The sequence below is a fragment of the Kitasatospora arboriphila genome (genome assembly GCF_039528095.1).
In the GTDB taxonomy this organism is placed as follows: Bacteria; Actinomycetota; Actinomycetes; order Streptomycetales; family Streptomycetaceae; genus Kitasatospora; species Kitasatospora arboriphila.
Genome location: NZ_BAAALD010000010.1, coordinates 93,802 through 149,106, shown reverse-complemented (window position 1 = coordinate 149,106; position 55,305 = coordinate 93,802). Strand labels below are relative to the sequence as shown.

General features: G+C 73.7%; 56 protein-coding genes and 1 tRNA gene (1 of these 57 only partly in view). 33 read left to right on the top strand and 24 right to left on the bottom strand.

The annotated features are described in order from the left end of the window. Nucleotides 1-756, top strand: the 3' portion of a protein-coding gene (locus ABD353_RS08515; RefSeq protein ID WP_344622869.1) for an SURF1 family protein. Its footprint begins 18 nt before the window's first position; the window shows 756 of its 774 coding nt (coding positions 19-774); its start codon lies off the left edge, out of view; its stop codon occupies nt 754-756. Between the two features lie 24 nt (nt 757-780). Here ABD353_RS08515 and ABD353_RS08510 read toward each other — a convergent pair whose 3' ends face one another. The 3 genes from ABD353_RS08510 to ABD353_RS08500 all read right to left on the bottom strand — a co-directional run bounded on the left by ABD353_RS08510 (nt 781) and on the right by ABD353_RS08500 (nt 3,529). Continuing rightward, a complete protein-coding gene (locus ABD353_RS08510) occupies nt 781-1,254 on the bottom strand; it encodes a hypothetical protein (RefSeq protein ID WP_344622868.1) in 474 nt (157 codons plus the stop codon). Next, nucleotides 1,251-3,086: a S9 family peptidase gene (locus ABD353_RS08505; RefSeq protein ID WP_344622867.1), complete on the bottom strand. Its 1,836-nt coding sequence runs from the start codon at nt 3,084-3,086 to the stop codon at nt 1,251-1,253. Before ABD353_RS08505 ends, ABD353_RS08510 begins: the two co-directional genes overlap by 4 nt. An 80-nt stretch (nt 3,087-3,166) precedes the next feature. Continuing rightward, complete coding sequence (locus ABD353_RS08500; RefSeq protein ID WP_344622866.1) at nt 3,167-3,529, bottom strand: nuclear transport factor 2 family protein; 363 nt, start codon at nt 3,527-3,529, stop codon at nt 3,167-3,169. A 134-nt stretch (nt 3,530-3,663) separates the two neighbouring features. Here ABD353_RS08500 and ABD353_RS08495 point away from each other — a divergent pair, with 134 nt between their 5' ends. The 7 genes from ABD353_RS08495 to rsgA all read left to right on the top strand — a co-directional run bounded on the left by ABD353_RS08495 (nt 3,664) and on the right by rsgA (nt 12,653). Then, a complete protein-coding gene (locus tag ABD353_RS08495) occupies nt 3,664-6,336 on the top strand; it encodes an AAA family ATPase (protein WP_344622865.1) in 2,673 nt (890 codons plus the stop codon). A 134-nt stretch (nt 6,337-6,470) separates the two neighbouring features. Next, nucleotides 6,471-7,016 (top strand): DUF6197 family protein, encoded by a 546-nt coding sequence (locus ABD353_RS08490; protein WP_344622864.1) that lies wholly within the window; start codon nt 6,471-6,473, stop codon nt 7,014-7,016. A 500-nt stretch (nt 7,017-7,516) separates the two neighbouring features. Next, the gene (locus ABD353_RS08485) at nt 7,517-8,641 is read left to right on the top strand and encodes a hypothetical protein (protein WP_344622863.1); all 1,125 of its coding nucleotides are present in this window, start codon (nt 7,517-7,519) and stop codon (nt 8,639-8,641) included. Continuing rightward, the gene (locus ABD353_RS08480; protein ID WP_344622862.1) at nt 8,638-9,699 is read left to right on the top strand and encodes a JmjC domain-containing protein; all 1,062 of its coding nucleotides are present in this window, start codon (nt 8,638-8,640) and stop codon (nt 9,697-9,699) included. Before ABD353_RS08485 ends, ABD353_RS08480 begins: the two co-directional genes overlap by 4 nt. A gap of 4 nt (nt 9,700-9,703) precedes the next feature. Further along, nucleotides 9,704-10,969, top strand: coding sequence for an MFS transporter (locus ABD353_RS08475; protein ID WP_344622861.1), 1,266 nt, complete (start codon nt 9,704-9,706; stop codon nt 10,967-10,969). Next, nucleotides 10,966-11,604, top strand: a complete 639-nt coding sequence (locus ABD353_RS08470; protein ID WP_344622860.1) for a 2OG-Fe(II) oxygenase — start codon at nt 10,966-10,968, stop codon at nt 11,602-11,604. The genes ABD353_RS08475 and ABD353_RS08470 overlap by 4 nt, the downstream gene beginning before the upstream one ends. 29 nt (nt 11,605-11,633) lie before the next feature. After that, nucleotides 11,634-12,653 carry a ribosome small subunit-dependent GTPase A gene (gene rsgA, locus ABD353_RS08465; protein ID WP_344622859.1) on the top strand — a complete coding sequence of 340 codons (1,020 nt, stop codon included), beginning with the start codon at nt 11,634-11,636 and terminating at the stop codon, nt 12,651-12,653. A gap of 45 nt (nt 12,654-12,698) precedes the next feature. On the opposite strand, the gene ABD353_RS08460 is transcribed toward rsgA, so the two are convergent. The 3 genes from ABD353_RS08460 to ABD353_RS08450 form a co-directional block, all read right to left on the bottom strand. Next, a complete protein-coding gene (locus ABD353_RS08460; protein ID WP_344622858.1) occupies nt 12,699-13,055 on the bottom strand; it encodes a LysR family transcriptional regulator in 357 nt (118 codons plus the stop codon). Between the two features lie 5 nt (nt 13,056-13,060). Next, nucleotides 13,061-13,216, bottom strand: coding sequence for a hypothetical protein (locus ABD353_RS08455; protein ID WP_344622857.1), 156 nt, complete (start codon nt 13,214-13,216; stop codon nt 13,061-13,063). A gap of 150 nt (nt 13,217-13,366) precedes the next feature. Continuing rightward, the gene (locus ABD353_RS08450) at nt 13,367-14,365 is read right to left on the bottom strand and encodes a helix-turn-helix domain-containing protein (protein WP_344622856.1); all 999 of its coding nucleotides are present in this window, start codon (nt 14,363-14,365) and stop codon (nt 13,367-13,369) included. A 212-nt stretch (nt 14,366-14,577) separates the two neighbouring features. On the opposite strand from ABD353_RS08450, the gene ABD353_RS08445 reads away from it, so the two are divergent. From ABD353_RS08445 to ABD353_RS08425, 5 genes are all read left to right on the top strand, one after another. Then, the gene (locus ABD353_RS08445; protein WP_344622855.1) at nt 14,578-14,940 is read left to right on the top strand and encodes a hypothetical protein; all 363 of its coding nucleotides are present in this window, start codon (nt 14,578-14,580) and stop codon (nt 14,938-14,940) included. A gap of 113 nt (nt 14,941-15,053) precedes the next feature. Then, nucleotides 15,054-15,191 carry a hypothetical protein gene (locus ABD353_RS08440; protein WP_344622854.1) on the top strand — a complete coding sequence of 46 codons (138 nt, stop codon included), beginning with the start codon at nt 15,054-15,056 and terminating at the stop codon, nt 15,189-15,191. A gap of 320 nt (nt 15,192-15,511) precedes the next feature. Next, nucleotides 15,512-15,679 carry a hypothetical protein gene (locus ABD353_RS08435; protein ID WP_344622853.1) on the top strand — a complete coding sequence of 56 codons (168 nt, stop codon included), beginning with the start codon at nt 15,512-15,514 and terminating at the stop codon, nt 15,677-15,679. Between the two features lie 711 nt (nt 15,680-16,390). Continuing rightward, nucleotides 16,391-17,326, top strand: a complete 936-nt coding sequence (locus ABD353_RS08430) for a hypothetical protein (RefSeq protein ID WP_344622852.1) — start codon at nt 16,391-16,393, stop codon at nt 17,324-17,326. A 108-nt stretch (nt 17,327-17,434) separates the two neighbouring features. After that, nucleotides 17,435-17,824 carry a peptidase inhibitor family I36 protein gene (locus ABD353_RS08425; protein WP_344622851.1) on the top strand — a complete coding sequence of 130 codons (390 nt, stop codon included), beginning with the start codon at nt 17,435-17,437 and terminating at the stop codon, nt 17,822-17,824. A 474-nt stretch (nt 17,825-18,298) separates the two neighbouring features. Here the strand turns inward: ABD353_RS08425 and ABD353_RS08420 are convergent, their stop codons facing one another. Next, nucleotides 18,299-19,018 (bottom strand): transglycosylase family protein, encoded by a 720-nt coding sequence (locus tag ABD353_RS08420; RefSeq protein WP_344622850.1) that lies wholly within the window; start codon nt 19,016-19,018, stop codon nt 18,299-18,301. A gap of 242 nt (nt 19,019-19,260) precedes the next feature. On the opposite strand from ABD353_RS08420, the gene ABD353_RS08415 reads away from it, so the two are divergent. Beyond that, nucleotides 19,261-19,383: a hypothetical protein gene (locus ABD353_RS08415; RefSeq protein ID WP_344622849.1), complete on the top strand. Its 123-nt coding sequence runs from the start codon at nt 19,261-19,263 to the stop codon at nt 19,381-19,383. Nucleotides 19,384-19,502: 119 nt separating this feature from the next. On the opposite strand, the gene ABD353_RS08410 is transcribed toward ABD353_RS08415, so the two are convergent. From ABD353_RS08410 to ABD353_RS08400, 3 genes are all read right to left on the bottom strand, one after another. Next, nucleotides 19,503-19,576, bottom strand: a tRNA-Pro gene (locus ABD353_RS08410). A 100-nt stretch (nt 19,577-19,676) separates the two neighbouring features. Then, a complete protein-coding gene (locus tag ABD353_RS08405; RefSeq protein WP_344622848.1) occupies nt 19,677-20,618 on the bottom strand; it encodes a metallophosphoesterase in 942 nt (313 codons plus the stop codon). 85 nt (nt 20,619-20,703) lie between these two features. Further along, on the bottom strand, nt 20,704-21,306 hold the full coding sequence (locus ABD353_RS08400) for an O-methyltransferase (RefSeq protein ID WP_344622847.1): 603 nt from the start codon (nt 21,304-21,306) through the stop codon (nt 20,704-20,706). A 159-nt stretch (nt 21,307-21,465) separates the two neighbouring features. Here ABD353_RS08400 and ABD353_RS08395 point away from each other — a divergent pair, with 159 nt between their 5' ends. Then, a complete protein-coding gene (locus tag ABD353_RS08395) occupies nt 21,466-21,921 on the top strand; it encodes a GatB/YqeY domain-containing protein (protein ID WP_344622846.1) in 456 nt (151 codons plus the stop codon). A 108-nt stretch (nt 21,922-22,029) separates the two neighbouring features. Here ABD353_RS08395 and ABD353_RS08390 read toward each other — a convergent pair whose 3' ends face one another. Next, nucleotides 22,030-24,264, bottom strand: coding sequence for a transglycosylase domain-containing protein (locus ABD353_RS08390; RefSeq protein WP_344622845.1), 2,235 nt, complete (start codon nt 24,262-24,264; stop codon nt 22,030-22,032). Between the two features lie 401 nt (nt 24,265-24,665). On the opposite strand from ABD353_RS08390, the gene ABD353_RS08385 reads away from it, so the two are divergent. Then, nucleotides 24,666-24,989 carry a WhiB family transcriptional regulator gene (locus ABD353_RS08385; RefSeq protein ID WP_043175103.1) on the top strand — a complete coding sequence of 108 codons (324 nt, stop codon included), beginning with the start codon at nt 24,666-24,668 and terminating at the stop codon, nt 24,987-24,989. A gap of 56 nt (nt 24,990-25,045) precedes the next feature. On the opposite strand, the gene bagB is transcribed toward ABD353_RS08385, so the two are convergent. Both bagB and bagA read right to left on the bottom strand, forming a co-directional pair. Further along, on the bottom strand, nt 25,046-26,236 hold the full coding sequence (gene bagB / locus ABD353_RS08380) for an ATPase BagB (protein ID WP_344622844.1): 1,191 nt from the start codon (nt 26,234-26,236) through the stop codon (nt 25,046-25,048). After that, the gene (gene bagA / locus ABD353_RS08375) at nt 26,233-27,300 is read right to left on the bottom strand and encodes an ATPase BagA (protein ID WP_344622843.1); all 1,068 of its coding nucleotides are present in this window, start codon (nt 27,298-27,300) and stop codon (nt 26,233-26,235) included. Before bagA ends, bagB begins: the two co-directional genes overlap by 4 nt. Before the next feature lie 231 nt (nt 27,301-27,531). On the opposite strand from bagA, the gene sp36 reads away from it, so the two are divergent. From sp36 to ABD353_RS08350, 5 genes are all read left to right on the top strand, one after another. Beyond that, the gene (sp36, locus tag ABD353_RS08370) at nt 27,532-27,690 is read left to right on the top strand and encodes a Sp36 family protein (protein WP_095874066.1); all 159 of its coding nucleotides are present in this window, start codon (nt 27,532-27,534) and stop codon (nt 27,688-27,690) included. Then, nucleotides 27,690-28,160 carry a RidA family protein gene (locus ABD353_RS08365; RefSeq protein ID WP_344622842.1) on the top strand — a complete coding sequence of 157 codons (471 nt, stop codon included), beginning with the start codon at nt 27,690-27,692 and terminating at the stop codon, nt 28,158-28,160. The genes sp36 and ABD353_RS08365 overlap by 1 nt, the downstream gene beginning before the upstream one ends. 69 nt (nt 28,161-28,229) lie before the next feature. Next, nucleotides 28,230-29,090 carry an NUDIX hydrolase gene (locus ABD353_RS08360; RefSeq protein ID WP_344622841.1) on the top strand — a complete coding sequence of 287 codons (861 nt, stop codon included), beginning with the start codon at nt 28,230-28,232 and terminating at the stop codon, nt 29,088-29,090. A 46-nt stretch (nt 29,091-29,136) separates the two neighbouring features. Beyond that, entirely contained in the window at nt 29,137-29,301 is a 165-nt protein-coding gene (locus ABD353_RS08355; RefSeq protein ID WP_344622840.1) for a hypothetical protein, read from the top strand. Then, a complete protein-coding gene (locus ABD353_RS08350) occupies nt 29,298-30,128 on the top strand; it encodes an MBL fold metallo-hydrolase (protein ID WP_344622839.1) in 831 nt (276 codons plus the stop codon). The genes ABD353_RS08355 and ABD353_RS08350 overlap by 4 nt, the downstream gene beginning before the upstream one ends. Nucleotides 30,129-30,206: 78 nt before the next feature. On the opposite strand, the gene ABD353_RS08345 is transcribed toward ABD353_RS08350, so the two are convergent. From ABD353_RS08345 to ABD353_RS08335, 3 genes are all read right to left on the bottom strand, one after another. After that, nucleotides 30,207-30,881, bottom strand: a complete 675-nt coding sequence (locus ABD353_RS08345) for a Crp/Fnr family transcriptional regulator (RefSeq protein WP_344622838.1) — start codon at nt 30,879-30,881, stop codon at nt 30,207-30,209. 148 nt (nt 30,882-31,029) lie between these two features. Next, the gene (locus ABD353_RS08340) at nt 31,030-31,929 is read right to left on the bottom strand and encodes an aldo/keto reductase (RefSeq protein ID WP_344622837.1); all 900 of its coding nucleotides are present in this window, start codon (nt 31,927-31,929) and stop codon (nt 31,030-31,032) included. A 1-nt stretch (nt 31,930) separates the two neighbouring features. Then, the gene (locus ABD353_RS08335; protein WP_344622836.1) at nt 31,931-32,917 is read right to left on the bottom strand and encodes a Rossmann-fold NAD(P)-binding domain-containing protein; all 987 of its coding nucleotides are present in this window, start codon (nt 32,915-32,917) and stop codon (nt 31,931-31,933) included. Between the two features lie 88 nt (nt 32,918-33,005). Between ABD353_RS08335 and ABD353_RS08330 the strand changes: the two genes are divergently transcribed. After that, entirely contained in the window at nt 33,006-33,908 is a 903-nt protein-coding gene (locus ABD353_RS08330; protein WP_344622835.1) for a LysR family transcriptional regulator, read from the top strand. A 6-nt stretch (nt 33,909-33,914) separates the two neighbouring features. Here ABD353_RS08330 and ABD353_RS08325 read toward each other — a convergent pair whose 3' ends face one another. Beyond that, nucleotides 33,915-34,208, bottom strand: coding sequence for a hypothetical protein (locus ABD353_RS08325; RefSeq protein WP_344622834.1), 294 nt, complete (start codon nt 34,206-34,208; stop codon nt 33,915-33,917). Between the two features lie 300 nt (nt 34,209-34,508). Beyond that, nucleotides 34,509-35,540 (bottom strand): LacI family DNA-binding transcriptional regulator, encoded by a 1,032-nt coding sequence (locus ABD353_RS08320; protein WP_344622833.1) that lies wholly within the window; start codon nt 35,538-35,540, stop codon nt 34,509-34,511. A 130-nt stretch (nt 35,541-35,670) separates the two neighbouring features. On the opposite strand from ABD353_RS08320, the gene ABD353_RS08315 reads away from it, so the two are divergent. The 10 genes from ABD353_RS08315 to ABD353_RS08270 all read left to right on the top strand — a co-directional run bounded on the left by ABD353_RS08315 (nt 35,671) and on the right by ABD353_RS08270 (nt 46,673). Then, nucleotides 35,671-36,981 carry an ABC transporter substrate-binding protein gene (locus ABD353_RS08315; RefSeq protein ID WP_344622832.1) on the top strand — a complete coding sequence of 437 codons (1,311 nt, stop codon included), beginning with the start codon at nt 35,671-35,673 and terminating at the stop codon, nt 36,979-36,981. Nucleotides 36,982-36,999: 18 nt separating this feature from the next. Further along, nucleotides 37,000-37,932 carry a carbohydrate ABC transporter permease gene (locus ABD353_RS08310; RefSeq protein WP_344622831.1) on the top strand — a complete coding sequence of 311 codons (933 nt, stop codon included), beginning with the start codon at nt 37,000-37,002 and terminating at the stop codon, nt 37,930-37,932. Continuing rightward, nucleotides 37,932-38,750, top strand: coding sequence for a carbohydrate ABC transporter permease (locus ABD353_RS08305; RefSeq protein WP_344622830.1), 819 nt, complete (start codon nt 37,932-37,934; stop codon nt 38,748-38,750). Before ABD353_RS08310 ends, ABD353_RS08305 begins: the two co-directional genes overlap by 1 nt. A 7-nt stretch (nt 38,751-38,757) precedes the next feature. Then, nucleotides 38,758-41,127, top strand: coding sequence for a beta-xylosidase/alpha-l-arabinosidase (locus tag ABD353_RS08300; RefSeq protein ID WP_344622829.1), 2,370 nt, complete (start codon nt 38,758-38,760; stop codon nt 41,125-41,127). A gap of 123 nt (nt 41,128-41,250) precedes the next feature. Next, nucleotides 41,251-42,216, top strand: a complete 966-nt coding sequence (locus tag ABD353_RS08295; RefSeq protein ID WP_344622828.1) for an acetylxylan esterase — start codon at nt 41,251-41,253, stop codon at nt 42,214-42,216. 110 nt (nt 42,217-42,326) lie between these two features. After that, the gene (locus tag ABD353_RS08290) at nt 42,327-42,860 is read left to right on the top strand and encodes a histidine phosphatase family protein (protein ID WP_344622879.1); all 534 of its coding nucleotides are present in this window, start codon (nt 42,327-42,329) and stop codon (nt 42,858-42,860) included. Between the two features lie 283 nt (nt 42,861-43,143). Continuing rightward, complete coding sequence (locus ABD353_RS08285) at nt 43,144-43,794, top strand: hypothetical protein (RefSeq protein ID WP_344622827.1); 651 nt, start codon at nt 43,144-43,146, stop codon at nt 43,792-43,794. A gap of 62 nt (nt 43,795-43,856) precedes the next feature. Further along, complete coding sequence (gene nth, locus ABD353_RS08280) at nt 43,857-44,714, top strand: endonuclease III (RefSeq protein ID WP_344622826.1); 858 nt, start codon at nt 43,857-43,859, stop codon at nt 44,712-44,714. Beyond that, complete coding sequence (locus tag ABD353_RS08275) at nt 44,711-45,430, top strand: NUDIX hydrolase (protein ID WP_344622825.1); 720 nt, start codon at nt 44,711-44,713, stop codon at nt 45,428-45,430. The genes nth and ABD353_RS08275 overlap by 4 nt, the downstream gene beginning before the upstream one ends. 58 nt (nt 45,431-45,488) lie before the next feature. Then, the gene (locus tag ABD353_RS08270) at nt 45,489-46,673 is read left to right on the top strand and encodes a MarP family serine protease (protein WP_344622824.1); all 1,185 of its coding nucleotides are present in this window, start codon (nt 45,489-45,491) and stop codon (nt 46,671-46,673) included. 30 nt (nt 46,674-46,703) lie between these two features. On the opposite strand, the gene ABD353_RS08265 is transcribed toward ABD353_RS08270, so the two are convergent. From ABD353_RS08265 to acs, 5 genes are all read right to left on the bottom strand, one after another. Further along, nucleotides 46,704-46,910, bottom strand: a complete 207-nt coding sequence (locus ABD353_RS08265; RefSeq protein ID WP_344622823.1) for a hypothetical protein — start codon at nt 46,908-46,910, stop codon at nt 46,704-46,706. Between the two features lie 137 nt (nt 46,911-47,047). Then, nucleotides 47,048-47,986, bottom strand: coding sequence for an alpha/beta fold hydrolase (locus tag ABD353_RS08260; protein WP_425555103.1), 939 nt, complete (start codon nt 47,984-47,986; stop codon nt 47,048-47,050). 247 nt (nt 47,987-48,233) lie between these two features. After that, on the bottom strand, nt 48,234-48,695 hold the full coding sequence (locus ABD353_RS08255; RefSeq protein WP_344622821.1) for a phage holin family protein: 462 nt from the start codon (nt 48,693-48,695) through the stop codon (nt 48,234-48,236). A gap of 115 nt (nt 48,696-48,810) precedes the next feature. Next, nucleotides 48,811-50,061 (bottom strand): Na+/H+ antiporter NhaA, encoded by a 1,251-nt coding sequence (nhaA, locus tag ABD353_RS08250; RefSeq protein ID WP_344622878.1) that lies wholly within the window; start codon nt 50,059-50,061, stop codon nt 48,811-48,813. Between the two features lie 610 nt (nt 50,062-50,671). Further along, nucleotides 50,672-52,627, bottom strand: a complete 1,956-nt coding sequence (acs, locus tag ABD353_RS08245) for an acetate--CoA ligase (protein ID WP_344622820.1) — start codon at nt 52,625-52,627, stop codon at nt 50,672-50,674. Nucleotides 52,628-53,430: 803 nt separating this feature from the next. On the opposite strand from acs, the gene ABD353_RS08240 reads away from it, so the two are divergent. Next, the gene (locus ABD353_RS08240) at nt 53,431-53,883 is read left to right on the top strand and encodes a hypothetical protein (RefSeq protein ID WP_344622819.1); all 453 of its coding nucleotides are present in this window, start codon (nt 53,431-53,433) and stop codon (nt 53,881-53,883) included. A gap of 69 nt (nt 53,884-53,952) precedes the next feature. Here the strand turns inward: ABD353_RS08240 and ABD353_RS08235 are convergent. After that, the coding region (locus tag ABD353_RS08235) for a carbonic anhydrase (RefSeq protein WP_344622818.1) at nt 53,953-55,305 on the bottom strand (1,353 nt) is incomplete at its 5' end.

The window sequence follows — 55,305 nt, the reverse complement described above, 5'->3', positions numbered from 1 at the left end:
ACTCCGCGGTGGATCGCCGCCACCGCCGTCGGCGTGGTCGCCATCGTGGTCTGCCTGCTGCTCGGCACCTGGCAGCTCGGCCGCTTCGAGGCGCGGGTCGACACCCACCGGAACACCGCCGCGGCCGCCGCGGCCCAGGCGTCCGCCGCCCCGCTCGGCGAGGTGCTCACCGCGGGCAGCCCGCAGGTCAACACCGACACCGTCGGCCGGGCGGTCACCGTCACCGGCAGCTACGACACCGCCCACCAGCTCCTGGTGCCCGGCCGTACCCTCGACGGACGGCAGGGCTACTACGTGCTCACCCCGCTGCGCACCGCCGACGGGCGGGCCGCCGCGGTCGTCCGCGGCTGGGCGCCCGGCGACCCGGGCAGCGGCCCCGCCGTCCCGGCGGCCCCCGCCGGCGAGGTCACCGTCGCCGGACGGCTCCAGGCACCGGAGAACAGCGGCAGCGGCGGCGCCGTCGCGGGCGGACTGCCCGCCGGGCAGCTCGGCACCATCAGCCCGGCCACCCTGATCAACGTGCTGCCGTACCCCGTCTACGACGGCTGGGTCGCCGCGGACGGGGCGACCGGCCCGCTGACCGCGGTGCCCACCGTCGAGCCGCAGGGCGGCAACGGCCTCACCCTGCGCGCCTTCCAGAACCTCGGCTACACGCTGGAGTGGTTCGTCTTCGCCGGCTTCGTGGTCTTCATGTGGTTCCGCCTCGTGCGCCGCGAGGCCGAGGCCGCCCAGGACCGGGCCCTCGGGCTCGTCTGAGCCCGGCCCCGGCGGCCCGGGCGGTCAGCGCTTCGTCGGCAGCGGGGTCTTCGCCGTCGGCAGCGGCGAGCGCGGCGAGGGCAGCACGCCCCCGGCGGCCGTCCCCGGTGAGGCGCTCGGGAAGGACCACGACCCGCTCGGCGACGGGCTCGGCGAGGAACCGCAGGAGCCGTCGCCGCTCGACCCGGAGGTCGACCCCGAGGTGGTGCTGCTGTGGTGGTGGTGCACCGTGCGGCTGCTCTTCGACTTCTTCGCGCTGCGCCCCGTCTTGGCCAGCAGCTGCGCGGACAGGTCGCCGCCGAGCGCACCGCCCGCCGCGGTCCCGTCCGCGGCGGTGTCGTCCGGGGCGGTCCCGGCGACCGTGAACGCGTCCACCGACAGCGACGGCCGGCCCGCCGCGTCGTAGTCGCAGGGGTCGTCGCTCTCGTCCGAGCACGCGGTCGCCGTCAGCAGGACGGTCAGGGCCGCGGCGGTGGCCAGGGCGGTGCGTCTGCTCATCTGCCGTCTCCCCCGAGCGCGGGGCCGTCGAGGTGGCGCCGCGCGAAGTCGATCTCCAGCCTCAGCTGCCGGATGCGTTCCTCCACCACCAGCGAGCCGTGCCCGGCGTCGTAGCGGTAGACCTCGTGCACCTTACCCAGCTCGTCCAGCCGGCCGACGTAGTTCTCGATCTGCCGGATCGGGCACCGCGGGTCGTTCACCCCGGCGCTGATGTACACCGGGGCCTTCACCCGCTCCACGTAGGTGAGCGGCGAGGACGCCCGCCAGCGGTCCGGCACCTCCTCCGGGGTGCCGCCGAACAGCGTGCGGTCCAGCGACTTCAGCGCCTCCATCTCGTCGTCGTACGCGGTGAGGTAGTCCGCCACCGGGACGGCCGCCAGGCCCAGCGTCCAGTCGTCCGGCTGCACCCCCAGGCCCAGCAGGGTCAGGTAGCCGCCCCAGGAGCCGCCGGACAGCACCAGCCGGGCGGGGTCCGCCAGCCCGGACTCCACCGCCCACGCCCGGACGGCGCCGATGTCCTCCAGCTCGATCAGGCCGACCCGCTCGCGCAGCGCGTCCGTCCACGCCTGCCCGTAGCCGGTCGAGCCGCGGTAGTTGACCCGGACGACGGCGAAGCCGTGGTCCAGCCAGGCCGCCGGCCCGGCCGCGAAGGAGTCGCTGTCGTGGTGGGTCGGGCCGCCGTGCACCTCGAACACCGTCGGGAACGGGCCCTCGCCGGCCGGCCGTTGCACCAGCGCGTGCACCCGGCCGCCCGGGCCCTCCACCCAGACGTCCTCCACCGGCACCGACCCCGGCGGCACCGGCCCCGGCGCCCGCAGCACCACCGTGCCCGCCGTCGAGCGGACGGCCGAGGGCTCCGCCGCCGAGGACCACAGGAACTCCACCGTGCCGTCCGGCCGCGCCGTCGCCCCCGCCACCGTGCCCCGCGGCGTGTCCAGCCGGGTCAGCCGGCCGCTCGCCAGGTCGTACGAGAACAGCTCGCTGCGGGCCTCGTACTCGTGCTCGATCAGCAGGGCCCGCGCGCCCGGCCGCCACTGCGCCGACAGGTCGCCGGGGAACTCCCGGCCCTGCTCGTCGCGCAGGCCCAGCTCGGTCTCCGAACCGGTGGCGACGTCCCACAGCATCGGCTCCCAGCGGCCCCGCCGCTGGTGCGCGACCAGCAGCCGGGTGTCGCCGTCCGCCGGCGCGAAGCCGAGGCAGGCCACCCCGCGCGGCTCCTCGCGGCCGGTCACCTCGTCCAGCTCGGCGAGCGCCGCGCCGTCGGACAGCCGCAGCACCCGGATCGCCGAGTGCATCGCGTCACCGTGCTCGGTGTGGTCGACCGCCAGCAGCGAACCGTCGTACGAGAGGTCGCCGATGCCGCCGTACTCGGCGTGCCGGTACACCTCCTCCACCTCCGAGGCGCCGGGGCGGCGCAGGAACAGCGTGGTGCCCTCGTCGTCCGTCGAGGTGCCGACCACCACCGTGCCGTCCCGGCCCAGCGCCAGGCCGGCCGAGTACGCGGCGGGCACACCCGGCACCGCCTCCTCGTCCGGGCCGCCCGCGAACGGCTGGCGCCGCCACACCCCGAACTCGTCGCCGTCGGTGTCGTCGAACCACCACACCCACGCGCCGTCCGGACTGAGCTCGGCGTCCGTGGTGCCGTTCGGGCGGTCCGTCACCCGGCGGTGCACGTCCGCGGCCCGGTCCCAGGCGTACACCTCGTAGGTGCCGGTGGAGTTCGACACGTACAGCGCCCGCTCCGGGGCGTCGTCCGCCCAGTCCGGCAGCGACACCCGGGCCGCCCGGAACCGCTGCTCCCACGCCGGTGCGCTGCTCTTCTCCTCGCTCATCCCCCCATCCAACCCGATGCCCGGCGCGGAACGGAACGCGTCCGACCGCGCCGGGCACCGGGCCGCGGCGGCAGCCGCCCTCAGGCGCCCGGGACCCTGTCCAGGAACCCGGCCACCGAGGCGATCCGGCCCGCGCCGTCCAGGGCGAGCACGTCGAAGCCCTCCACCAGCGGCTCCGCGCCCGCCGGCCCCAGACCCCAGGTGAACCGGGCCACGTGGTGGTGCGCGTCGACCGGGCCCAGGGTGAACACGAACCCCGGGAACTGCCCCTGCACCGCCGCCACCGTCGCGTCCAGCCCGTCCCGCCCGGCCACGTCCACCAGCGGGTCGGTGTAGCTGCCGTCCTCCGCCCACAGGGTCTCGATCACGGCCCGGCGGGCCTCGCCGTCGGTCTCGTTCCAGACGGCGATGTACTGCTCCACGATCTGCTGAAGGTCGCTCACGGTGGTGTCCTCCCGATCCGTCGCGGGTCGTTCCCGCTGCTCACGAAGGTAGGCGGGATCCGTACCCGGCGAATCCGTCAGCCATAGGCAAGTACCCTGCCCCGCAACGGAATCGGCTGGGTAGGGTGACGGTCATGCTGTACGGCAGGGCGGGGGAGCAGGCACAGGTCCGGGCACTGCTGGCCGCGGCACGCGGCGGCCGCAGCGGCGCACTCGTGCTGCGCGGCGAGGCCGGCATCGGCAAGACCGCCCTGCTCGACGCCGCCGCCCGGGACGCCGGGGACTTCCGGATCGTCCGCGCCGCCGGCATCGAGTACGAGGCCGAACTCCCCTTCGCCGGACTGCACCTGCTCCTCGCCCCCGCCCTCGACCGGCTGGACGCCCTGCCCGGACCGCTGCGCCGCGCCCTGCAGGGCGCCTTCGGGCTCGCCGACACCAGCCCCGGCGACCGCCTGCTGCTCGGCCTCGCCGCCCAGCACCTGCTCGCCGAACTCGCCGCCGAACAGCCGCTGCTGTGCCTGGTGGACGACGCCCAGTGGCTCGACTCCGCCTCCGCCGAGGCCCTGCTCGTCGCCGCCCGGCGACTCCGCGAGGAGGGCGTCGTGCTGCTGTTCGCCGCCCGCGACGGCGAGGGCACCTTCCCCGCCGGCGGACTGCCGGAACTGCGGCCCGCCCCGCTCGGACCCGCCGACGCCGAACGGCTGCTGCCCGCCGCCCTCGACCCGGCCGTCCGCCGCCGGGTGCTCGCCGAGGCCCACGGCAACCCGCTCGCCCTCACCGAACTGCCCGCCGCCCTCGGCACCGACACGGCGGGCGGCCCGCTGCCGCTGCCCGGCCGGCTGCGGCTCGCCTTCCACGGACGGCTCACCCGGCTGCCCGCCGCCACCCAGACCCTGCTGCTGGTCGCCGCCACCGAGGAGACCGGCGACGCCGCCACCGTGCTCACCGCGGCCGCCGCCCTCGGCGCCGGCCCCGCCGACCTACCACCCGCCGAACAGGACGGCCTCGTCCGGGCCGACGACACCCGGATCGCCTTCCACCACCCGCTGCTGCGCAACGCCGTCCTCCAGCGCGCCCCGCTCGACCAGCGGATCGCCGTCCACCGGGCCCTCGCCGGCGCCCTCGACGGCGACCGCCGCACCTGGCACCTCGCGCTCGCCGCCACCGGCCCCGACGCCGCCCTCGCCGACGCCCTGGAGGAGGCCGCCCACCGCGCCGAGGCCCGCGGAGGACACGCCGGCGCCGCCGCCGCGTACGAGCGCGCCGCCCGGCTCACCGCCGACCACGACGGCCGTACCCGCCGCCTGGTGCTCGCCGCCGAGGCCGCCGCCGACGCCGGCGAGACCGACCGTGCCGAACAACTCGCCGTCCGCGCCCGCAGCCGCACCGCCGACCCCCTCGCGCTCGCCCTCATCGACCACCTGCGGGCCACCGCCGCCTTCCTGCGCGGCGACCACCCCGCGGCCTTCCGGCTGCTCCTCGACGCGGCGGCGGGCGACCTCGCCGCCCCGCACGCCGCCCGGATGCTCTTCCAGGCCTGCCACGCCGCCTGGTACCTCGGCGAGGCCGAACTCGCCGCCTTCGCCGACCGCCTGGCCGCCCTCGACCTGCCGCCCGAGGACCCGGCGGCGCCGATCGCCGACTACCTGCTGGCCGGCACCCTGCCGCTGCTCGGCCGCCCCGCCCAGGCCCCGCCCGACGCTGCCGTGGCCGTCGACCGGGCCCGCCGGGCCGGCGCCGACGTCGTCCGCGACTTCACCCAGCTGAGCGGCATCACCCTGGTGCTCGGCCGGGACGAGGAGACCCACCGCGTCACCGCCGACCTCATCGACGAGGCCCGCCGCGCGGGCGCCGTCGGCGCCCTGCCCGCGCTGTTGTTCTTCCACGCCGAGGCGCAGCTCTTCCACGGCCGCCACCGGGACGCCGAGATCACCGCCGACGAGGGCCTCACGCTCGCCCGCGACACCGGCCAGCACCAGTGGACCAGCCAGCTCGCCGCGCTGCTGGCCCTGCTCGCCGCGCTCGCCGGCGACGCCGGCCGGTGCACCGCCCGGGTGGCCGAGGCGCTGGAGGGCGGCGGCCCGGCCCGCCCCGCGGGCCGCGCCTGGACGCAGTGGGCGTTCGGTCTGCTCGACCTCGGCGAGGGCCGCGCCGCCGAGGCCCTGGACCGGCTCGCCGAACTCACCGGCGGCCCCCAGCGCCACCACGTCTCCGGCACCCGGGCCGTCCCCGACCTGGTCGAGGCCGCCGTCCGGCTCGGCCGGCCCGAGCGGGCCGAGGAGCCGTACCGGCGGTTCGCCCGCTGGGTGGAGGCCTGTGACCGCCCCTGGGCCCGCGCCCTGCTGCTGCGCTGCCAGGCCCTGCTCGGGCCCGAGGAACTCGCCGAATCCGCCTACCTGGCCGCGCTCGACCTGCACCGCACCGCCGAGCGGCCGTTCGAGCAGGCCCGCACCGCGCTGCTCTACGGAGAGTGGCTGCGCCGCGCCCGCCGCCGCACCGACGCCCGGCCGCAGCTGCGGGCCGCCCTGGAGGCGTTCGACCTGCTGGGCGCCCGGCCCTGGGCGGAGCGGGCCCGCACCGAACTCACCGCCACCGGTGTCGGTGCGCCCGCCGCGCCGGCCGCCGGGCCGCTCGCCGCCCTGACCCCGCAGGAGCTGCAGATCGTCCGGCTCGCCGCGCAGGGGCTGACCAACCGCGACATCGCCGCGCAGCTCTTCCTCAGCCCGCGGACGGTCGGCCACCACCTCTACAAGGCGTACCCGAAGCTGGGCGTCACCTCCCGTCAGGACCTCGCCGACCTGGTCTGACGCCCGGGACGGGCCCTCGCGCCGGTGCCCGGCCGGGCTGCGCCGACGCGCGCGGGGCGGCGCCCTGGCGCGCCGCAGGGGGCCTTTCGGGTTATCAATGAATCCGGATGAAACCGGACAAAAGGATCAGCGTCATGCCCGTCTCCAACCTCATCGTCGGTCCGCCGCCCCCACTGACCGTCACCGCCGGCGGCTCCGCCCTGATCGCCGAGATCGAGGACTACCTCGCCTCGCTGCCGGCCTCCGCCCGCGTCCCCGTCCCGTACGTCTGCCCGCTCGGCCGGGTCCTCCAGCCGTGGAACGCCGACCAGCCGCTGCCCCGCCGCACCGTCCTCGACCGGCTCGCGCACCGCCAGGCGCGGCCCGTCCCCGTCTCCGTCGCCGGGCACCTGCAGCTGACCTCCCGCTACCTCACCGCCTACGGCTGGCTGCAGGGCGCCCTGTGGGACTCCCGCGGCCGGGTCTGCCTGCTCGGCGCCCAGGCCGCCGTCCTCGCGCACGGCTACGGCACCCCGCAGACCGTCCGCCGGGCCCGCACCCAGGTCATGGAGGTGCTGCACGCCAAGGGCATCCCCGTCAGCTCGCCGGACGTCTTCAACGACGCCCCCACCACCCGCGAGGCCGACGTCCACCGGGTGCTCGCCTCGGCCGCCGCCCGCGCCCACACCCTGGGGATCTGACCCGCCGCCACCCGCCCTGCACCCCCTCCCTGTGCCTCTCCCGCCACCCACCCTGTGCCCCCTCCCGCCACCCGCCCTGTGCCTCTCCCGCCACCCGCCCTGTGTCCCCTCCCGCCGTCCGGCCCGCTCGGGCCGGGCGGCGTTTTCATCGCGATACCTGATGGAATTTGAAGCGCCCCGGCGCCGCCTGGTTTTCTCTTCTCACCGGCCGGAAACACCGGCCGACAAGTGGAAGGGAAGTGACATGGAGAACGAGAAGAACCTCGTCCTGGAAATCCTCGAGGAGGACGACAAGGAGTTCGAGGCGGACTTCGGCCCGCGCCAGGACGTCGGTCACTGAGCCTTCATTTCTGCACGTGGGCCGGTCGCCGCAGCTTCGCGGCCGGCCGCGTGCGGCTTTGCAGCAGGGGGTGCTGACGATGAGCGTTGACATGCGGAAGTGGAATTCCTTCGCGACCGCGGAATCCCCGGGATTCACGCGGACGGTATTCCTCTCCGGCGTGGTGCAGGATCCGGAACACGTCCGCGGACTGATCGCCGACGCGCTCCGGACGGCCACCCGCGAAGCCCCGGGCGACCTGCGGATCCGTGCGTTCCGGCCCGGCGCCTTCGACTACCGGCTCACCAAGCGGTTCACGGCCTCGCCGCTCGGACCGGACGAGACCGCGGGCGACTGGCTGGCCCGCGTCGCCGACGGCCCCGACGCCTGCATCGCGGTGAACGACATCTCGGCCTGGAGCCTCCCGCTGGGGGAGTGGGCCGAAGGACTCGTCCGCGAGCTGCTCGGCCACGGAGCCCGCGAACTCCCCTCCGGCGCCGACGTCTACACCTTCGTCGCCGACTCCGGCTGGACGCCCTTCGGCATCCACAAGGACACCGAGGCCTCGCTGATCCTGCACCTCGGCCCGGCACCCAAGGAGGTGTGGGTCTGGCCGGACGGAAGCTTCGACGACAGCGCCGTCACCCCCAGCCCCTCGTTCGGGCGGATCTGCTTCGACATCGAGGAGCACCTGGCCACCGCCGAGCGACACCTCCTGCAGCCCGGCGACTTCCTCTGCATCCCGCAGGACACCTACCACGTCTTCCGCAACCTCGGCCCGTCGGCCTTCGTCGGCCTGACGCCGTACCCGGCCCGCCCGCGACCGCTCGCCGCCGACGCCTTCCTGCGCGCGGCCCTGCCCGCGGCCGGCGAACCGCCCGCACCCACCGGCCGGGCCATCACCGGTTTGGTCCGCACCGCCGCCGAGCAGCCGGACTTCGCCGAACGGGTCGCCCACGAGATCGACCTCGCCCAGCTCAAGCGCCGCACCAACGGCTACCTCTCCACCCCGCACCGGGCCGCCCTGCCCGCCGCCGCACCCGACCCGGACGCGACACTGCGCTGGGCCAGGCCCGGTGCCGTCGCCGCCGCAGGCACCGCCGACGGCACCGTGCTCGTCGTCCGCGGCCGCACCCTGCACTTCGCGGACCGCCTCGACTTCGGCCCGCTGGAGCAGGCCACCGGCTCCCCCCTGCCGTTCACCCCCGCCGAGCTCGCCGACCTGCTGCCGGCCGGCCTCACCGGCCCGCAGCGCACCGAACTCGCCGCCGAGCTCCACCGCCGGGGAGCCGTGGTCACCGCATGAACAGCAGCTTCGACCCCTACGCCTACGTCCTGGCCGCCCTCGACGGCCTCGGGCCCGAACCGCTCACCGGCACCGTCGCCCGGCACGCCCCGGACGGCCACCGGGACGCCGCCGCCGCACTGCTCGGCGGCGTCTGGTCGGCGCTCGCCCGGCCCGGCGCCCTGGCCACCAACTTCCGCCTGGTCGAATCCGGACGCGAGATCGACCGCAGCCGCTGGATGCGCTCCCGCGTCGGCGACGGCGAGGTCCTGCACACCGAACTCGTCCCCGCCTACCTGCAGAGCGCCGTCGACCGCGGCGCCACCCTCGTGGTCAGCCACCTCGACGCCCTCGACGGCACCGTCATGATGCTGCGCGAGGCCGTCGAGTACCTGCTGACCGCCCGGGCCTGGGTGAACTGCTACATCACCGCCGGCACCGCGTCCGCCTTCGACGTGCACACCGACGACCACGACGCGCTCATCCTCCAACTCGCCGGCCGCAAGCGCTGGGAGGTCGACACCCGGATCGGCGCAGGCGCCGCGGACCTGGCCGCCGGCCACCTCGACACCGTGCTGGAACCGGGCACCTGCCTGTCCGTCCCCCGCGGCACCGCCCACCGGGTCACCGGCACCGGCGAACTGACCGTCCACCTGACGGTCGGGTACGAGCCGTTCGCCGACGCCGCCGCCGAGGCCCGCCGACTGTGCACCGCCGGCACCGGCCTGCCCGCCGCCGACCGGACCCGGCTCGCCGGCCGCCTCGCCCGCCGCACCGAGCGCCGGCACGGCGTCTCCCTGCCCGGCGCGCTCACCGGCGAACTCCGCGACGACGCCAGGATCCGCTGGGCCAGCCGGTTCCCGCCCACCGTCGAACACGCCCGCGACGGGCTGGTGATCACCACCATGGACCGGCGGTTCAGACTGGACGGCCGACTCGCCCGCACCGTCGGCCTGCTCACCGCGGGAGCCCCGCTGAGCTGGTCCCAACTGTGCGAGCGCAGCGACCTCCCGGCGGCGGACGTCCGCAGCCTGGTCGGCTTCGGCATCCGCCACGACTTCCTGATCTGCGAAGGATGACCCCGTGCCCCTCTCCCGCCTCAAGTCCGGGACGGCCGTCCTGAAGGACGCCCGGTTCCGGACGTTCTTCATCGGCAACACCGTCTCCAAACTCGGCGACGCCCCCGTCCCGGTCGCCTTCTCGCTCGCCGCGTACCAGGTCTCCGACTCCGCGGCCGGCATCACCTCGGTGCTGCTCAGCCTCTGGGTCGCCCGGTTCCTCATGGTCGCCCCCGGCGGCCGGTGGGCCGACCAGCACAACCGCGTCACGATGATGATGACCGCGGACGTGCTGCGCATCGGCGCCCAGGCCGGCCTCGCCCTGCTCGTCCTCGGCCCGATCCAGCTGCAGAGCTGGCACCTGTGCGTCTCGGCCGCCGTCTACGGCATCGGCACCGGCCTCTACAACCCCGCCCAGCTCGGCCTCACCCCCGAACTCGTCCCCGAGGAACGGCTGCAGGAGGCCAACGGCCTGCTCTCCGTCGTCGCCGACCTCGGCTTCCTGCTCGGCCCGGCCCTGGCCGGCGTGCTCATGGGCACCGTCGGCTTCTCCTGGGTGCTCTGGCTGGACTGCGCCTCCTTCGCCGTCAACCTCGCGCTGCTGCTGCGGCTGCGCCGCATCTGGACCCCGACCCGGCACACCGCCGCCCCGGCCGCCGACGGGCCCGCGACGGCCGAACAGCCCGCGGACGACGACCGCTTCGTCGCCGGCTTCGCCGTGATGGCCCGCTACCCGTGGTTCGGCGCGGGCATGGCCCTGTGGTTCGTCGTCTCCCTGGGCATCGGCCTGGTCGCCGTCGCCGGACCCGTCATCGCCGTGGACTCGCTCGGCGGCACCGGCGCCTGGTCCGTGCTCGCCACCTGCCTCGCCGTGGGATCCCTGCTCGGCTCGCTCGCCGTCGTCGCCGCCACCCGCCGCTACGCCTGGCGCACCGCCGCAGCCGCCGTCGCCCTCGGCGCCGTCCTCCAGTTCGTCGCCCTGGCGCTGCACGACCGGATGCCGCTGGCCCTGGTCGGCGCGGCCTTCGCGCTCACCGCCCTCACCACCGCCGCCTGCGGCGTCATCTGGGACAGCGCCTACCAGAGCGAGATCCCGGAGCGGTACGTCTCCCGGCTCGCCTCGGTGGACAACTTCGTCAACTCGGCCGGCACCCCCGTCGGCATGCTGCTCGGCGGCCTGCTCGCCGCGCACTACGACACCCTGTTCCTCGGCCTCGCCGTCGCGACCGCGCTGCTCTGCATCCCGGCCGCCGGTCTCGCGGCCCCGGCCCGGAAGGCGGTCCGCCCGTGACCGGGCACACCCACTCCCGCGGCGACCGCTACCTGGTGGTCGACGACCTGCTCGCCGGGGCGGAGTTCACCGCCCTCGCCGAGGAGTTCGCCCGGATCCCGCTGAAGCCCGCGCTCAGTACCATCGACCCGTTCCTCGACGGCTTCGGCTACCACGGCACCGGCGCCAAGCATCCGCTCACCGCCCTGCCCGACACCGCCCCGGCCTGGCAGCGGACCGTCGCCGAGCGGATCACCGCCGCCGTGGACGTCCTCGACCGGGACGGCGCCGAACACCTCGACATCACCTTCACCCCGTGGGCCTACCCGGACGGCTCCCGGCTCAGCTGGCACAACGACGCCGGCGAGCGCCGGGTCGGTGCCTTCGTCCTCTTCGCCCACCGCGCCTGGAGCGCGAGCTGGGGCGGCGGACTGGCCCTGGTCGACGCACCGTCCGGCCCGGACACCGCGGACGGCGACGGCCTGATGGACTCCGCCGTCCACCCGACGCTGATCCTGCCCCGCCCCAACCGGCTGGTCGTCTTCCGCTCGGAGACGATGCACTCCGTCCAGCGGGTCGACCGGGCCGCGGGCGACCGCCTGCGCCGCACCTGGACGGGCTTCGTCTCCGTCCGGCACGACGCCGCCACCGCCTGACCCGCCACCACCACACCTGGAGACCACACGTGTTCGACGAGCGCGCCGAACTGCGCCGGATCGGCTGGACGTCCGAGGACGAGCAGCACTGGTCCTGGAACGCGCCGCCTGCCCGGGTCGTGATCAACCACGGCTCGGTCTGCGAGGTGCTCGACCCGGCCGCCGGCGACGAGCCGCGCACGGTCAGCGTCGCGGGCACCCTCGACCGGACCCCGGTCGCCGGCGACTGGGTCCTCGTCGACGACGGCCGGATCCGCGAGGTCGCCCACCGCCGCACCGCACTCTCCCGGCCCGGCGCCGCCGGCCACGCCCCCCAGGTGATGGGCGCCAACATCGACACCGTCCTGCTGGTCGTCCCGCTGGAGGGCGGCCTCAACACCGGGATGGTCGAACGGCTGTCGGTCATGGGCTGGGACAGCGGCGCACAGCCCGTCCTCGTCCTCTCCAAGAGCGACACCACCGACGACGGCGGAGCCGCCCGTGCCGCGGAGGCCGAACAGCTCAGCCCCGGCGTCCCGGTGGTGCCGATCAGCACCCGCACCGGCGACGGACTGGAGCAACTGCGCGCCCACCTCGGCACCGGCACCACCACGGTGATGCTCGGCCCCTCGGGCGCCGGCAAGACCTCGCTGCTCAACGAACTGGAGGGCACCCACGAACCGGTGGCCGCCCTCGGCCGCGTCGGCGGACGCCACACCACGACCACCCGCCGACTGCACCGGCTGGCCGCCGGCGGCGTACTGCTCGACATCCCCGGCATCCGCTCACTGGAGCTCTCGGCCAGCCAGGAGGCCGTCGAGGACGTCTTCGCCGACGTCGCCCGGTTCGCCGCCGAGTGCCGCTACGGCGACTGCCGGCACAGCGGGGACGGCGGCTGCGCGGTCGAGGAGGCGGTCGCCGACGGGCGGCTGCCCGCGGCCCGGCTGTCCGGCTGGCGCAAGCTGCAGGGCGAGATCGACTACCGGCGCCGGCGCAACGACCCGGCGGCCATGGCCGAGGTGCGCCAGCAGTGGAAGGCCGTCAGCAAGCAGGCCCGGCGCAACCGGTAGCGCTTCGGCCGGCCGGGCCGGTGCGGGCGGGCTTCGGACCGCGGGTCAGACCGCGGTCAGCTCGCGGGCGGGCGCCAGCGCGGCGCGGTCGCGGGCCGGCGACCCGGCCGTGCGGTACGGGCGGGCGCTGCGCCGCAGCTCCTGCACCCGGCGGACCTCCTGGCTGGTCAGCTCGACGCTGCGCAGGATCTCCTCGGTACGGGTCAGCAGCAGCTCGCCGGCCTCGGTCAGCTCGATCGGACAGCGGCCCCGGCGGTGGAAGAGGACCACGCCCAGGGCGCGCTCCAGGCTCTTGATCTGGCCGGTGACCGTGGACTGGGCACAGTGCAGGTTCCGTGCGGCGAGGGTGAAGCTGGAGGCGCGGGCCACCTCCCGGAACGCCCGCAGGTGCTGGAGCTCCATCCCGCTCACTCCCAGCCGGTGGTCGGGTCGCCCTGGACGGCGACCGCGGGCCGGGCCCCGGCCACCGAGGCGGCCGGCACGGCCGTGGCGGCCTGCAGCACCGCCGCGGGCGCGGCGGCGAGCACGACGAGCGTCGCGATCCTGGCGAGCATGCGGGACATGGGTGCTCCTGTTCGACGGGCCGGGCCTGGCGGTGTCCGGCGGTCTCCAGCATCACCGGGCGCCGGACGGGAAGTCAGCAGTCCGAGCTGTCCTGATCATGCGATGGCATAGAGCGTCCACCCACGGCCCGTCGGGAGCGGGGCCCGCCGTCACTCCTCGCCGGTGATCCAGCCCCGGGCGACCGCCCGCGCGCCGGCCTGGAACCGGCTGCGGGCGCCGAGCGCGTCCATCAGATCGGCGGCGATCCGGCGGGCCGTCCGGGTGGAGACGCCGAGCCGCTTGGCGATGGCCTCGTCGGTGTGGCCCTGGCCGAGCATCCGCAGCATCGCCGCCTCCTGGGCGTCGAGCCCGCGGTCGTCGCGCGGCCGCGCCCCGGCCCCGCCGAACGGGGTCGCGCCGTCCCACACCGACTCGAAGAGCGCGCAGAGGGCGGCCAGGGTGCCGTGACCGGTCAGTTCGACCGCCCCGTGCGCGGTGTTCTCGCCGTGCACGGGGATGATCGCGGCCCGCCGGTCGACGATCATCATCCGGACCGGCAGCGACGGCACCGTCCGCACCTGGGCACCCAGGTCCGCGAGCCACCGCGCGTAGGCGACCGTCGGCGGGTGGTTGCGGACGCTGTCCAGGTAGAGGGTCCGCATCTGGACGCCGCGCTCCAGCAGCATGCGGTCCTGCGGCTTGGCGGCCTCCATGTTGGCGGCGCTCTGCCCGCCGCCGGGCGCGAAGGTCAGCACCTCCTCCTGCACCTGGTGGCAGAGCGCGTTGATCCGGTCCCGGATCTCCTCGATGCCGGTGAGCTGGGTGACGCCCTGACCGGTGTCGGGCGCCAGCGCCGCGAAGTCCGCGATCAGCTGGGCGGCGGCGAGCCGGGCCTGTTCCGTCCGCTGCTGTTCCAGGGCCAGCCGGGCCTGCTGCCGCGCCACCAGCACCTGCATGCCGACGTCCGGGGAGACCGCCCGGAACCTCGGCGGCTCCTCGGCGAGACGCCGGACGAGGGCGAGCTCGTGCAGCCGGTCCAGCACCCCGCGGACCTCTTCGTCGGGCATGCCGAGCCGACCGGACAGCTGCGCCAGATCGTCCTGGGGAAAGGCCAGCATGGCTCGGTAAACGCTTTCCGCCGTTTCGTCCAAGCCGAATTCGTGCAGCATTTTCCCCCCGGAGACCCGCGTGAATCGGTGCATACGCGCGGGTACGGATTGTAGGTGATCAGTCAGAAGCCGCCAAGATCCGTCATCCCCGGAAGTCGGGCCGGCCCGGACCCCGGGAGCGTTCCGTGACGGACCGTCCGGTTCCTGCCGTGGCATAAAGCGTCCGTCCGTACGCCTTGTAGCGGGCCGTCGTCGAACAGCACAGTCGTCCCATGTATTTGATCCACGTCCGACTGGCGGCGCCCGACGGCGCCGTACCCCCGGACGACCTGCGGGACCTGCTGCTCGACCGCCTCCGCCCCGGCGGCCCGATCGACCACGTGAGCATCTCCCGGGACGGGACCGTCCCGCCGACCGTCGGCATGTTCGTCACCGCGCCCTCCCTCGTCGAGTCCGAGCGCATCGCCCGCGCCGCCGCCGTCCGGGCGATCGCCGCCGAGCCGAGGCTCCGCCCGCTCACCGTCGCCCACTGCGGGGCCGCGCTCGTCGGAGCCCACTTCGAGCAGCTGCTCGCCGGGCCGTCCGGAGGTGGACGGTCCCTGCCACGACAGGATCAGGACAGCTCCGGAAGCTGACACGGCGCCCGTCCGCGAACGAAGCTTGATCACGGCCGGTCCGCCCCGGCCCCGCAGAGCGGCCCGGTCCGCCCCGATCACCCGACCAGCCCGACCACCACCGGAGTCACACCGTGCACCGCACCGTCGCCACCCTCGCCGCCCTTCTGGCACTCGTCGCCCTCCCCGCCCTCGCGGCGCAGAGTGCGGCGCCGGGCGGGCACCCCGTGGTCCGTGCCGCCGCGGCCGGCGACACCACCGGCTGGGAGTGACCGAAAGCCGTCCGCAATCGGGGACCGGCCGTCGTCGCCGCAATCCGGTGAATGGGCGCGGCACCGGACGTACCCGATGTGCCCGCTGCCGCCGGGCCGCCCGTACCCGACTTCCCGCGCGTTCTTCCGGAGCCGGCGCGGTACGCGACCGGGCAGCGGCGGAATCCACCGGCCGGGAATCCACCGGCCGGGAATCACCGAGCCCCGGGCCGCCTTCCTGCCGCAGCGCCGCGAACCCCGTTTCGCGGCAACCGTTCACTTTGTCCGCAGACCGCCCAGGACCCATTCCGCGCACCACCGCACCGAGAGGCAGAGACAGGATGACCTTCGCCCCCAAGCACCGCAACGACCCCACCGCGCAGGGCACCGCCACCGCCCCCGAGTCGCACCGCCTGACCGGACGCCAACTCGCCCGCGAACCGCACGGCCTGATCTCCCACTGGTACCCGCACGAGCAGCTCGCCCAGCAGATGGACGTCTATGCCTGAAGCGCGCCCGCCCGGCCCTCCAGCGGCCCACTGAGGCCCCGGCGAGCGGGCCCGGTGCCGACCCGAGCACTGCACCCCCTCGCCGGCCCGGCCGGGCGGTACGCGACGCACGCGGGGCCCTGCGCGACATCCGGGCCACTCACTCCCGCACGGAACTCCTCGGGCCGCGGGGCACGCACTACCCCCACGAACCCGCCATGCTCGTCGAGGGTGACGAAGCCGCAGCAGGGGCAGCGGTACGGGGCCGCACCTGAGGCTCTGTCACTCGGGCGGGCGCACAACAACGACAGGGGCCCTGCCGGATTTCTCCGGCAGGGCCTCTGCACTGGGTCGGGGGGCGGGATTTGAACCCACGGCCTCTTCGTCCCGATGAGGTCCGGGATGGTAGCCGACCTGTGCCGACCGCCATTCTCGCTGGTCAAATCGTTGGCCTGCGGTGGGCTTAGTGCTGTTGATGCGTCCTCGATGCCGAGATCTTCTCCCAGGATTCTCCCGGTACTCCTCCGCGGTTCGTCCGCGGCGGGATCACCCTCTTCGCACCGGGGGGCGCTACCACCGCGATACCTCCGCACACCACGATGGCGTCCAGGGCGAGAGCTCACCCGGCTGCCCACTGCAAGCGGACCGGAAGAGGACGCAGGACGAGATGCGGAAGATGTGCAAGTACCTGGCCATGAGTGCAACGGTGACCGCGATCGGGGCCGTCGGCGTATGAGTTCCGCCGCGCGTCAGCGATTGAACGGCAGAGGTGTGCGGGTAGGGCTGGCCGGGCTCATGTGCTTTGCCCTGCCCGGTTGTTCGTCATCCGGTCAGCCGGCCGCAGAGGCGAGGCCGACCACGCAGTCTCCGTCCGCACTGCCGGCCAGTGCCGATCTGCATCTTCCGATCGAGCCGTATCTCTTCTCCGAGGCGGAGACAGCGAAGCTGACCAGGGCGGGAGCCGTGCTGCGCAAGGCGTGCATGCAGCGGTTCGGTCTCGACTACGCCATCAGTCCCGCCGACCCGCCGACCGGACCGCGCACGTTCATGGACCGCCGGTACGGCCTGACGGACCCGGCCGAGGCGGCGGCAAACGGCTACCACCTCGGCGACCGCGACCCGCGCACCCACCCGGTCCGCCCGCCGCAGTTCTCCGCCGAGCAGCAGCAGGTGCTCACCGGGCACCTCCCGGGGAAGACCGGTGCGGACGAAACGAACCTCCAGGTCAACGGCGTACCGGTACCACCGGGCGGGTGCTACGACGAGGCGAAGCGCGGCCTGGCCGGTTCGGGGGACCTGGGCCCGAGCAGCGTGGCTCAGCAGGCCAACTTCCAGACTTTCAAGGCCAGCATGTCGGTGGCGCAGGTCACGCAGGCATTCGAGGCGTGGTCCGGCTGCATGAGGAACAGGGGTTACTCCTACCCCAATCCGATGGATGCCATCGGCGACCGGCGCTTCCTGGGGGACTCACCCACGCCGCTGGAGCTCCAGGTGGCGGCGGCTGACGTGATCTGCAAGCAGCAAGTGCATCTGATCGACACCTGGTTCGCGGTCGAGGCTTCCTTGCAGAAGGAATTGATAGCACGGCAACAAGCCGAATTCACGGCGGTGCTCGCGGCGAAGACCGAGGAACTCGCCAAGGCCGACGCCGTGCTGCGCGACCAGTGAAGTAGTGGGCTGACACTTTTTCACGTCCGGGCGCGCCCGCCCTTCCCCAGGCACGCCGAGGGGATTGCACACACGCCTGGAACGTCCCATGAAGAGAGGATCAAAGAAATGAAGCGTACCCTCAAGCTCGCCGCAGTGGCCCTGGGCGCTGCCGTGCTCGTCCCCACCCTCGCCACCTCTGCGCAGGCCGCCGTCCGCGACTGTCCGGACGGCAAGTTCTGCCTCTTCTACAACTCGAACGAGCAGGGCTCCCACATCGCGATGTCGTCGAACATTCGCGACCTCGCCGGGTACACCTTCACCAGCCCCGGCAACGGCCAGGGACAGAGCGTCAAGAACAACGCCGCATCGGCTGTCTCCAACGTGTGCATGACGGTCCGGGTGTACTACAACTCGAACTACAGCGGCCCGATGGACATGTTCAACTACCGCAATGCCGCGAACCTGGTCAACACGTACAACGAGAACGCCTCGGTGAGGTTCGCCGAGGACTGCTGAGCCCCACCCACATGGCAACCGGTCGCCGGTACGCGTTCCGGCGTACCGGCGTACCGGAGCCGGGCTTTGACAAAGACCGCGACAACACCGCCGCAGGAGCGCGGAATAGCGTCCGGCTGCCCCACACCTGGCCTACCGCCACATCGGGAGCATCAACGCCCCCGAAGCGAAGCATCAAACAGACTCTCGTCAGGTCGTGTGTCGACACACGGAACTCGATGGGACAGTTGGGCAGTCTGGAAGCCTGCTCGCACAGATGGCGCACGGCTGCGCCGGCCCGCAACTCTCCCGCGGCGTCGAATCCGAGAGAAGGCGCCGTGTTACCTCAACCTGCCCGGGCGGTATGGAGATCGCGCGCCTCGGAGCATCAGCCTCCCCTCGGCGCGGGCACTGGTGCGGTAAGCCGTGGACAGGTGAGTTGCGAGAACACGCCCGACGGGTGAAGGCCGGGCTGGCGGTTTCCGGCGCGCAGGCTCAGGGGAGCCGCAGGACCTGGCCGGCAAAAATGAGGTCGGGGTTGTCGCCGACGGTGTCCTGGTTGGCCTGGTAGAGGGCGGGCCAGCCGCCGGGGAGCTGCAGGGTCTGGGCGATTGCGTCCAGGGTGTCGCCGTCCTGGACCACGACGGCGGCGTTGTCCGCAGGTGCGGGGTCGGCGGCCGTGTCCGGTTCGGCGACGGCAGCACTCTGGCCAGCGGCGGGCTTCTCGACGGCGGCCGGCTGCTGTGCCGGTCGCGGCTGAGGGACCGCGTGGTGGGCGCCGGGGCGGCCGGTGCGTGCGCCGCAGGCGGGCCAGGGGGCGAGTCCGCGGCGGGCGGCGAGGTGTTCGGCGACCGCGACCTGCTGCTCACGGGTGGCGAGGTCGGCGCGCGGTGCATAGGCGGTGCCGCCGTTGGCGCGCCAGGTCTGTTGGTCGAACTGCAGGCCGCCGTAGTAGCCGTTGCCGGTGTTGAGGTGCCAGCGGCCGCCGCTCTCGCAGGCGGCGATCCCGTCCCAGTCGACGCCCTGGCCGCTGGCCGGTGCGGCTTCGGCGGCGGCGTTCGCCGCGGTAGCGACCGTACCTGCGGTACCTGCGACGGCGACGGTACGCCGCGAGGCGGCGCTGGCGGGGGCGGCGGCCGTCCACAGGCCCGCTGCGCAGGCGAGGGCGAGGAGTAGCTGCAGGATCCGGTGGGCGATGGACACGGCGGTGCTCACTCCCCGAGAGGGTTGGCGGTCGGGTGGCCGGTGCCCCGGGGCACCGCACTTCCACCGTTGACACATTCCGCAGCCCGGGCCCGGTCGACATCCCGCAAGGGTCACCCGCCCGGCCGCGCCCGGCCACCCGCTCGCACCACTTCGCTTAGAGGCGGCCGCCCGGCCACAGCAGCCCGCGTCCGGGCCGGAGGAAGGGGCGGTGTCGTGCGCCCCGGGCCCGCTACTCGCACGTCACCGCCGAGATGCGCCGCACCCTGATGGACGACCTCAGCCGGGTGCGGGAGGAGTCCCTCGCCGTGCGCCGGGAGATGTCGCCGGGCTTGCCGGTGAGGACGCTCGACACCCTGCTGAGGGCCGGTTGGTAGATCCGGCGGGGAGATCCTCCAGGACGGGGTTTCTCCCGGAATTCTCCCGAGAGGCGTCGGAAAGCCAGTCAGGCCCGGTCTCCCTTGCGGGAGACCGGGCCTGACCTGGTCTTACTGGGTCGGGGTGGCGGGATTTGAACCCACGGCCTCTTCGTCCCGAACGAAGCGCGCTACCAAGCTGCGCTACACCCCGGTCCTGCTCTGTTGCCTTCCGTCTCCGGCGCAACGAGTAGAACTCTACAGGAGGTGTGCCGAGAGACGAAATCCGATTCCCCTGGGGGCGTCGGAGCAGGTCAGCGGCCCGGCGTGAGGGTCAGCAGCGTGGCCTCCGGCGGGCAGGCGAAGCGGACGGGGGTGTAGCGGTTGGTGCCGCAGCCGGCCGAGACGTGGAGGTAGGAGCGGTGGCCGCCGGCCTTGTGGGTGGAGAGGCCCTTCACCCGGTCGGTGTCGATGTCGCAGTTGGTGACCAGGGCGCCGTAGAACGGGATGCAGAGCTGTCCGCCGTGGGTGTGCCCGGCGAGGATCAGCGGGTAGCGGTCGGCGGTGAAGGCGTCCAGCACCCGCAGGTACGGGGCGTGCACGACGGCCAGCGACAGGTCGGCGTCCGCGGACGGCCCGCCCGCCACCTTGGCGTACTTGTCGTGCCGGATGTGCGGGTCGTCCAGGCCGGTGAACTCGACGTCGAGACCGGCGATCGTGAGCCGGCCGCGGGCGTTGTTGAGGTTGAGCCAGCCGGCCTCGTCGAAGCCGTCGCGGAGCTTCTGCCACGGGTTGTGGACGGCGCCCTTGATGCCGCGGCGGCCGGAGCCGTCCGGGTTGTTGAGGCCGTGCACGCCCGTCCGCAGCGCGGTGAGGTAGCGGGTGGGGCTCTTGCGGGCGGGCCCGTAGTAGTCGTTGGAGCCGAAGACGTACACGCCGGGGAAGTCCATCAGCGGGCCGAGCGCGTCCAGGGCGGCGGGGACGCCGAGCGGGTCCGAGAGGTTGTCTCCGGTGTTGACCACCAGGTCGGGGCGGAGTCCGGCGAGGCTCTGCAGCCAGCGCTGCTTCTTGTGCTGCCCGGTCACCATGTGGATGTCGGAGACCTGCAGGATCCGGATCGGCCGTGCGCCGCGCGGAAGGATCGGAACCTCGACGCGGCGCAGGCGGAAGGCACGGACCTCGTAGCCTGCGGAGTAGGCGAGGCAGGCGGCGCCGGCGGCGGCGACACCGAGCGGGACGGAGTACAGCGGTCGCATCGGTCCATGCTCTCAGACACCGGTTCGGGTCGTGAACGGGCAGGTCACCGGAGGACGCCCGGACCGGCCCCGGACCGGCCCCGGATCAGTCCCGGTGCCGGCGGACGGCGACGACGGTGCTGAGGTCGGCGGCGAGCGGCAGGTCGACGGCGCGCAGCGCGGGGTGCTGCAGCCAGTGCAGCCGGGCCTCGTCGGGGCGGCCGTCGAACAGCGGCGGCCAGCCGTCCGCCGGGGTGAAGTCGTCGACCACCAGCACTCCGCCCGGGGTGAGCAGCCGCCCGGGGTCGGCGGCCCCGCCGGTCTTGCCCTGGCCGCCGCCGTCCAGCACCAGCAGGTCGTAGGGGCCGTGGGCGTACAGCTCCGTCCAGTCGGCGGCGAGCACCCGGGCCCGGGGGTCGTCGGCGAACAGCGCCGCGGCCGCCGCGGCCCGGTCCGGGTCGCGCTCGACGCTGACCAGCTCGACTCCGGGCGCGGCCCCGGTGGCGAGCCAGGCCAGCCCGACGCCGTACCCGGTGCCGCTCTCGCCGATCCGCACCCGCGACCCGCCGGCGAGCGCCTGCAGCAGCCGTCCCTGCTCGGGGCGGCAGGAGTTCGGAAAGCCCGCCTCCCGTGCGGCCGCCACGGCCCGGGCGACCCTGCTCGGAAGGCCGTCCACGGCCCGGTACGCGTCCGTTCCCGCCATCGCCATGCCGGGATCCTCGCACGCGTCCGTCCGGCCCGTCCGGCGTTCCCGCAGGCCCTTCGGAGGGCCGAGCCGACGTCGCGCCGAGGTAGCCCCGGGGGCGGGCGGCCGGACCCGGGGCAAATTGGTGCGCGGAAAGCGCTCCGGGCTGCGAGGATTTGCGCCATGACGACGCTCAAGCAGCAGCTGCAGGAGGACCTCACGGCTGCGATCAAGGCCCGGGACGAGCTCCGCTCGTCCACGCTCCGGCTGACGCTGTCCGCGGTCACCTCCGAGGAGGTGGCCGGCGACACCAAGCGGGAGCTCTCGGACGACGAGGTGCTCAAGGTGATCGCCCGTGAGGCGAAGAAGCGCCGCGAGGCGGCGACGGCGTTCGAGAACGCCGGTCGCGCCGAGTCGGCCGCCCAGGAGCGCGCGGAGGGCGTGGTGCTCGCCGGGTACCTGCCGCAGCAGCTCTCGGACGAGGAGCTGGCCTCGATCGTCGCCGAGGCGGTGGCGGAGAGCGGTGCGTCCGGTCCACAGGCGATGGGCGCCGTGATGAAGCTGGTCCGCCCGAAGGTGGGCGACCGGGCCGAGGGCGGCCGGGTGGCCGCCGCGGTGAAGGCCGCGCTGGCGGGCTGACCGCAGGCACCGCCCGAGGGGCGGCCTGGGACGACACCTGAACACCGACGCCGGAGGGCGGCCACCCGATGCGGGGTGGCCGCCCTCCGGCGTGGACGGGGCGGTCGCTCAGTGGCGGGGCCGGCCGGTGTTCCCGCCGAACGTGCCGGGCGGCAGGGTGAAGCCGCCGTTGATCAGACCGGTGGCGTTTCCGTTCCCGCCGTTGCCGTTTCCGTTCCCGTTGCCGTTCCCGCCGGTGGTGCCGGGCGGCGGGGCCGGGGACCCGGTGGGCGTCGGGTTGGCCTCGGGGACGTTGACCGTGTCGAAGGTGCTGCGCTTGGTGCCGACGAGGACCTCGTTCATGGCCTTCTGCCAGATCGGGCCCGGGCCGTCGGCGCCGTAGACCGAGGAGTAGTACCGGCCGCCGATGCGGATGTTGCGCATCGAGATGTTGCCGGTGGGGCCGCCGAGCCAGACCGAGGTGGCAAGGTCGGGGGTGTAGCCGGTGAACCAGGCGGCGTAGCGGTTGTCGGTGGTGCCGGTCTTGCCGGCGATCTGGCGGCCGTCCGAGATGTTGATCCCGGAGGCGGTGCCCTTCTCGGTCACGCCGAGCAGCAGGGTGTTGATGCCGTCCGCGGTGGTCTCGGCCATCGCCTGGGAGCAGTCGGCCTTCGGCACCGGGAGCTTCTTGTTGTCGGCGTTGACCATCGAGGTGATCGCGATCGGCTTGCAGTACTTGCCGCGGGCGGCGAAGGCGGCGTAGGCGCTGGCCATGGTGAGCGGGCTGACCTCCTGGGTGCCGAGCACCATGGAGGGGATCTGCTTGATCGGGCTGCCGTTGGCGAGCTTGCCGATGCCGAGCTTGGTGGCCATCTGCTTCATCGCGCAGAGGCCGACCTCCTCCTCCATCTGCACGAAGTAGGTGTTGACCGACTTCGCCATGGCGTCCTTCAGGGCGAAGGGGCCGACCTCGGTGGAGCTCTCGTTCTCGACCGGGACGCCCTTCTCGTTCCAGGTGCCGTCGCAGGTGGTCATCCTGGGGTAGCTCATCTGGTACGGCGAGGGGTACTGCTGGTCGATCGGGACGCCGGACTCCAGCGCGGCCGCGGCGAGGATCGGCTTGAACGTCGAACCGGGGGCGAAGCCGTTGCCGCCGCCCATGGCGGCGTCGACGTTCAGGTTGAGGACGGTCTGGTTCTGCTTGGAGTCCAGGCCGTAGGGGCGGGTCTGGGCCATCGCGAGGATCTCGCCGGTGCCGGGCTTGACCATGGTCATCGCGGCGGAGACCGAGTCGGTCACCTTGACCTTGGTGGTGACCGCTTCGTGCGCGGCCTCCTGCTTGGCCGGGTCGATGGTGGTGTAGATCTTGAGGCCGCCCTGGCTCCACAGCTTCTGGCGGTCGGCCGCGGTCTTGCCGAAGACCGGGTCCTGCTTGACCACGTGGCGGACGTAGTCGCAGAAGAAGCCCATGCCGGACTGCGCGGTGATGCAGCCGTTCAGCGGCTCCTTGTACTTGATGCCCAGCGGCGCGGCCAGGGCCTCCTTGGCCTGCTCGGGAGTGATGTGCTTGTACTCCAGCAGCTTGTTGATCACGGTGTCCCGGCGGACCTGCGCCGCCTTGGGGTGCAGCACCGGGTCGTAGGCCGAGGGGTTCTGCACCAGGCCGGCCAGCATGGCGGCCTCGGGGATCGTGAGGTCCTTGGCGCTCTTGCTGAAGTAGCGGTTGGCGGCGGCCTCGATGCCGTACGCCTGGTGACCGTAGAAGGTGATGTTGAGGTAGTTGGTGAGGATCTGGTCCTTGGTCAGGTCCTCCTCCAACTTGATGGCGATCTTCAGCTCCTTGACCTTGCGGCCGAGGCTCTTGCGGGTGGCGTCCAGGAAGGCGTCCTGGTTGTCGCCGGCCTGCTCGACGAAGACGTTCTTCACGTACTGCTGGGTCAGCGTGGAGGCGCCCTGGGTGGCGGACCCGGCCTCGGCGTTCTTGGTGGCCGCGCGCAGCACGCCCTTGAGGTCGACGGCGCCGTGCTCGTAGAACCGGTTGTCCTCGATGTCCACCTGGGCCTGGCGCATGATCGGCGCCATCTGCTCCTTGGTGAGGATGGTCCGGTCGCGGTCGTAGACCTTGGCGATCACGCCGCCCTTGGAGTCGTAGATCGTCGACGCCTGGGAGAGGGCGGGGGTGGTGAAGTCGCTCGGGATGTCGTCGAAGCTGTCCGCGGTGTCCTTGGCGGTCAGACCGAGCGCGCCCACGGCCGGCAGGGCCATCCCGGCCACCAGGATCCCGGCCAGCACGCTGGTGCCCAGGAGCTTGATGCCGAGGCCTGCCTTGTCGAGTACGGAGCCCGCGGGTCGCTGAGTCGCCATGGGGAGAACACTACGTCGCCGATTCCCGTACAGGGGGGCAGGTGTTCGCCTACGCTTGTCACAGAACTGCGACAGCTTCTCTCTGTGCATCGTCATCACTCTTGTGAGTGATGAGGTTTGTCCAATTTGCGCCGGTTTGTTGTCGGCTGTCCGGGTGTGGCGGGCGGTGCCTGCTTGCACAGTGTGACGAAAGTGGCAGAACCGGTCCTGGCAAGCCCCGCGACCTGCGATCACTCCAACGAGTGAGCTTCCGGGCACCCATAGTCCGATTGGGCCATCTGAGATTGAGCCCGAAGGGGCTGTTGCTCGCTGCCGTTCTTCCGTAACGTCCTCAACTGGCAGCGGTGAATATGCCGTTGCCGCCGTGGGGGAGCCCCGATTCGGGAGAGGACGGCGCCGAAATGGGCTGGGTGGACGACTGGAGTGCGCAGGCGGCCTGCCGCACGAGTGATCCGGACGAGCTGTTCGTGCAGGGGGCGGCACAGAACCGCGCCAAGGCCGTGTGCAGCGGCTGCCCGGTGCGGACGGAGTGCCTCGCCGACGCACTGGACAACCGGGTGGAGTTCGGCGTCTGGGGGGGGATGACCGAGCGCGAGCGCAGGGCACTGCTCCGCCGCAGGCCCACGGTGGTCTCGTGGCGCCGGCTGCTGGAGACGGCCCGCACCGAGTACGAGGCCTCGCTGGCCACCGGTGTGGTGCTGACGGACTACGCGCAGGCGGGCTGACGGGCGGCGGACCGACGGTCCGCCCCCGGCGGCACGCCACCACACCTGGCGGGCGCTCAGCTCACCGCGCCCGCGGGGTCGGTGGTCCCCAGGCGGTCCCCGACGGTCCGCAGCCCGTCCAGGTCGTGCACGTCGCCGGCCAGCGCGGCCACCTCGACGATCGGCACGTCCGGGTAGACCGACACGAACCGGTCGCGGGTACGACGCTCCCGCGACATGATCTGCATCCGCTCGGCGTGCAGCCTCAGCAGCCCCGCCGCCAGCGTCTCCGCAGCCACCGTCGAGGTCTGCGAGCCGTTCTCCTCCAGCGCCTCCGCCGCCGCCAGGGCCCGCTCCGCGGTCAGCTGCGGCGCCCCCGTGCTGTGCACCCGGTTGAGCACCAGTCCCGCCAGCGGCATCTCGTCCGCGGCCAGCCGGTCCACGAAGTACGCCGCCTCGCGCAGCGCGTCGCGCTCCGGCGCAGCCACCACCAGGAAGGCCGTACCCGGCGCCTTGAGCAGCTGGTACGTGCGGTCGGCGCGCTCCCGGAAGCCGCCGAACATCGAGTCCATCGCCGAGACGAAGGTCTGCACGTCCGTCAGCAGCTGGGCGCCGAAGATCTTGCCGAGCGTGCCGGTGAGCAGGCCCATCCCCACGTTCAGGAACTTCATCGCACTGCGCCCGCCGACCTTCGCCGGCGCCGTCAGCAGCCGGATCACCTTCCCGTCCAGGAAGGAGCCCAGCCGGCTCGGCGCGTCCAGGAAGTCCAGCGCCGACCGGGACGGCGGGGTGTCCACCACGATCAGGTCCCAGCGGTCCTCGGCCCGCAGCTGGCCGAGCTTCTCCATCGCCATGTACTCCTGCGTACCGGCGAACCCGGCCGACAGGGACTGGTAGAAGGGGTTCTCCAGGATCGCCTTCGCCCGCTCCGGCTCGGCGTGGGCCAGCACGACCTCGTCGAAGGTCCGCTTCATGTCGAGCATCATGGCCTGCAGCTCGCCGGGCCCCTGCGCGCCCTTCACCACCCGCGGGGTGTTGTCCAGTTCGGTCAGGCCCATCGACTGGGCGAGCCGGCGGGCCGGGTCGATCGTCAGCACGACGACCTTCCGGCCGCGCTCCGCGGCCCGCAGCCCGATCGCCGCCGCCGTGGTCGTCTTGCCGACGCCGCCGGAGCCGCAGCACACCACGATCCGGGTCTCCGGGTCGTCGATCAGCGCGTCCACGTCCAGCGCGGACGTCGTCCGCTCCTTGCGGGTGCCCGCCGTCATGCCGCCCCCTGCCGCTTCAGCTCGCCCGCCAGCCGGTACAGCCCGCCCAGGTCCACGCCCTCGCCGAGCAGCGGCAGCTCGTACGTCGGCAGCTTCGCCCGCTGCAGGTCCGCGCGCTGCGCGCGCTCCAGCTCGACCCGCTCGGCGTGCTCCCTGGCCTGCTCCAGCAGCGGGGCGAGCAGCGGCTCCACCGCGGCCCGGACCGTCTCCGGTTTGCGCGAGCGGCCGCCCAGCCCGGCCTCGCCGAGCGCCACGGCGACCTCCTCGCGGTGGTCGCCGTCGACGGCCGCCACGGCCGCCGCGTCCAGCACCGGCGGCCGGACCATGTTGACCATCACCCCGCCCACCGGAAGCTGCGCCGCCCGCAGGTCGGCGATGCCGTCCACGGTCTCCTGCACCGGCATCTCCTCCAGCAGCGTCACGAAGTGCACCGCCGTCTCCGGGGACTTCAACACCCGCATCACGGCCTGCGCCTGACCGTGGATCGGGCCGAACCTGGCCAGCCCGGCCACCTCCTCGTTGACGTTGAGGAAGCGGGTGAGCCGCCCGGTCGGGGGCGCGTCCATCACGATCGCGTCGTACGCCCGGCGGCCGTCCGGGCCCTTGCGCCGGGCCGCCTCGCAGGCCTTGCCGGTCAGCAGCACGTCCCGCACGCCCGGTGCGACGGTGGTCGCGAAGTCGACGAAGCCGACCTTCTGCAGCGCCTTCCCGGCCCGGCCCAGCTTGTAGAACATCTCCAGGTACTCGAGCAGCGCCAGCTCGGTGTCGATCGCCAGCGCGTACACCTCGCCCTGGCCGGTGCCGGGCAGCCCCAGACGGGACGGCGAGACGGTGGCGACCTTGCGCTCCTCGTAGGGCAGCGCGGCCATCCCGAACAGCTCGGCGATGCCCTGCCGCCCCTCGACCTCGATCAGCAGGGTCCGCCCGCCCTCGGCGGCCAGCGCCAGGGCCAGCGCCGCCGCCACGGTGGTCTTCCCGGTGCCGCCCTTGCCGCTGACGACGTGCAGCCGGACCCCCTCCCAGTCGGGGTCGGCCTGCGCCGATGGGCCGGGGGTGCTCGCCACGCTCCGTCTCCGTCCTGCGTCGACCGGGCACCGCAACGGGTGCCCCCTCCTTGGCGAGGGTAACCAGCCGACGCCGCCGATGGCGGGACCATCCGGGTGCCCGGCCGGATTCATGCCCCCTTTGTGTCCCACCTCACACCGCGGCCCGCCGCGGGCGACCCGCCGCGGGCCCGGGCCGCCCGCCCCGTGGCGTCGCCGGGCCCGGTGGCCGGACGGTCTAGAGTCACCCCCATGACCAAGTGGGAATACGTCACCGTGCCGCTTCTCGTGCACGCCACCAAGCAGATCCTGGACACCTGGGGCGAGGACGGCTGGGAGCTCGTCCAGGTCGTGCCCGGCCCGAACAACCCCGAGCAGCTCGTGGCCTACCTCAAGCGGGAGAAGAGCTGATGAGCAAGGTTGAGGAGAAGCTGGCCGAGCTCGGCCTGACCCTCCCCGAGGTGGCCCCGCCGGTGGCGGCCTACGTGCCGGCCGTCCGCTCCGGCGACCACGTCTTCACCTCCGGCCAGCTGCCCATGGTGGCCGGCAAGCTCCAGCACACCGGCAAGGTCGGCGCCGAGGTGACGCCCGAGCGCGCCAAGGCGCTCGCGCAGATCTGCGCGCTGAACGCGCTCGCCGCGGTCAAGTCAGTGATCGGCGACCTCGACCGCGTCGAGCAGGTCGTCAAGGTGGTCGGCTTCGTCGCCTCCGCCCCCGACTTCACCGGCCAGCCCGCCGTGGTCAACGGCGCCAGCGAGCTGCTCGGCGAGGTCCTCGGCGAGGCCGGCGTGCACGCCCGCAGCGCCGTCGGCGTCGCCGTCCTGCCGCTGGACGCCCCGGTCGAGGTCGAGATCCAGGTCCGGGTGCGGACCGGGGCCTGAGCCCCCGAACAGCACCGGGCGGGGGTGGGCCCTGTCCAAGCCCACCCCCGCCCGCTTAGCATCCGGGGCATGGATGACCGCGCACCGTCGACCCCCATGCCGCCCGGCTGGCCCGCCCGGATCCGGGCCCTCGCCGCCGGCGAGCTGACCCCGGCCGAGCCCAGGGCCGCGGCCACGGTCGTGCTGCTGCGCGACACCGCCGACGGCCCCGAGGCCTACCTGCTGCGCCGCCGCACCTCGATGGCGTTCGCCGCCGGTATGTACGCCTACCCCGGCGGCGGCGTGGACCCCCGGGACGCCGACGCCGAGATCGCCTGGGCCGGCCCCCCGCCCGAGGAGTGGGGCGCCCGCCTCGGCACCGACCCCCGGACGGCGCAGGCCGTCGTCTGCGCGGCCGTCCGGGAGACCTTCGAGGAGTCCGGCGTGCTGCTCGCCGGCCCCGACGCGGACTCCACCGCCGAGGCCCGCGACTGGTCCGCCGAGCGGGCCGCGCTGGAGGCCCGCGAGTTCTCCTTCGCCGAGTTCCTGCACAAGCACGGCCTGGTGCTGCGCAGCGACCTGCTCGGCGGCTGGGCCCGCTGGATCACCCCGGAGTTCGAGGAGCGCCGCTTCGACACCTGGTTCTTCGTGGCCGCGCTGCCCGCCGGACAGGCCGCCGCCTCAACGGTCGGCGAGGCCGACCGGGTGGCCTGGCTCGCCCCCGCCGAGGCCGTCGCCGGACACGCCGAGGGCCGCTACGGGATGCTGCCGCCGACCGTGACCGTGCTGCGCGAACTGCTGCCGGTGCGGTCCGCCGCCGAGGCCCTGGCCGCCGCCGGCCCGCGCACCGTCACGCCCGTCCTGGGACGGGCCGAGGTCGACGGCGACCGAATGACCGTCCGCTGGCCCGGGTATGACGAGCTGACCATCGACGGAGACTTCCCGGCGTGATCCCACGCCGGGCGACCCACCCGAACACACGGAAGGACACTGGCCGATGAACCACAACGACGTGGCTCGCCGGACGGAGCACGACCTGCCCGCCCGCAGCATCACCCCCAAGGCCGTCGCCTGCGACGGCCACGTCGAGGAGCGCACCGCTCCGCGCAGGCTCACCCGCGCGCTGCCGGCGCGCAACCTGGTGCGCGAGGGCAGCCGGTGAGCGGTCTCCTTCCGGGCGACCCCGCCGCCACCGTCGGCGGCGGGGCCACCCCGCGGGCGCACTGCGTGCTGGCGCCCAACCCCTCCCCGATGACCCTGGACGGCACCAACACCTGGCTGCTGTCCGAACCCGGCTCCGACCTCGCCGTCGTGATCGACCCGGGCCCGCTGGACGAGGGCCACCTGCGCCGCGTCGTCGACACCGCCGAACAGCAGGGCAAGCGGATCGCCCTCACCCTGCTCACCCACGGCCACCACGACCACGCCGAGGGCGCCGCCCGGTTCGCCGAACTCACCGGCACCCACGTGCGCGCCCTGGACCCGGCCCTGCGGCTCGGCGACGAAGGGCTGCGGCCCGGCGAGGTCGTCGAGGTCGGCGGCCTGGAGATCCGGGTCGTGGGCACCCCCGGGCACACCGCGGACTCACTGACCTTCCACCTGCCCGCCGACGGCGCGATCCTCACCGGCGACACCGTGCTCGGCCGCGGCACCACGATGGTCGCCCACCCGGACGGCCGGCTCGGCGACTACCTCGACTCGCTGCGCCGCCTGCACACCATGGCGGCGGAGCACGGTGTGCGGACCGTCCTGCCCGGGCACGGCCCGGTGCTCGCCGACGCGCTCGGCGCCGTCGACTACTACCTCGCCCACCGGGCCGCCCGGCTCGCCCAGGTGGAGACCGCCGTGGAGGCCGGCTGCCGCACCGCGGAGGAGGTGGTGGCCCGGGTGTACGCCGACGTGGACAAGGCCCTGTGGCCGGCCGCCGAACTCTCCGTCCGGGCCCAGCTCGGCTACCTGGAGGACCACGGACTCATCCAGGGGCTGTAGTCGGAAAGCAGGCAGGGCAAGCAGCCAGGGGCGCCCCTGGATGCCTGCCCGGTTGCGCCCCTGAGTGCTTGCCCCGGGTCAGCGGGAGCGGCGGGAGAGGCGCTCGACGTCGAGGAGGACGACCGCGCGGGCCTCCAGCTTCAGCCAGCCGCGGCCGGCGAAGTCGGCCAGCGCCTTGTTGACCGTCTCGCGGGAGGCGCCGACCAGCTGGGCCAGCTCCTCCTGGGTGAGGTCGTGGGAGACGTGGATGCCCTCCTCCGACTGCACGCCGAAGCGGCGGGAGAGGTCGAGCAGCGCCTTGGCGACACGGCCGGGCACGTCCGAGAAGACCAGGTCGGACATGACGTCGTTGGTGCGGCGCAGGCGGCGGGCGATGGCGCGCAGCAGTGCGATCGACACCTCGGGGCGGGCGTGCAGCAGCGGCAGCAGGTCGCCGTGGCCGAGGCCGAGCAGCTTGACCTCGGTCAGTGCGGTGGCGGTGGCGGTGCGCGGGCCCGGGTCGAACAGCGACAGTTCGCCGATCATCTCGCTGGGGCCGAGTACGGCGAGCATGTTCTCGCGGCCGTCCGGCGAGGCGCGGTGCAGCTTCACCTTGCCCTCGACGACGACGTACAGCCGGTCGCCCGGGTCGCCCTCGTGGAACAGCGACTCGCCGCGGGCGAGGGTCGCCTCGGTCATGGAAGCGCGCAGCTCGGCAGCCTGGTCGTCGTCGAGGGCCGCGAACAGCGCGGCGCGGCGAAGAACGTCGTCCACGTGCTTCCTCCTGCATCGTCCGGTGGTGTTTCTCACCACCAAGGATGGCGCATGTCGCTCCGATCATATGAGGAGGGGTGTGCCGTCGAGCGTCCTATGGGGCCATTCGCACCCGCCCGTACCAGCGGCGCGGCCCCGGCGGGGCAGGTCAGGCGGGTGTCCGGTCGGGCAGCAGGGCGAGCTCGGCGGGTTCCAGGACGAGGCCGGCGGCGGCCGCGGAGTCCCGGACGGAGGCCGGCCGGCTCGCGCCGGGGATCGGGACGACCACGGGCGAGAGCGCGAGCAGCCAGGCCAGGCAGACCCGCTGCGGCGAGGTGCCGCGGGCGGCGGCCACCCGGTGGAAGGGCGTGTCCGCGGGGGCGGGGCCGGAGGGGTCCGGTGCGGAGGGGCCGTCCAGCGAGCTGCGGGAGATGCCGCCGAGCGGGCTCCACGGCAGGAAGGCGAGTCCGAGTTCCTCGCAGAGCCGCAGCTCCGGCTCGGCGGAGCGGTCGGCGGGGGAGTAGCGGTTCTGCACCGAGACCAGGCCGCCGCCGAGGATCGCGTGGGCCTCGCGGATCTGCGCCGCGCCGGCGTTGGAGATCCCGGCGGCGCGGACCTTCCCCGCGTCCAGCAGTTCCCGCAGGGCGCCCACCGACTCGGCCCAGGGCACCCGCGGGTCCGGCTTGTGCAGTTGGTAGAGGCCGATCACCTCGGTGCCGAGCCGCCGCAGCGACTCCTCGCAGGCCCGTCGCAGGTGCTCGGGGCGGCCGTCGACCGTCCACGAGCCGTCGCCGGGGCGGCCGCGGCCGCCCTTGGTGGCCACCAGCACCCGGTCGCGGTCCCCGCCGCGGCGGGCCAGGGCCCGGGCGATCAGCCGTTCGTTGTGGCCGCGCTCCCCGGCGTGCCAGTGGTACGAGTCGGCGGTGTCGATCAGGGTGACGCCCGCGTCGAGGGCGGCGTGGACGACCGCGACGGCGTCCTCCTCGGCCGGGCGGCCCTCGACGGACAGCGGCATCGCGCCGAGGCCGACCGGATGGACGGCGGTGCCGCCGATGGTGCGCCGGTGCATCTCAGACCGCCCTTCCGGCCGTGGCGGCCTTCGCGGCCCCGGCCGTGGCGGCCTTCGCGGCCCCGGCCGCCTCGTCGATCGCCGCGGGCAGCCAGTCGGCCGTCCGGGACAGGGGGAAGCCGAGTGCGGCGGCCCGGCCGTTGTCCATGGCGTACGAGCGGTCGAAGGAGAACGGGGAGGCGTCCCCGCCCTCCGCCGTCCGGAACCGGGCCGTGGTGCCGAGCCGCTCGGCGATCAGTCCGGAGAGCCGGGCGGCGTCGAGCGCGCCGTGCGAGCAGGCGTTCAGCGGCCCGTCGGCGTCGGTGACGGCGGCCCGGGCGAGCACGGTGGCGATCTCCCGGTGGTGGACGAAGGAGGTCGGCCGGGCGCCCCGGTGGACGGCGACCGGGCGGCCGGCGGCGATCCGCTCCACGTAGTGCGCCAGCCGTCCGGTGAAGTCGCGGTCGCCGCCGCCGAGCACGTGGGCGCTGCGGACGCTCGCCCAGGAGAACGGCGCGGAGCGGGCGAGCACCGCCTCGGCCTGCCGCTTGCCCTCCGCGTAGCCGGTCGCCGCGTCGAAGTGCCGGGCGAGCGCCTGCGGGTCGTGCCAGGGCAGGTCGAGGTCGACGGACCAGGCCGCCGGGTCGACGAAGCCCTCGGTGACCGGGCCGTCCGAGGCGGGCACGAGCGGGGAGGTCGCCGGGTCGTAGACCTCCATGGTCGAGGTCATCACGTAGCGCGGGGTGCGGTCGGCGAAGACCCGGCAGGCCACGGCGGCCTGCAGCGGGGTGTAGAGCACCTGGTCGACCACCGCGTCGAAGGTCCGCCCGCGGAGCGCGGCCGTCAGCGCGGCCTCGTCCGAGCGGTCCGCGCGGACGTGGTCGACGCCCGGGGGCGGGGCGGCGGAGCCGCGGTTGACGAGGGTGACCGCGACTCCGGCATCGCGGAACAGGGACACCAGGTGCAGGCCGAAGTACCGGCTTCCGCCGATGATGCAGACGCTTCTCATGGCTCCACTCTCCTGGCGTATCGTCAGCAGTGGAACTGGCGACCTGCTGAACCAGTCGTAAGGAGAACTGTCGACGGGAGGGGCTGCGGTGATCGACGTCCACCGGCTCGGGGTGCTGCAGGCGGTCGCCGAGCACGGCAGCTTCAACCGGGCGGCGGCCGCGCTGCGGATCACCCCGTCCGCGGTGTCCCAGCAGGTCGCGGCATTGGAGCGGGGGCTCGGCACCCTGGTGGTGGAGCGCTCCACCCGCGGTGTGGTGCTGACCGAGGCGGGGCGGCTGATGGTTGAGGCGGCCGGTGCGATCGGCGCCGAACTCCGCCACGCCCGGGAGCAGATCGACCGGCTGGCCGCACCGCGCCCGCGGCTGACGGTGGCCACCTTCACCACCGGCGGCCGGCACCTGCTGCCCGCGGCACTGGCCCGGTTCGCCGCCGAGCACCCCGAGGCCGACCTGCACGTGGTGGAGCGGGAGCCCGAGGAGAGCCTGCCGATGGTGCGCGAGGGCGTCGCCGACCTGGCGATCGCCTACCACTTCGACGGCCCGCTGCCGGTGCAGCCCGGGGACCGCTCCGGCCTCGACTGGACGCCGCTGATGGACGACCCGCTCTCGGTGGTGCTCCCGGAGGCCCACCCGCTGGCCGGCCGCGAGGAGCTGGACCTCGCCGAACTCGCCGACGACCGCTGGGTGGTGGGCTGTTCGAAGACCGAGGCATTCCTGCACCGGCACGCCGCGCTGGCCGGGTTCGACCTGCGGGTCGCCGGCAGCACCACCGACTACTTCTTCGCCCGGTCGCTGGTGGCCGCCGGGGTCGGGGTCTCCCTGGTGCCGCAGGTGGCGCTGGACCCGCCGCTGCCGGGCACGAGGGTGGTTCCGGTCCGGCCGCCGCGGCCGGCCCGGCACTTCGGCATCGCCGTCGCCCGGCGCCGCCGCCCCCAGCCGTACGCCGAGGCGCTGGCCCGGCTGCTGAAGGCGGGCGCGACCGTCGGCTGACGGCGGTCAGCGGTGCAGCACGGCGCTGGCGTTGCGGAGGTCGAGACGGGCGCCGCGGCGGCGCGTCCGGGCGCTGTCCGCGTGGGCGCGGCGGCCGGCGGCGGCCATCGCCTCCTGCACGGTGAGGGCGCGGACGGCGAAGCTCTGGGTGCCGGTGCGGCCGTCGGGGTGGGTCGTGGGCACGGTGACCAGCCAGAGCGGGTGGTGGTACGCCGGATGGACGGGCCGCGGGGCGGGGGAGGCGGAGGCGGCGGTGGCGGGGCACGTACGGGCCCCGGCCGGTGGGAGGCCGATGGTCATGGGGGCTGGCCCTCCTCGGACGGCACGGGCGGTCGCGTGGGGGCGCGACCGTCAGCGGGTGGAACGGCTGACCTGCGGGGATGGCACAGGAGGAGGACCGCACGGGGTGGTGGCGGCGTAGTCCCGACGATGCGCCCGGCAGGGTCGGGGAGTCAAGGTTACTCGGCAGTATGAATGTAACTTTCTGCAAGACCTTGCTGCTGGCCGCCGTGACCTTCCGGGCCCCGCGGTCCCGGAAAAGCGGGCGCCGTGCGCGCCGACCGTTTTCGGCCGGCCGTTTTCGAGGGATCGGCCGATCGGTCAGGCGGCGGGCGGCGGGGCGGTGCTCTTGCGGACGACCAGGCTGGTGGCGAGTTCCAGGCGGGCCGCGCTGCCGCCCTCGGCGCGCATCCGGATCAGCATCTGCGCGGCCTCCTCGGCCATCTGCCGCAGCGGCTGGTGGACGGTGGTGAGGGCCGGGCTCGTCCACTGGGCGATCGGCACGTCGTCGTAGCCGACCACCGACAGGTCGTCGGGGACCTTCAACCCGTGCACCCGGGCGGCCTCCAGGACGCCGAGCGCCTGCAGGTCGCTGCCGGCGAAGATCGCGGTCGGCCGCTCGGGGAGGGCCAGCAGCTCCATGGCGCGGCGGCGGCCGCCCTCGACGTGGAAGTCGCCGAAGGAGACGTAGCCGGGCGGGATCTCCAGGCCGGCCATGCCCATCGCGGAGCGGAAGCCGTCCAGCCGGGCCAGCGAGCAGAGCATGTCCTCGGGGCCGGTGATGATGGCGATCCGGCGGTGCCCGCACTCGACCAGGTGGCGGGTCGCGGCGAGGCCGCCGGCCCAGTTCGCCGAGCCCACCGACGGCACGTCCGGCTCGGGGTCGCCGGCCGGGTCGATGATGACGAACGGGATGGCGCGGGACCGGAGTTGCTGCTTCACCTCGAGCGGCAGGCTGGAGAAGACCAGCACCACGCCGAGCGGCCGGCGGCGCAGCACGCCCTCGATCCAGCTCGGGTCCGGGGCGTGCCGGGTGCCGCTCTCGGTGAGCACCACGCTGGCCCCGTGCTCTTTGGCGACGTTCTCGGCGCCCTTGATCAGCTCCATCGCCCAGAGGTTGTCGAGCTCGGGGAAGACGATCTCGACGAGCGGTGCCTCCCAGGCCGATTTGGGCGTCCGCTGGTAACCGTGGACCTCCAGCAGGCGCTCGACCTTGAGGCGGGTCGGGCGGGAGACGTCCTGCCTGCCGTTGAGAACTTTCGAAACCGTGGACACGGAGACGCCGGCCTCTTCTGCCACCTGGGCGAGCGTGACGCGGCCGTTCTCCTCCTCTTCTCGCATGGCGTGCAGCATAAGGCACGTGTCCAGGTCACGTTCCGGTAACTGCGCGACGGGGGGTTGACCCCCCTCGGAGCGCGGATCTAGCGTCGCAGCGCGCCAAGAATTTCGGCGAAGATGCCGAAAGATTTCGAAAGGCACCGCGATGAGAAGACACGCTCGGCTCTCCCGTTCCCTCGCCGCAGGCAGCGCGGCCGTGGTCCTGGGGATCACCCTGACGGCCTGCGGCAGCGGCTCCGGCTCCTCCGGGGACAGCGGTTCGGGAGAGATCCACGTCCTGGTCTACGGGGACGCCACCAACAAGGTCGAGAAGCAGATCGTCGACACCTTCAACAAGACGTCGAAGGTCAAGGCCGTCCTGGACACCATTCCGGGCGCCGACTACCAGCAGAAGCTGCAGACGATCATCAACACCAAGCAGGCCCCGGACGTCTTCTTCAACTGGGGCGGCGGCAGCATCAAGCCGTTCGTCGACGCCGGCCTGCTGATGCCGCTCGACGACATGATCGCCAAGGACCCGGGCCTCAAGGCCAACTTCCTGTCCTCGGTCTTCGACACCGCCGTGGTCGACGGCAAGGCCTACGGCGTCCCGATGCGCGGCACCCAGCCGGTGCTGCTCTTCAGCAACACCAAGGTCCTCGCCGACGCCGGCGTGAGTGCGCCCAAGACCTTCGACGAGCTGCTCGCCGCGGTGCAGACGCTCAAGGGCAAGGGCGTCACCCCGATCGCCCTCGGCGGCGGCGACCAGTGGCCGACCCTGATGTGGTTCGAGTACCTCTACGACCGCGTCGCCGGCCCGGACCTGTTCAAGAAGGCGCTCGGCGGCGACAAGGCTGCCTGGGCGAGCGAGGACAGCAAGAAGGCCCTCGGCATGCTCAAGCAGCTCATCGACGCGGGCGCGTTCGGCACCAACTTCGACTCGGTGAAGTTCACCGACGGCGGCTCGCCGGCCCTGCTCGCCCGCGGCAAGGCCGCCTTCGAGCTGATGGGCTCCTGGGAGTACTCCACCCAGCAGGACGCCAGCCCCGACTTCACCAAGACCAGCCTCGGCTACGGCTCCTTCCCGACCGTCACCGGCGGCAAGGGCGACCCGAAGAACGTCGTCGGCAACACCAACAACTTCTACTCGGTGCTGAAGAAGACCAAGCACCCGGAGGCCGTCGCGGAGTTCCTCAAGCTCCAGTACTCCGACGAGTTCGTCCAGGGCCAGCTGGCCATCGGCAACCTGCCGACCACCAGCAACACCCCCAAGTTCCTGAGCAGCGCGGCCAACCCGGCGTACTCCACCTTCCAGTTCGACCTGGTGAAGGCCGCGCCGTCGTTCCAGCTCTCCTGGGACCAGGCGTACCCGCCGGCCGCGATCACGCCCATCCACCAGGCCGTCCAGCAGTTCTTCAACGGCCAGATCGACGAGAACGGCTTCATCAAGGCCATGCAGGCCCTGCCGAACTCCTGACACCAGACGGGTCGCACCATGACCACAACTCTTGCCACCGGGGCCGTGACGCGGCGCCGACCGGCGAGCCGGACGGGCACCGCGGTGACCCGCCCCGGGTTCGCCTGGGCGCTCCCGGCCACGGTCTTCTTCGTCCTCTTCGCGATCGTGCCGCTCGTCCTGGTCGCCGTGCTGTCCTTCACCCGCTGGAACGGCCTCGGCTCACCGGAGTTCGCCGGCTTCGACAACTGGAACCGGCTTTTCGACGACCCCGTGATGGTCAAGAGCCTGTGGTTGAGCCTGCTGCTCACCCTGCTCGGCGTGGCCGTCCAGACCCCGATCAGCATCCTGCTCGGGGTCTGGGCGGCCGGGCACCAGCGCAACCGGGCGGTGCTGTCGGCGATCTACTTCGTGCCGCTGCTGCTCTCGGCCACCGCCGTCTCGGTGCTCTGGCGGGCGCTGCTCGACCCCAACTTCGGCGTCCCGGCCGAGGCCGAGTGGCTGTTCGGCGACGGCAACCTGTTCGGCTCGCAGACCGGCGCGATCGGGGTGCTGGTGCTGGTCGGCGCCTGGCAGTTCACCCCGTTCCACACGCTCATCTACCAGGGTGCGGCCCGCGCCGTCCCACCGGTGCTCTACCAGGCCGCCGCGATCGACGGGGCCGGCACCGTACGGCAGTTCTTCCACATCACGCTGCCGCAGCTGCGCAACGCGGTCATCACCTCGGTGATCCTCATGGTGGTCGGCGGTCTCACCACCTTCGACACGGTGCTCATCCTCACCCAGGGCGGGCCCGGCACCGACACCACCATCAGCGCCTACTACATGTACCAGAAGGCCTTCAAGGGCTTCGACTTCGGCACCGGATCGGCGGTCGCGCTGCTGCTCGTCCTGGTCGCCACCGCCATCTCGCTCGCCGTCGTCCGGCTGTCCGGCTACGACCGGATGCGCAGCACCTCGGAGGGCCTGTGATGAGGCGACGCCCCAACGTCCTGGCCGGATTCGGCTCGCTGGTCTGGCTGTTCGTCGTCGGCCTGCCGCTGTACACCATGCTGGCCGCCACCCTGCAGAGCCGCGCCGACTACGCGGAGAGCGGCCCGCTCGGCCTGCCCCGGCACCTCACCCTGCAGAACTACCTCGACGACCTGCAGGGCGGCTTCGGCCAGTACTTCCTCAACACCGTGATCGTCACGGTGAGCGTGGTCGCCGTCGTGCTGCTGGTGGTGCCGCCGCTGTCCTACGCCATCGTGCGCAGCCGCGGCCGGACCACCGACCTGGCGTTCCGGCTGTTCCTGCTGGGCCTCGCGATCCCCGCGCAGGCGGTGATCGTGCCCATGTTCTACGTCATCAGCAAGGCCGGCCTGTACGACAACCTGATCGGCGTGATCCTGCCGACCGCGGCCTTCTCGCTGCCGGTCTGCACCCTCGTCCTCACCGGCGTGATGCGCGACATCACCCCCGAGCTCTACGAGGCGATGGCGATGGACGGTGCCACCCCCCGGCGGGTCTTCCTCCAGCTGGTGCTGCCGCTCTCCAAGGGCGGGCTCTCCACCATCACCGTCTTCTCCGCCCTCCAGGCGTGGAACGGCTTCCTCTTCCCGCTGGTGCTGACCCAGTCCGACGAGACCAAGGTGATCACCCTCGGCCTCTACGACTTCCAGACCCAGTACGGCATCAACGTCCCCGGGCTGCTGGCCGCCGTCGTGCTGTCCATGATCCCGATCCTGCTCGTCTACCTGTTCGCCCGCCGCGCCCTCGTCCAGGGGCTCATGGGCGTCGGAGGAAAGTGACCGACACATGAACCTGGCCGTAGAGACCGCCTCCGCCGTCCCCGCCTGGCAGGACACCGCCCGCGACCCGGGCGCACGGGCCGACGCCCTGATCGCCGCCATGACCCTCCGGGAGAAGATCGCCCAGCTGTTCGGCGTCTGGGTCGGCGCCTCCGACGAGGGCGGCGAGGTCGCCCCGTACCAGCACGAGATGGAGGAGCCGCCCGCCCTCGACACCCTGCTGCCGCACGGACTCGGACAGCTCACCCGGCCGTTCGGCACCGCACCCGTCGACCCGGCCACCGGCGCGCTCTCGCTGATGCGCACCCAGCAGCGGATCGCCGCCGCCAACCGCTTCGGCATCCCCGCCGTCGCCCACGAGGAGTGCCTGGCCGGCTTCGCCGCCTGGAAGGCCACCGCCTACCCCGTGCCGCTCGCCTGGGGCGCCGCCTTCGACCCCGCACTGGTCCGCCGGATGGCCGCCGCGATCGGCCGCGACATGCGCGCGGTCGGCGTCCACCAGGGCCTCGCCCCCGTCCTGGACGTCGTCCGCGACGCCCGCTGGGGCCGCGTCGAGGAGACCGTCGGCGAGGACCCGTACCTGGTCGGCACCGTCGGCACCGCCTACGTGCAGGGCCTGGAGTCCACCGGGATCGTCGCCACCCTCAAGCACTTCGCCGGGTACTCCGCCTCCCGCGCCGGCCGCAACCTCGCCCCCGTCGGGATGGGCACCCGTGAACGCGCCGACGTCATCCTGCCGCCGTTCGAGATGGCCGTCCGCGAGGGCGGTGCCCGCTCCGTGATGCACGCCTACACCGACACCGACGGCGTGCCCTCCGCCGCCGACGACCGGCTGCTCACCGAACTCCTCCGCGACACCTGGGGCTTCACCGGCACGGTGGTCGCCGACTACTTCGGCATCGGCTTCCTGCGGACCCTGCACGGCGTCGCCGGCGACTGGGCCGAGGCCGCCGGCGCCGCCCTCGCCGCCGGCGTCGACGTCGAACTGCCCACCGTGAAGACCTTCGGCGAACCGCTCGTCGAGGCGATCACCACCGGCCGGCTGCCCGAGCGGCTCGTCGACCGGGCACTGCGCCGCGTCCTCGTCCAGAAGGCCGAACTCGGCCTGCTCGACCCCGACTGGACGCCCGTCCCGGCCGTCCTCGCCGGCGCCGACCTCACCGACCCGACCGCACTGCGCGGCACCGTCGACCTCGACCCGGCCGGCAACCGCGAACTCGCCCGCGAGATCGCCGAGCAGTCCGTCGTCCTGCTCCGCAACGACGGCACCCTGCCGCTCGCCCGGCCCGCCCGGATCGCCCTGATCGGCCCCAACGCCGACGAGGCCACCGCCGTGCTCGGCTGCTACGCCTTCCCGGTGCACGTCGGCCGCCAGCACCCCGACACCCCGGTCGGCCTGCGGATGCCCACCCTGCGCGAGGCCCTCGCCGCCGAGTTCGACGGCGCCGAGATCCACACCGTCACCGGCACCGGCGTCGACGACGGCAGCACCGCCGGCTTCGCCGAGGCCGCGGCCCTCGCCCGCCGCGCCGACGTCGTCGTGCTCGCCCTCGGCGACCGCGCCGGTCTCTTCGGCCGCGGCACCAGCGGCGAGGGCTGCGACGCCGAGTCGCTGGAACTCCCCGGCGCCCAGCAGCAACTGCTCGACACCCTGCTCGACACCGGCACCCCCGTGGTGGTCGTCCTGCTCGCCGGCCGGCCCTACGCCCTCGGCCGCGCCGTGGACGAGGCCGCCGCGATCGTGCAGACCTTCTTCCCCGGCGAGGAGGGCACCGGTGCGCTCGCCGGCGTGCTCAGCGGCCGCGTCGAGCCGTCCGGCCGACTGCCCGTCAGCGTGCCGCGCCGCCCCGGCGTCCAGCCGTCCTCCTACCTGGCCGCCCGGCTCGCCGGACCCACCGACGTCTCCAGCACCGACCCCACCCCCGCGTACGGCTTCGGCCACGGCCTCACCTACACCGCCTTCGCCTGGTCCGACCTCGCCGTCGAGACCGGACGGACGGACACCGCGGGCGAGTTCCGGCTCTCCTTCACCGTCCGCAACACCGGCGGGCGGCCCGGCACCGAGGTCGTCCAGCTCTACCTGCACGACCCGGTCGCCTCCGTGGTGCAGCCCGTCCAGCGCCTGATCGGCTATCGGCGGGTGCCGCTCGGCCCCGGCGAGGAGTGCCGGATCACCGCGGCCGTCCCCGCCGACCTGGCCTCCTTCACCGGCCGGGACGGCCGCCGGATCGTCGAACCCGGCACCCTGGAGCTGCGCCTCGCCGCCTCCAGCACCGACCCGCGGCTCACCGCCGAGGTCGAGCTCACCGGACCCGTCCGCACGGTCGACCACACCCGCCGGCTGCACCCCGTCCTCGACGTCCTCGACGTGCGGTAGCCGCCCCCCGGACCCCACCTGCCCCGGCCCCATGCACCCCGGTACCGCTTCGCCGGAGTGCGGCGGCCGAGGCCGGGGCAGGTGGACCACGACCGAACGCACCACCGGCCGAAGGAGCCGACCTTGTACACCGACCTGCCCGAGGACCAGCTCCGCTCGTACCGCAGCGCCCAGACCGAGCCCGCCGACTTCGACGCCTTCTGGCGGAAGACCCTCGACGAGGCCCGGGCCGCGGGCGGCGACACCGCCGCCGTCCCCGTGCCGACCGGCCTCACCACCGTCGACACCTTCGACGTCACCTTCCCCGGGTACGCCGGCGAGCCCGTCCGGGCCTGGCTCCGGCTGCCCCGCGGGGCGGACGGCCCGCTGCCCGCCGTCGTCCAGTACGTCGGCTACGGCGGCGGCCGCGGCCACGTCCTGGAGAACCTCGTCTGGGCCTCCGCCGGCTTCGCCCACCTGCAGATGGACAGCCGCGGCCAGGGCTCCGTCTGGAGCCGCGGCGACACCCCCGACTCCGGCCCCGCCGGACCGCAGGTCCCCGGCGTGATGACCCGCGGCATCGAGGACCCGCACGACTACTACTACCGGCGGCTGTTCACCGACGCCGTCCGGGCCGTGGACGCCGTCCGCACGCTGCCGCAGGTGGACCCGGACCGGGTCGCCGTCCTCGGCAACAGCCAGGGCGGCGGCACCGCCCTCGCCGCGGCCGGACTCGTCCCCGACCTCGCCGCGGTCGTCGCCCACGTGCCGTTCCTCTGCGACTTCCCGCGCGCCGTGGTGGTCACCGACGCCCACCCCTTCCGCGAGATCGCCGACTACCTGGCCACCCACCGCGGCCACGACGAACAGGTGCACCGCACCCTCTCCTACGTGGACGGCGTGAACTTCGCCGCCCGCGCCGACGCCCCCGCCAGGTTCTCCGCCGCACTCATGGACCAGACCGTCCCGCCGTCCACCGTGTTCGCCGCCCACAACGCCTACGCCGGACCGAAGGAGATCGACGTCTGGCGCTACAACGGCCACGAGGCCGGCGGCCCGGACGACGACGCCGCCGCCCTCCGCTTCCTCCGCCGCCACCTCGGCGCCTGAGCCGGGCAGACCTCCGACGAGGGGCGCCCCTGACCGCAGCCCGGCGGGCGGGTACCGTCGGTGGGGACGGGGGAGGACCGGCAGTGCGCGTGACCTTGATCTCGGCGGCCATGAGCGAGGCCGTCCGGCAGGCCCGGTTCGACGACGGCGGACCGCTGGACGCCCTCGGACTGCGTGCGGCCGAGGCCGCCGCCGGCACCCTCCGCTCGGCCGGCCCGACCCCGGTCTCGCCGTCGCCGCGCTGCCGGCAGACCGCACAGGCGCTCGGCCTGCCCGCACCGGTCGACGAACCCGCCCTGGCCGGCTGCGACAACGGCCGCTGGCGGGGCCGCACCCTCGACGAGATCGCCGCCGCCGAACCCGAGGCCCTCGCCCGCTGGCTCGCCGACCCCGCCGCAGCGCCCCACGGCGGAGAACCCCTGCAGGCCGTGCTGGACCGGGTCGCCGACTGGCTGGCCGCGCTGCCGCAGGACGCACCGGCCGTCACCGCCGTCGTCGAACCCGACGTCGTCCGCGCCGCGGCCGTGCACGCCCTCGGCGCCCCGGCCGCGGCCTTCTGGCGGCTCGACGTCCGCCCGCTGACCGCCACCCACCTCAGCGGCCGCGCGGGCCGCTGGAACCTCCGCTGCGGCGAACCGCTCTGACGCGGCGACACCCCCGCGTGCCCACCGGTGTCGGCACCGCGCCGGAGGGCTCGTCCGACAACTCCCGCCGCGCGCGCGACGCCGGATCTCCCCCGGCCTTCGGCCGGGAGGTGTCCCCACGACCGGACGCACCACCGCATCGCCCGAGTACGTCCAGTACGAGGCCGATACGACGGCACGTCCGGTCGGGCACGAGACGGGGGCACCGCCCGGCCGGAGGCCGGGGGAGTCGCCCGCCTGATGCGACCCGACGTGTCGGCACCGCACCCTAGGGTGATCCGTCATGACGACCCTGATGACCGACGCCGGCCCGGTCGCCCCCGACGCCCCGGTCACCCGGACCGGCGGTGTGCCGCTCGCCCCGGCCGGCACGGCCTGGCCGCACTGCGCGACCTGCGGCGGCCCGATGCAGTTCCTCGCCCAGGTCCTGCTCGACGACCTCGGCCGGCACACCGGCACCGGGGCCGCGGACGGCCGCGCCCTGCTCGCGCTGTTCATGTGCCAGAACGACCCCGGCGGCTGCCAGGAGTGGGACGCCCGCGCCGGCGGCAACCTGGCCCTGCTGCTCCCTGTCGGCGGCAGCGGCCCGCTGCCCCTGCCCCCGCTGCCCGACGACCACGACGAGGACGACGGCGACCCCCGGCAGCTCGGCGCCGTCCGCGCCGTCGCCTACCGGCCGGACCCGGGCGGCGACTACGAGGCCGCCCGCCTCGGGCGGCCCGACGAAGCCCTGCTGGGCCAGCTCGGCGGCGGACCCGCCTGGCTCCAGTACGACCAGACGCCCGACTGCCCGTCCTGCGACCGGGCCATGGCGATGGTCGTCCAGCTGGAGGAGGGGCCCGACCACCTCACCGCGATGAACTTCGGCAGCGGCAGCGCCTACGCCTTCGCCTGCGAGCCGTGCGGCAGCGCGGCCTTCCTCTGGCAGTGCTGACGCCGTCCGGCGGGCGGGCCGATCGTTCCCGCGCGACCCGCCTCGGGGCGTAGCCTTCCTGCATGGCAGAGAGCAAGGCCCGGACGGCCGGGCCACGGGCGGCGAAGCCGAAGAAGCCGGAGTCCCATTTGGGGATGGTGCGGCGGGCCCGGCGGATCAACCGGGCGCTCGCGGAGCAGTACCCGTACGCGCATCCGGAGCTGGACTTCGACAACCCCTTCCAACTGCTGGTGGCCACCGTGCTGTCGGCGCAGACGACCGACCTGCGGGTGAACCAGACCACCCCGGCGCTCTTCGCGAAGTACCCCACCCCCGAGGACATGGCCGCCGCCGTGCCGGAGGAGCTGGAGGAGATCATCCGGCCGACCGGCTTCTTCCGGAACAAGGCGAAGTCGCTGCTCGGCCTGTCCGCCGCGCTGCGGGACGACTTCGGCGGCGAGGTCCCCGGCCGCCTGGCGGACCTCGTCACCCTGCCCGGCGTCGGCCGCAAGACCGCCAACGTCGTCCTCGGCAATGCCTTCGGCGTCCCCGGCATCACCGTCGACACCCACTTCGGCCGGCTCGTCCGCCGCTTCGGCTGGACGCAGGAGGAGGACCCGGAGAAGGTCGAGGCCGCCGTCGCCGCGATCTTCCCCAAGTCCGAGTGGACGATGCTCTCGCACCGGGTCGTCTTCCACGGCCGCCGCGTCTGCCACTCCCAGAAACCGGCCTGCGGCGCCTGCCCGATCACCGCCCTCTGCCCCTCCTTCGGAGCCGGCGAGACCGACCCGGAGAAGGCCGCCAAGCTGCTCAAGTACGAACTGGCCGGCAAGCCCGGCCAGCGGCTGCGCCCGCCCGCCGACTTCCCCGGGGAGGCCGCGGCCCGCGCCGAGGCCGACGCGCACGACGGCGAGGTCGCGGACATGGCGGTCGCCGGATGACCGTCGCCATCGAACGGGACGGCCTGCCCGAGTGGCTGCTGCCGGTCCGCACCGCCGCCGAGACCGTCCTCCCCGAGCAGCTCAGCCGCTTCCTGCCGCCGGCCTCCGGCGGCCGGCCCTCCGCGGTGCTGATGCTCTTCGGCCAGGGCGAGACCGGACCGGACCTGCTGCTGATCGAGCGGGCCCGCTCGCTGCGGTCGCACGCCGGCCAGCCGTCCTTCCCCGGCGGCGCCCTCGACCCGGAGGACGGCGACCCGGCCGGCCCCGGCCCGGTCGCCGCGGCGCTGCGGGAGGCCGAGGAGGAGACCGGTCTGGACCCGGCGGGCGTGCAGGTCTTCGCGACCCTGCCCGCGCTGTACATCCCGGTCTCCGGCTTCGTGGTGACCACCGTGCTGGGCTGGTGGCGCAGGGAGACCCCGGTCGGGCCGGTCGACCCGGCGGAGACCGGCGCGGTCTTCCGGGTGCCCCTGACCGACCTCACCGATCCGGCGAACCGGGCCCGGCTGCGCCACCCCTCGGGCCACGTCGGTCCGGCCTTCGAGGTGGCCGGCCGGCTGGTGTGGGGCTTCACCGCCGGAGTGATCGACCGGGTGCTGCACTACAGCGGCCTGGAACGTCCGTGGGACGTCCGGCGTACCCTGACCCTCTCCGAGGAGGCGCTGAACCTCACCCGGTCCGACCGGCAGCACGACAGGGGATCGCCCGCACCGCGCTGAGTCGCCGGACCAGGTGGCCCGTGGCGGTCCCGGGCTCCGTCCATGGGAGGGTATCGGCGTGAATGTCCTGGATCTGCTGTTGATCGCCGCCGCGGTGGGCTTCGCCGTGTCCGGCTACCGGCAGGGCTTCGTGGTGGGCGTGCTCTCCGTCCTCGGGTTCCTCGGCGGCGGCCTGATCGCCGTCCAACTGCTGCCGCTGCTGCTGCACCGGCTCGGCCCGGGCACCACGGCCTCGGTGGTCGCCGTCGTGGTGGTGATCGTGTTCGCCGCGGTGGGCCAGGCGGTCACCACGCACTTCGGCTGGAAGCTGCGCGGCAGGATCGGCAGGGGGCGGGCGAAGACCCTGGACGCGATCGGCGGCTCGGTGGTCAACGTGATCTCGATGCTGCTGGTGGCCTGGCTGATCGGCTCGGCGCTGGCCGGCACCTCGCTGCCCACGGTCTCCAAGCAGGTCCGCACCTCGACGGTGCTCTCCACCGTGCAGGGCGCGCTGCCCTCGGACGCGCCGAACTGGTTCTCCGACTTCAGCAAGGAGCTGGCCCGCAACGGCTTCCCGCAGGTCTTCAACCCCTTCGAGCACGAGCCGATCACCGAGGTCGAGGCGCCGGACCCGGCCCTGGCCGGCAGCGAGGCCGTCCAGCGGGCCCGGCAGAGCCTGGTGAAGGTGGTCGGCACGGCGCCGTCCTGCGGCAAGACGCTGGAGGGCAGCGGCTTCGTCTTCGCCCCGCACCGGGTGATGACCAACGCGCACGTGGTGGGCGGCGTCGACGAGCCCACGGTGCAGGTCGGCGGCACCGGCCGGGTCTACGACGCCACGGTTGTCCGGTACGACTGGCAGCGCGACATCGCCGTGCTCGACGTCCCCAAGCTGAACGCCCCGGCGCTGTCCTTCGCCGGCGAGGCGCGCACCAACGACAGCGCGATCGTCGCGGGCTTCCCGGAGAACGGCTCGTTCAACGTCCAGCCCGCCCGCATCCGCGGCCGGATCCAGGCCAACGGGCCGGACATCTACCACCGCGGCCAGGTCGTCCGCGACGTGTACTCGGTGCGCTCGCTCGTCCGCCAGGGCAACAGCGGAGGCCCGCTGCTCAGCCCGAACGGCGAGGTGTACGGCGTGGTCTTCGCCAAGTCGCTGGACAGCGCCGACACCGGCTACGTGCTCACCGCCGCCGAGGTGCTCCAGGACGCCACGCTGGGGGAGAGCGCCACCGCCCGGGTGGACACCGAGGGCTGCGCGCTCTGACCGCCCGCCCGGGCGCCGCCGGTGCCCGGGTCAGCCCTCGCGGCGCAGGCGGGCACCCACCCAGCGGGCCCGCCGGCCGAGGATGCGGGGGATGCCGAGCCCGTGCGCCCCGGTGCCGTCCGGCTGTCCGGGGGCGCCTTCCCGGCGCCACTCGAACTGGTGGGACTGGCTCTGCGAGCTGCTGCTCCCACGACGGCGTCGGCGCGGTGCGGCATCGCGATCGGGCATCCAGGTCATACCGGGAGGATGCCCCTGGGCCAGGAGGAGTAACCGCCTCCGGACTTCCCACCTGGCTTATGCGACTGTCATATGAGTGATGGTCAGACTTTCGAGTCCTGGTTCGGATGCGTCGTACGGGCGGGTCGACCCGGCGCTCAGTCCTTGTGCTGGCCCACCCAGGCCAGCAGTTCCTCGGTGAACTGCTCGGGGGTCTCCTCGTGCGGGAAGTGCCCCACCCCGGGCAGCAGCCGCCACCGGTACGGCGCCTCCACGTACTCGCCCGCCCCCAGCGCGGTGTGCGCCAGCAGCACCGGATCGGCGGCGCCCTGGACGTGCAGCGTCGGCGCGGTGATCGGCTTCTTCATCCGGCGCGCGAACTGCAGGCCGTCCGGCCGGGCCATCGACCGCATCAGCCAGCGGTACGGCTCGATCGAGCAGTGCGCCGTGGACGGGATCCGGATCGCCTGCCGGTACGCCTCCACCGCCTCCGGCTCGATCCCGTTCGGACCCGTCCAGGCCCGCAGGTACTCGCCGACCAGGGCGGCGTCGTCCGCGACCAGCCTCCGCTCCGGGATCCACGGCCGCTGGAAGCCCAGCACGTGCTCGAAGGCGGCGATCTGGCGCCGGTCGGTGAGCAGGGCGCGCCGCAGGTGGCGCGGGTGCGCCGCCGAGACGACCGTCAGGCTGCGGATCACCGAGGGCCGCATCACCGCCGCCACCCAGGCGAGCGAACCGCCGGTGGCGTGGCCCACGAGATGGGCGTGCCGCTCGCCGAGCGACCGGATCACGCCGGTGATGTCCAGCGCCAGGTTGGCCGGGTCGTAGCCGCGCGGCGTGCGGTCGCTGCCGCCGATGCCGCGCAGGTCCAGGGCGACCGCCCGGTACCCGGCCTCGGCGAGCGCGGTCAGCTGGTGGCGCCAGGCCCACCAGTACTCCGGCCAGCCGTGCACCAGCAGCACCAGCGGGCCGTCACCGGCCTCGGCGATGTGGAAGCGCGCCCCGTTGGCGGCCAGGTCGCGGTGCGTCCACGGCCCGGGCGAGCGGACGCTCCAGGCGGCCCCGGCACCCGCAGGGTCCCCGGCGGGTCCGGGCACGGGCCGTCCCGTGGCGGGCCGGGAGGTCCCGGGACGGGGCTCGGCGGGCTTCGCGGGTACGGGCTTCTGGTCCAGCGGCATACCGAGAGCCTGTCATACGCGTGCTACGAACACGTCTCCGGCACTCGCGTCGCTTCGCAACGATCCGGCACGGAGCGGCTGCACACCGGAACCGGCCCGGTGGCGGACACCCTGACGGGCCCGGTGGCGGACGCCGGGACGGACACCGGTACGCGTCTCCCGCGGGTCAGCGGATCCGGCCGAGCGCGCGGTCGATCTCCTCCTTGGTGGCCGGCCGCGGGCGCGCGTTCTTCAGCACGTCAGCGGTGGCCTGGGCGCCCTCGATCGTCCGGTGCGGCTTCTCGATCTTCTTGAACGAGCGCGCCGCCAGCAGGCCCAGCAGCGCGGCCAGCAGCAGGTAGGCGCCGCCGACGATCAGGAAGGACCAGCCGAGGGTCAGCCCGAGCGCCTGCAGACCGTAGGCCGCGGCGAAGCTCAGCATCGGGACGGACGCGAGCGCCACCACGCCGGCGACCGAGACGGAGACGCCCCCGGTCACACCGCGCTTGACGTCGGCCCGGATCTCCGCCTTGGCCAGCGCGATCTCGTCGTGCACCAGGGCGGAGAGGTCGTTGGTCGCCGCCGCGAACAGCTCGCCGATGGAACGCTCGCCCTCGTAGGGGGCCCGGCCTGCGGTTCCTGCGGACATCGGCGGTTCTCCTTCGCGGCGGCTGCACTCGTTCGACAGCTCAGCATCATGCCTCCCCCGGCAGTCCGCACACCACTCCGGCCCCCGGTTCGGCGGCGTGTCAGGAGACTGCGCGTCAGTTCGGGCGCCCGTAGACGTCCGGGACGCCGTCGTGGTCGGAGTCCGCGTTCTCCTCCTCGTACAGCAGGCGGTAGTGCCGGGTGCGGAGCTTCAGCAGCACGGTGGCGAACACCGCGCACAGCACCGAACCCATCAGCACCGCCTCCTTGGACTGCTCGGCCAGCGCGTGGTCGTCGGGGAAGGCCAGCTCGCTGATCAGCAGGGAGACGGTGAAGCCGATGCCCGCCAGGGTGGAGAGCGCGAACACGTCCCCCCAGCCGAGCTGCGGATTGAGCTGCGCGCGGGTGTAGCGCGCCGCGAGCCACGTCCCGCCGAACACCCCGACCGACTTGCCCACCACCAGGCCGAGCACCACGCCGAGCGGGGTGGCCTCCGAGAACACCTCGGCGAGCGCCTTGCCCGACACCGGGACCCCGGCCGCGAACAGCGCGAACAGCGGCACCGCGACACCCGCCGACAGCGGGCGCACCAGGTGCTCGACGTGCTCGCCGGGGGAGTGCTCCTCGCCCGGCCGGGTGCGGCAGCGAAGCAGCATGCCCATCGCCACGCCGGCCACCGTCGCGTGCACCCCGCTCTCGTGCATCAGCGCCCAGATCACCAGCGCCAGCGGCACGTAGAGGTACCAGCCGTGCACCTCGCGGCGGTTCAGCAGCCAGAACAGCACCAGCCCGGCCAGCGACAGCCCCAGCGCCCAGAACTTGATCTCCGAGGTGTAGAAGACCGCGATGATCAGGATCGCGATCAGGTCGTCCACCACCGCGAGCGTGAGCAGGAAGGCCCGCAGCGCGGACGGCAGCTGACTGCCCACCACCGCCAGCACGCCGAGCGCGAAGGCGATGTCCGTCGCGGTCGGGATCGCCCAGCCGCCGGGGTGCCCGCCGGGCGCGAGGTTCACCAGGGTGAAGATCACCGCGGGCAGGACCACCCCGCTCACCGCGGCCGTCACCGGCAGCAGCGCCGCGCTCGGCGTCCGCAGCTCGCCCGAGGTGAACTCGCGCTTGAGCTCGATGCCCGCCACGAAGAAGAAGATCGCCAGCAGCCCGTCCGCGGCCCAGGCCTCCACGGTGAGGTCCAGGTGCAGCGGCTTCGACGGCCCGATCGTGTACTCGCTCACCGACTCGTAGGAGCCCGGCCAGACATTGGCCCACACGAGTGCGGCGACCGCGGCCAGCAGCAGCAGCACACCGCCGACCGTCTCGGTGCGCAGCGCGTCCAGGATGATCCGCCGTTCGGGCAGCGGCAGCAGCCCGAGGAACGTCCGGCGCTGCCCGCCCGTCTCCGCGGTGGCGCCCGTTTCGGTGGTCCCGCCCGTGCCGGTGGCCGCGTTCGTGTCCGCGGCGGCGCCCGTCTCCTCGGTCGCGTCCGTCCGGTCGGACGGGGCCTGCGGCTGCGGGTCCGAGCGGCGCGGGCGGTCGGGCACGGGCGGCTGGTCGGGCGCGGGCGGTGTGGCCACGGCGGGACCTCCTGGGGCTCGAGCGGGCGGTCTCCCCGTACGGGGGACACCTGTCGTACGGATGCCGACCAGACTTCCCGGCGCGCCTCGGAGCGGTCCTGACGCCCCACCGCATTCTACGGAGTGCGCGACGGCGGCCGATCGGGCGCAGTCTATGCAGGCCGACGGCGGCGGCCGGGCGACGCGACCGGGCACCGGGAGGGCCGTCGGCCACCGTCCCCCGGACGGCGTGCGACCAGATGCGCGAACCGCAGGTCGTCCTTATGGTCGTCGGCGCCGAGGGCGGCGAGCTGCTCGGGGAACTGCTCCGCCACCACGGTTCGACCCCGGGCTCCACCTCGTTCGCCGGACACGCCACGGGCCGGCGCCCCGCGAGAGCGGGGAGCCGGCCCGTGGCGGTGTGTCAGTCCTCGCTCGGTGCGGTCGGCAGCTGGGCCTGGATGAGGTTCATCACCGAGGAGTCGGCGAGCGTGGTGACGTCGCCGATCTCGCGGTTCTCGGCGACGTCGCGCAGCAGGCGACGCATGATCTTGCCGGAGCGGGTCTTGGGGAGCTCGTTGACCAGCAGGATCCGCTTGGGCTTGGCGATCGGGCCGAGGGTGCGGCCGACGTGGTTGCGCAGGTCGGCGACCAGGTCGTCGTTGGCCTCGGCGGTGCCGCGCAGGATGACGAAGGCGACGATGGCCTGGCCGGTGGTGGCGTCCGTGGCACCGACCACGGCCGACTCGGCGACCGCCGGGTGCGAGACCAGCGCGGACTCGACCTCGGTGGTGGAGATGTTGTGGCCGGACACCAGCATGACGTCGTCGACCCGGCCGAGCAGCCAGATGTCGCCGTCCTCGTCCTTCTTCGCACCGTCGCCGGCGAAGTACCGGCCCTCGAAGCGGGACCAGTACGTGTCCAGGTAGCGCTGGTCGTCGCCCCAGACGGTGCGGAGCATGGACGGCCACGGCTCGGTCAGCACCAGGTAGCCGCCGGAGCCGTCGGGGACCTCACGGGCCTCGTCGTCGACCACGGTCGCGGCGATGCCGGGCAGCGCGCGCTGGGCGGAGCCGGGCTTGGTCTCGGTGACGCCGGGCAGCGGGCTGATCATGATGGCGCCGGTCTCGGTCTGCCACCAGGTGTCCACGATCGGGCAGCGGCCGCCGCCGATGTGCTCGCGGTACCAGACCCACGCCTCGGGGTTGATCGGCTCGCCGACGCTGCCGAGCACCCGCAGGCTGGACAGGTCGAACTTGGCGGGGATGTCGTCGCCCCACTTCATGAAGGTGCGGATCGCGGTCGGCGCGGTGTAGAGGATCGTCACGCCGTACTTCTGCACGATCTCCCAGAACCGGCCCTGGTGCGGGGTGTCCGGGGTGCCCTCGTAGATGACCTGGGTGGCGCCGTTGGCGAGCGGCCCGTACACGATGTACGAGTGCCCGGTGACCCAGCCGATGTCGGCGGTGCACCAGTACACGTCGGTCTCCGGCTTGAGGTCGAAGACGGCGTGGTGGGTGTAGGAGGCCTGGGTGAGGTAGCCGCCGGTGGTGTGCAGGATGCCCTTCGGCTTACCCGTGGTGCCCGAGGTGTAGAGGATGAACAGCGGGTGCTCGGCCTCGTGGCCCTCGGGGGTGTGCTCGGCCGACTGGCGGTCGACGACGTCGTGCCACCAGACGTCGCGGCCCTCGGTGAAGGCGGTGTCCTGTCCGGTGCGGCGCACCACGAGGACGTGCTCGACGCCGGGGCAGCGGTCGAGCGCCTCGTCGATGGCGGGCTTGAGCGCGGACGGCTTGCCGCGGCGGTGGCCGCCGTCGGCGGTGATGACGAGCTTGGCGTCGGCGTCCTGGATGCGGGAGGCGACGGCGTCGGCGGAGAAGCCGCCGAAGACGACGGAGTGGGTGGCGCCGATCCGGGCGCAGGCGAGCATCGAGACGACGGCCTCGGGGATCATCGGGAGGTAGATCGCCACCCGGTCGCCCTTGTGGACGCCCAGCTCGAGCAGCGCGTTCGCGGCCCGTGAGACCTCGTCCTTCAGGTCGGCGTAGGTGATGGTGCGGGTGTCGCCGCCCTCGCCCTCGAAGTGGATCGCGACCCGGTCGCCGAGGCCCGCCTCGACGTGCCGGTCGACGCAGTTGTACGCGACGTTGATCCGGCCGTCGGCGAACCACTTCGCGAACGGCGGGTTGCTCCAGTCCAGGGTCTCGGTCGGCTCGACGGACCAGGAGAGGCGGCGGGCCTGCTCGGCCCAGAAGGCGAGCCGGTCCTCGGAGGCCTGCCCGTAGGCGTCCGCGGTCACGTTCGCGGACGCGGCCAGGGCGGCCGGCGGCGCGAAGCGGCGCTCCTCCTTGAGCAGATTGGCCAGGCTCTCGTTGCTCAACGCGCACTCCTCATCGAGTCTCATCTGCCGGGTGATCCCCTGCGGGATTGTCCCGTGTGTCCCAGCACACAGCTCACCAGGCGAACGGGTGTGTTGACAAGAGCCTCCCGAGAATTGGTGTAGACCTTTCGTGGGGTTCGCCGCCGACCGGACCGAGTGCCCGGCGGGTACCGAGCGGGACGGGAACGGGACGGGGAGGGCGACGGGGAGGGTGACGGGGAGCAGGACAGGGGCGGGGGCGGGGAGTGGCAGGGGCACTGCTGGACGCGGCGCGCGGCGGGACGGTGGCGGGACGGGCGGCCCCGCACGGCCGAGGTGCAGGTGAACGTCGGGAGGCCGGCTCCGGCGGCGTGGGTGCACGGACGGAGGCGCGATCGGCCACCCGGCGCCAGGTGTCGGGTGGAGGGCGTGCGAGGCACGGCGCCCGCCGGGTGTGCCTCCGGGGGTGCCGCCGTGCGGAGCGGGTGGGTCGGACGGGCCCGCGGATCGGTGGGGGTGCGCAGCGTGCTTGCCGCGTCTGTCCGTCCGGCGGCGGTGGAGGTGCGGTCGGTGCACTTGCGACGGTTCCGGCCGGGGGCGGCCGGCTGCGGATCGCTGTCGGCCGTGGAACGGATGATGCAGGAGTACTTGACGACCCGACGCATCGGTACTCCACTGACCGGGCGGGCCTGTGGCTTCGGCCGCAGGCCCGACCAACGACGCACCCTCGCGTGAGGGAGGTCAGAGTCATGTCGGCCACACCTCCTCGATCCTCCTCCGTGCCCCTCCCCGGTGATTTCGCCGTCGTCCGCATGGACGGCCGGGTGAGTCGCCTCATCCGGATCGGCCAGTGGCTCAACGCCAGCGGTTTCGCCGACTACGAGCACGCCTTCGTCTTCGTGGGCGACGGGCAACTGGTTGAGGCGCAGCCCGGCGGCGCCGAACTGCGCCCCCTCTCGGTGTACGACGGCCGACCGGCGCTCTGGTCCACCGGTAGGTACGCCTTGACGGATGGCCAGCGGGCGGCTGTCGTCGCGGCCGCCCGCGGGTACATCGGGGTGCCCTACAGCGCGGCCGACTACTTCGCGCTGGGCGCGCACCGCCTCCGCCTGCCGGTCGGTCCGCTCATCAAGGGCTATGTGGCGAGCAGCCGCCACATGATCTGCTCCCAGCTGGTCGACCAGTGCTACCTGGACGCCGGTGTCCATCTGTTCTCGGACGGCCGGTGGCCGGGGTACGTCACACCGGCCGACCTGGCGAAGCTGCTGCTGGCCTGACGGGCGGTCACAGGCGGGCCGCGGAGGCGTGGTCGCTCTGCCGTGGCCCGGCCGTCGTGCAGACGGGCGTCAGGCCGTCACCGGTGTTCGCTGCTGCAACGGTTCGCCGCAGTGCTCGGCGGAGACCCGGGCGAACCGCCCGGTGCTGTTGTCCAGGACGTACGCCTGGGCGGTCGCGAAGTCGAAGTACATCCCGACCAGACGCAGGGTGCCGGCGGCCACGCGGCGTTCGACCGCGGGATTGGCCAGCAATTGGTCGAGCTGCTGGACCACGTTGGTGATGCAGAGCTCCTCGACCGGGTCGGCGGCGGTTCGGTCGGTGAAGCTCGCGGGCGCACGCTTGGAGCGGGCGAGCGAGCCACGGCCGTTGCGCAGCCAGCGCACGAGCGGGGTCGGCGTGCCCGGCTGCTCGTGGATACCGTCCAGCAGGGCCTTCATCGCGCCGCAGCCGGAGTGCCCGCAGACCGTGATCGAGCCGACCTCCAGCACCTCGACCGCGTACTGCACGGCAGCCGCCACCGAGTCGTCCGCAGCGCCCGGTTCGTGGGGGGCGGGGACGAGGTTGCCGACGTTCCGGACCGTGAAGAGGTCGCCCGGGCCGCTGCTGGTGATCATGCTGGTGACCATCCGCGAGTCGGCGCAGGTGAGGAACAGCTGTGAGGGCGTCTGGCCCTCCCGGGCGAGCCGGGCCAGTTCCTGCCGGACGAGTGGTGCGGTGTGCTCCTGGAAGCCCCGCACGCCGTCGAGCAGCCGGCCGTGTGCGTCGCCGCCGTCCTGCTCGATGCTGTGGTGGCCCATCCACGGTGTCCAGGCCCGGAACTGCCGCGTTCCTGCGGCCGGATCCGGCTCCATGGTGCCGTCGGGGTCGAGTGCCGCGTCCCGGCCGTGCTGGTCGGTCACCATCGCGACCCGCCCGCCGGCGGCCTGGTACATGGCCCGCCAGGTGTGCAGCGCCTCGTACGCGGCGTGGTCGAGGAAGCTGCCGTCGTGGTGGACGGTGACCGCCGCGCCGGGGGGAATCCGGCCGAGGGTGCGGCTGAGCCGGGGAACGGCGGCGAAGGTGAGCGGGCCGTGCGTCCGGACGCGGTGGGAGCCGTCGGGCTCGGCGGTGACGTCGACGCGGGCGCGGGTCAGCCGGTGGAGGGCGAGCAGGCCGGCGACCGTTCCGCCGAGCGTCACGCCGAGCGGGACGCCGAGGCCCACCACGCCGAGCACGGTGACCAGGTAGACCGGGAACTCGCGGTGCCGGTGGATGCGCCTGATGTGGGCGTAGCTGACCATCTGCACGCCGACGACGAGCACGAGGGCGGCCAGGGCCGCGAGCGGGATGCGGCGCAGCCCGCCGGCCAGCACCAGTGCGGCCAGCACCACCCAGCAGCCGTGCAGGACGGCCGACCACCGGGAGGCGGGGCCGGCGGCGTC

Bases quoted from the DNA above. Each gene is read 5' to 3' on its own strand.
- ABD353_RS08425 (WP_344622851.1), top strand. From the start codon at position 17,435: ATGAAGCGTACCCTCAAGCTCGCCGCAGTGGCCCTGGGCGCTGCCGTG.
- ABD353_RS08490 (WP_344622864.1), top strand. From the start codon at position 6,471: ATGCCCGTCTCCAACCTCATCGTCGGTCCGCCGCCCCCACTGACCGTC.
- ABD353_RS08495 (WP_344622865.1), top strand. From the start codon at position 3,664: ATGCTGTACGGCAGGGCGGGGGAGCAGGCACAGGTCCGGGCACTGCTG.
- ABD353_RS08255 (WP_344622821.1), bottom strand. From the start codon at position 48,695: ATGTCCGCAGGAACCGCAGGCCGGGCCCCCTACGAGGGCGAGCGTTCC.
- ABD353_RS08405 (WP_344622848.1), bottom strand. From the start codon at position 20,618: ATGCGACCGCTGTACTCCGTCCCGCTCGGTGTCGCCGCCGCCGGCGCC.
- ABD353_RS08320 (WP_344622833.1), bottom strand. From the start codon at position 35,540: ATGCTGCACGCCATGCGAGAAGAGGAGGAGAACGGCCGCGTCACGCTC.
- ABD353_RS08455 (WP_344622857.1), bottom strand. From the start codon at position 13,216: ATGTCCCGCATGCTCGCCAGGATCGCGACGCTCGTCGTGCTCGCCGCC.
- ABD353_RS08315 (WP_344622832.1), top strand. From the start codon at position 35,671: ATGAGAAGACACGCTCGGCTCTCCCGTTCCCTCGCCGCAGGCAGCGCG.
- sp36 (WP_095874066.1), top strand. From the start codon at position 27,532: ATGACCAAGTGGGAATACGTCACCGTGCCGCTTCTCGTGCACGCCACC.
- ABD353_RS08340 (WP_344622837.1), bottom strand. From the start codon at position 31,929: ATGCACCGGCGCACCATCGGCGGCACCGCCGTCCATCCGGTCGGCCTC.
- ABD353_RS08265 (WP_344622823.1), bottom strand. From the start codon at position 46,910: ATGACCTGGATGCCCGATCGCGATGCCGCACCGCGCCGACGCCGTCGT.
- ABD353_RS08325 (WP_344622834.1), bottom strand. From the start codon at position 34,208: ATGACCATCGGCCTCCCACCGGCCGGGGCCCGTACGTGCCCCGCCACC.
- ABD353_RS08480 (WP_344622862.1), top strand. From the start codon at position 8,638: ATGAACAGCAGCTTCGACCCCTACGCCTACGTCCTGGCCGCCCTCGAC.
- ABD353_RS08510 (WP_344622868.1), bottom strand. From the start codon at position 1,254: ATGAGCAGACGCACCGCCCTGGCCACCGCCGCGGCCCTGACCGTCCTG.
- ABD353_RS08285 (WP_344622827.1), top strand. From the start codon at position 43,144: ATGACGACCCTGATGACCGACGCCGGCCCGGTCGCCCCCGACGCCCCG.
- ABD353_RS08385 (WP_043175103.1), top strand. From the start codon at position 24,666: ATGGGCTGGGTGGACGACTGGAGTGCGCAGGCGGCCTGCCGCACGAGT.
- ABD353_RS08305 (WP_344622830.1), top strand. From the start codon at position 37,932: ATGAGGCGACGCCCCAACGTCCTGGCCGGATTCGGCTCGCTGGTCTGG.
- ABD353_RS08460 (WP_344622858.1), bottom strand. From the start codon at position 13,055: ATGGAGCTCCAGCACCTGCGGGCGTTCCGGGAGGTGGCCCGCGCCTCC.
- ABD353_RS08335 (WP_344622836.1), bottom strand. From the start codon at position 32,917: ATGAGAAGCGTCTGCATCATCGGCGGAAGCCGGTACTTCGGCCTGCAC.
- ABD353_RS08355 (WP_344622840.1), top strand. From the start codon at position 29,137: ATGAACCACAACGACGTGGCTCGCCGGACGGAGCACGACCTGCCCGCC.
- ABD353_RS08390 (WP_344622845.1), bottom strand. From the start codon at position 24,264: ATGGCGACTCAGCGACCCGCGGGCTCCGTACTCGACAAGGCAGGCCTC.
- ABD353_RS08450 (WP_344622856.1), bottom strand. From the start codon at position 14,365: ATGCTGCACGAATTCGGCTTGGACGAAACGGCGGAAAGCGTTTACCGA.
- ABD353_RS08395 (WP_344622846.1), top strand. From the start codon at position 21,466: ATGACGACGCTCAAGCAGCAGCTGCAGGAGGACCTCACGGCTGCGATC.
- ABD353_RS08300 (WP_344622829.1), top strand. From the start codon at position 38,758: ATGAACCTGGCCGTAGAGACCGCCTCCGCCGTCCCCGCCTGGCAGGAC.
- ABD353_RS08400 (WP_344622847.1), bottom strand. From the start codon at position 21,306: ATGGCGATGGCGGGAACGGACGCGTACCGGGCCGTGGACGGCCTTCCG.
- ABD353_RS08430 (WP_344622852.1), top strand. From the start codon at position 16,391: ATGAGTTCCGCCGCGCGTCAGCGATTGAACGGCAGAGGTGTGCGGGTA.
- ABD353_RS08415 (WP_344622849.1), top strand. From the start codon at position 19,261: ATGCGCCGCACCCTGATGGACGACCTCAGCCGGGTGCGGGAGGAGTCC.
- ABD353_RS08290 (WP_344622879.1), top strand. From the start codon at position 42,327: ATGAGCGAGGCCGTCCGGCAGGCCCGGTTCGACGACGGCGGACCGCTG.
- ABD353_RS08310 (WP_344622831.1), top strand. From the start codon at position 37,000: ATGACCACAACTCTTGCCACCGGGGCCGTGACGCGGCGCCGACCGGCG.
- ABD353_RS08360 (WP_344622841.1), top strand. From the start codon at position 28,230: ATGGATGACCGCGCACCGTCGACCCCCATGCCGCCCGGCTGGCCCGCC.
- ABD353_RS08435 (WP_344622853.1), top strand. From the start codon at position 15,512: ATGACCTTCGCCCCCAAGCACCGCAACGACCCCACCGCGCAGGGCACC.
- ABD353_RS08275 (WP_344622825.1), top strand. From the start codon at position 44,711: ATGACCGTCGCCATCGAACGGGACGGCCTGCCCGAGTGGCTGCTGCCG.
- ABD353_RS08445 (WP_344622855.1), top strand. From the start codon at position 14,578: ATGTATTTGATCCACGTCCGACTGGCGGCGCCCGACGGCGCCGTACCC.
- nth (WP_344622826.1), top strand. From the start codon at position 43,857: ATGGCAGAGAGCAAGGCCCGGACGGCCGGGCCACGGGCGGCGAAGCCG.
- ABD353_RS08505 (WP_344622867.1), bottom strand. From the start codon at position 3,086: ATGAGCGAGGAGAAGAGCAGCGCACCGGCGTGGGAGCAGCGGTTCCGG.
- ABD353_RS08365 (WP_344622842.1), top strand. From the start codon at position 27,690: ATGAGCAAGGTTGAGGAGAAGCTGGCCGAGCTCGGCCTGACCCTCCCC.
- bagB (WP_344622844.1), bottom strand. From the start codon at position 26,236: ATGACGGCGGGCACCCGCAAGGAGCGGACGACGTCCGCGCTGGACGTG.